Annotated in this window: 47 protein-coding genes and 1 tRNA gene (1 of these 48 running past the window's edge); 35 read left to right on the top strand and 13 right to left on the bottom strand. The window is 30.7% G+C overall.

Annotated features, from left to right (window positions below; translation table 11 throughout):
- The 21 genes from BSD9I1_RS16540 to BSD9I1_RS16445 form a co-directional block, all read left to right on the top strand.
- Positions 1–1,705, top strand: partial view of a cell wall-binding repeat-containing protein gene (locus tag BSD9I1_RS16540; RefSeq protein WP_186431262.1) — the 3' portion only. 1,439 nt of this gene lie to the left of the window's left edge; the window shows 1,705 of its 3,144 coding nt (coding positions 1,440–3,144); its start codon lies beyond the left edge, outside the window; the stop codon is at positions 1,703–1,705.
- A 218-nt stretch (positions 1,706–1,923) separates the two neighbouring features.
- The gene (locus BSD9I1_RS16535) at positions 1,924–3,819 is read left to right on the top strand and encodes a sigma 54-interacting transcriptional regulator (RefSeq protein WP_186431261.1); all 1,896 of its coding nucleotides are present in this window, start codon (positions 1,924–1,926) and stop codon (positions 3,817–3,819) included.
- A gap of 166 nt (positions 3,820–3,985) precedes the next feature.
- Entirely contained in the window at positions 3,986–4,285 is a 300-nt protein-coding gene (locus tag BSD9I1_RS16530; protein WP_186431260.1) for a UxaA family hydrolase, read from the top strand.
- Positions 4,285–5,445: a UxaA family hydrolase gene (locus BSD9I1_RS16525; RefSeq protein ID WP_186431259.1), complete on the top strand. Its 1,161-nt coding sequence runs from the start codon at positions 4,285–4,287 to the stop codon at positions 5,443–5,445. The genes BSD9I1_RS16530 and BSD9I1_RS16525 overlap by 1 nt, the downstream gene beginning before the upstream one ends.
- A gap of 91 nt (positions 5,446–5,536) precedes the next feature.
- Positions 5,537–6,499: a 2-keto-3-deoxygluconate permease gene (locus BSD9I1_RS16520; protein WP_373419360.1), complete on the top strand. Its 963-nt coding sequence runs from the start codon at positions 5,537–5,539 to the stop codon at positions 6,497–6,499.
- Positions 6,492–7,706, top strand: coding sequence for a four-carbon acid sugar kinase family protein (locus tag BSD9I1_RS16515; protein ID WP_186431257.1), 1,215 nt, complete (start codon positions 6,492–6,494; stop codon positions 7,704–7,706). Before BSD9I1_RS16520 ends, BSD9I1_RS16515 begins: the two co-directional genes overlap by 8 nt.
- Positions 7,707–8,672 (top strand): 4-hydroxythreonine-4-phosphate dehydrogenase PdxA, encoded by a 966-nt coding sequence (gene pdxA, locus BSD9I1_RS16510; RefSeq protein WP_186431256.1) that lies wholly within the window; start codon positions 7,707–7,709, stop codon positions 8,670–8,672. It abuts the gene before it with no gap.
- Positions 8,673–8,727: 55 nt separating this feature from the next.
- Positions 8,728–8,853, top strand: a complete 126-nt coding sequence (locus tag BSD9I1_RS19050; protein ID WP_278281263.1) for a hypothetical protein — start codon at positions 8,728–8,730, stop codon at positions 8,851–8,853.
- A gap of 111 nt (positions 8,854–8,964) precedes the next feature.
- Positions 8,965–9,510, top strand: a complete 546-nt coding sequence (locus BSD9I1_RS16505) for a histidine phosphatase family protein (protein WP_186431255.1) — start codon at positions 8,965–8,967, stop codon at positions 9,508–9,510.
- A 100-nt stretch (positions 9,511–9,610) separates the two neighbouring features.
- On the top strand, positions 9,611–10,318 hold the full coding sequence (locus BSD9I1_RS16500; protein ID WP_186431254.1) for a Crp/Fnr family transcriptional regulator: 708 nt from the start codon (positions 9,611–9,613) through the stop codon (positions 10,316–10,318).
- A 179-nt stretch (positions 10,319–10,497) separates the two neighbouring features.
- Positions 10,498–11,721 carry an FprA family A-type flavoprotein gene (locus tag BSD9I1_RS16495; RefSeq protein ID WP_186431253.1) on the top strand — a complete coding sequence of 408 codons (1,224 nt, stop codon included), beginning with the start codon at positions 10,498–10,500 and terminating at the stop codon, positions 11,719–11,721.
- Positions 11,722–11,749: 28 nt separating this feature from the next.
- Positions 11,750–12,457 carry an iron-sulfur cluster repair di-iron protein gene (gene ric / locus BSD9I1_RS16490; protein WP_186431252.1) on the top strand — a complete coding sequence of 236 codons (708 nt, stop codon included), beginning with the start codon at positions 11,750–11,752 and terminating at the stop codon, positions 12,455–12,457.
- Positions 12,458–12,494: 37 nt separating this feature from the next.
- A complete protein-coding gene (locus tag BSD9I1_RS16485) occupies positions 12,495–13,265 on the top strand; it encodes a DUF438 domain-containing protein (protein ID WP_186431251.1) in 771 nt (256 codons plus the stop codon).
- Positions 13,266–13,490: 225 nt separating this feature from the next.
- Positions 13,491–13,796: a hypothetical protein gene (locus BSD9I1_RS16480; RefSeq protein WP_186431250.1), complete on the top strand. Its 306-nt coding sequence runs from the start codon at positions 13,491–13,493 to the stop codon at positions 13,794–13,796.
- Positions 13,797–13,843: 47 nt separating this feature from the next.
- Positions 13,844–15,499 (top strand): sigma-54-dependent Fis family transcriptional regulator, encoded by a 1,656-nt coding sequence (locus BSD9I1_RS16475; RefSeq protein ID WP_186431249.1) that lies wholly within the window; start codon positions 13,844–13,846, stop codon positions 15,497–15,499.
- A gap of 356 nt (positions 15,500–15,855) precedes the next feature.
- Positions 15,856–17,430, top strand: coding sequence for a BCCT family transporter (locus BSD9I1_RS16470; protein WP_186431248.1), 1,575 nt, complete (start codon positions 15,856–15,858; stop codon positions 17,428–17,430).
- A 66-nt stretch (positions 17,431–17,496) separates the two neighbouring features.
- Entirely contained in the window at positions 17,497–19,035 is a 1,539-nt protein-coding gene (gene hutH / locus BSD9I1_RS16465; RefSeq protein ID WP_186431247.1) for a histidine ammonia-lyase, read from the top strand.
- Positions 19,036–19,037: 2 nt separating this feature from the next.
- Positions 19,038–19,280, top strand: a complete 243-nt coding sequence (locus BSD9I1_RS16460) for a hypothetical protein (RefSeq protein WP_186431246.1) — start codon at positions 19,038–19,040, stop codon at positions 19,278–19,280.
- Positions 19,281–19,616: 336 nt separating this feature from the next.
- The gene (locus BSD9I1_RS16455) at positions 19,617–20,945 is read left to right on the top strand and encodes an FAD-dependent oxidoreductase (RefSeq protein ID WP_186431245.1); all 1,329 of its coding nucleotides are present in this window, start codon (positions 19,617–19,619) and stop codon (positions 20,943–20,945) included.
- 180 nt (positions 20,946–21,125) lie between these two features.
- Positions 21,126–22,085 (top strand): magnesium/cobalt transporter CorA, encoded by a 960-nt coding sequence (gene corA / locus BSD9I1_RS16450; RefSeq protein WP_186431244.1) that lies wholly within the window; start codon positions 21,126–21,128, stop codon positions 22,083–22,085.
- A gap of 104 nt (positions 22,086–22,189) precedes the next feature.
- Positions 22,190–23,326, top strand: a complete 1,137-nt coding sequence (locus tag BSD9I1_RS16445; RefSeq protein ID WP_186431243.1) for a class I SAM-dependent RNA methyltransferase — start codon at positions 22,190–22,192, stop codon at positions 23,324–23,326.
- Positions 23,327–23,514: 188 nt separating this feature from the next.
- Here BSD9I1_RS16445 and BSD9I1_RS16440 read toward each other — a convergent pair whose 3' ends face one another.
- Together BSD9I1_RS16440 and BSD9I1_RS16435 are read right to left on the bottom strand one after the other, a co-directional pair.
- Positions 23,515–23,973 (bottom strand): ferritin-like domain-containing protein, encoded by a 459-nt coding sequence (locus tag BSD9I1_RS16440; protein WP_035311098.1) that lies wholly within the window; start codon positions 23,971–23,973, stop codon positions 23,515–23,517.
- 107 nt (positions 23,974–24,080) lie between these two features.
- The gene (locus BSD9I1_RS16435; RefSeq protein WP_186431242.1) at positions 24,081–24,740 is read right to left on the bottom strand and encodes an SIMPL domain-containing protein; all 660 of its coding nucleotides are present in this window, start codon (positions 24,738–24,740) and stop codon (positions 24,081–24,083) included.
- A gap of 125 nt (positions 24,741–24,865) precedes the next feature.
- Here BSD9I1_RS16435 and BSD9I1_RS16430 point away from each other — a divergent pair, with 125 nt between their 5' ends.
- Positions 24,866–25,333: a staygreen family protein gene (locus tag BSD9I1_RS16430; protein WP_035311095.1), complete on the top strand. Its 468-nt coding sequence runs from the start codon at positions 24,866–24,868 to the stop codon at positions 25,331–25,333.
- A 121-nt stretch (positions 25,334–25,454) separates the two neighbouring features.
- On the top strand, positions 25,455–26,441 hold the full coding sequence (locus tag BSD9I1_RS16425) for a diaminopimelate dehydrogenase (protein WP_186431241.1): 987 nt from the start codon (positions 25,455–25,457) through the stop codon (positions 26,439–26,441).
- 213 nt (positions 26,442–26,654) lie between these two features.
- On the opposite strand, the gene folK is transcribed toward BSD9I1_RS16425, so the two are convergent.
- From folK to BSD9I1_RS16410, 3 genes are all read right to left on the bottom strand, one after another.
- On the bottom strand, positions 26,655–27,503 hold the full coding sequence (gene folK / locus BSD9I1_RS16420; RefSeq protein WP_186431240.1) for a 2-amino-4-hydroxy-6-hydroxymethyldihydropteridine diphosphokinase: 849 nt from the start codon (positions 27,501–27,503) through the stop codon (positions 26,655–26,657).
- Positions 27,504–27,561: 58 nt separating this feature from the next.
- On the bottom strand, positions 27,562–28,368 hold the full coding sequence (gene folP, locus BSD9I1_RS16415; RefSeq protein ID WP_186431308.1) for a dihydropteroate synthase: 807 nt from the start codon (positions 28,366–28,368) through the stop codon (positions 27,562–27,564).
- A 65-nt stretch (positions 28,369–28,433) separates the two neighbouring features.
- The gene (locus BSD9I1_RS16410; protein WP_242966541.1) at positions 28,434–28,922 is read right to left on the bottom strand and encodes an HD domain-containing protein; all 489 of its coding nucleotides are present in this window, start codon (positions 28,920–28,922) and stop codon (positions 28,434–28,436) included.
- 165 nt (positions 28,923–29,087) lie between these two features.
- Between BSD9I1_RS16410 and BSD9I1_RS16405 the strand changes: the two genes are divergently transcribed.
- From BSD9I1_RS16405 to clpB, 6 genes are all read left to right on the top strand, one after another.
- A complete protein-coding gene (locus BSD9I1_RS16405) occupies positions 29,088–30,389 on the top strand; it encodes a folylpolyglutamate synthase/dihydrofolate synthase family protein (protein ID WP_186431238.1) in 1,302 nt (433 codons plus the stop codon).
- A 312-nt stretch (positions 30,390–30,701) separates the two neighbouring features.
- Positions 30,702–32,897: a DNA topoisomerase III gene (locus tag BSD9I1_RS16400; RefSeq protein WP_186431237.1), complete on the top strand. Its 2,196-nt coding sequence runs from the start codon at positions 30,702–30,704 to the stop codon at positions 32,895–32,897.
- 143 nt (positions 32,898–33,040) lie between these two features.
- Positions 33,041–33,205 (top strand): YtxH domain-containing protein, encoded by a 165-nt coding sequence (locus BSD9I1_RS16395; protein WP_186431236.1) that lies wholly within the window; start codon positions 33,041–33,043, stop codon positions 33,203–33,205.
- A gap of 177 nt (positions 33,206–33,382) precedes the next feature.
- Entirely contained in the window at positions 33,383–34,687 is a 1,305-nt protein-coding gene (locus BSD9I1_RS16390; protein WP_186431235.1) for a helix-turn-helix transcriptional regulator, read from the top strand.
- Between the two features lie 17 nt (positions 34,688–34,704).
- On the top strand, positions 34,705–35,961 hold the full coding sequence (locus tag BSD9I1_RS16385; protein WP_186431234.1) for a helix-turn-helix domain-containing protein: 1,257 nt from the start codon (positions 34,705–34,707) through the stop codon (positions 35,959–35,961).
- 453 nt (positions 35,962–36,414) lie between these two features.
- Positions 36,415–39,021: an ATP-dependent chaperone ClpB gene (clpB, locus tag BSD9I1_RS16380; RefSeq protein WP_186431233.1), complete on the top strand. Its 2,607-nt coding sequence runs from the start codon at positions 36,415–36,417 to the stop codon at positions 39,019–39,021.
- Between the two features lie 356 nt (positions 39,022–39,377).
- Here clpB and BSD9I1_RS16375 read toward each other — a convergent pair whose 3' ends face one another.
- Both BSD9I1_RS16375 and BSD9I1_RS16370 read right to left on the bottom strand, forming a co-directional pair.
- Positions 39,378–41,498, bottom strand: coding sequence for an ATP-dependent helicase (locus BSD9I1_RS16375; protein WP_186431232.1), 2,121 nt, complete (start codon positions 41,496–41,498; stop codon positions 39,378–39,380).
- Positions 41,482–41,988 carry an aromatic acid exporter family protein gene (locus BSD9I1_RS16370; RefSeq protein WP_186431231.1) on the bottom strand — a complete coding sequence of 169 codons (507 nt, stop codon included), beginning with the start codon at positions 41,986–41,988 and terminating at the stop codon, positions 41,482–41,484. The genes BSD9I1_RS16375 and BSD9I1_RS16370 overlap by 17 nt, the downstream gene beginning before the upstream one ends.
- 210 nt (positions 41,989–42,198) lie before the next feature.
- Here BSD9I1_RS16370 and BSD9I1_RS16365 point away from each other — a divergent pair, with 210 nt between their 5' ends.
- On the top strand, positions 42,199–43,221 hold the full coding sequence (locus BSD9I1_RS16365; protein ID WP_186431230.1) for a lipopolysaccharide assembly protein LapB: 1,023 nt from the start codon (positions 42,199–42,201) through the stop codon (positions 43,219–43,221).
- A 19-nt stretch (positions 43,222–43,240) separates the two neighbouring features.
- On the top strand, positions 43,241–44,239 hold the full coding sequence (galE, locus tag BSD9I1_RS16360; RefSeq protein ID WP_186431229.1) for a UDP-glucose 4-epimerase GalE: 999 nt from the start codon (positions 43,241–43,243) through the stop codon (positions 44,237–44,239).
- Positions 44,240–44,488: 249 nt separating this feature from the next.
- On the opposite strand, the gene BSD9I1_RS16355 is transcribed toward galE, so the two are convergent.
- The 4 genes from BSD9I1_RS16355 to BSD9I1_RS16340 all read right to left on the bottom strand — a co-directional run bounded on the left by BSD9I1_RS16355 (position 44,489) and on the right by BSD9I1_RS16340 (position 49,867).
- Positions 44,489–46,231, bottom strand: a complete 1,743-nt coding sequence (locus BSD9I1_RS16355; protein ID WP_186431228.1) for a methyl-accepting chemotaxis protein — start codon at positions 46,229–46,231, stop codon at positions 44,489–44,491.
- A gap of 121 nt (positions 46,232–46,352) precedes the next feature.
- Positions 46,353–47,087 (bottom strand): type 1 glutamine amidotransferase, encoded by a 735-nt coding sequence (locus tag BSD9I1_RS16350; protein WP_186431227.1) that lies wholly within the window; start codon positions 47,085–47,087, stop codon positions 46,353–46,355.
- Positions 47,088–47,113: 26 nt separating this feature from the next.
- Positions 47,114–48,472 (bottom strand): Mur ligase family protein, encoded by a 1,359-nt coding sequence (locus BSD9I1_RS16345; protein ID WP_186431226.1) that lies wholly within the window; start codon positions 48,470–48,472, stop codon positions 47,114–47,116.
- 249 nt (positions 48,473–48,721) lie between these two features.
- Positions 48,722–49,867, bottom strand: a complete 1,146-nt coding sequence (locus BSD9I1_RS16340; RefSeq protein WP_242966536.1) for a CapA family protein — start codon at positions 49,865–49,867, stop codon at positions 48,722–48,724.
- Positions 49,868–50,088: 221 nt separating this feature from the next.
- On the opposite strand from BSD9I1_RS16340, the gene BSD9I1_RS16335 reads away from it, so the two are divergent.
- The 4 genes from BSD9I1_RS16335 (at position 50,089) to BSD9I1_RS16320 (ending at position 55,740) form a co-directional block, all read left to right on the top strand.
- A complete protein-coding gene (locus BSD9I1_RS16335) occupies positions 50,089–51,801 on the top strand; it encodes a tetratricopeptide repeat protein (protein ID WP_186431224.1) in 1,713 nt (570 codons plus the stop codon).
- Positions 51,802–51,983: 182 nt separating this feature from the next.
- Positions 51,984–53,537, top strand: a complete 1,554-nt coding sequence (gene pckA, locus BSD9I1_RS16330; RefSeq protein ID WP_186431223.1) for a phosphoenolpyruvate carboxykinase (ATP) — start codon at positions 51,984–51,986, stop codon at positions 53,535–53,537.
- Between the two features lie 106 nt (positions 53,538–53,643).
- Complete coding sequence (locus BSD9I1_RS16325) at positions 53,644–54,765, top strand: transglutaminase domain-containing protein (RefSeq protein ID WP_186431222.1); 1,122 nt, start codon at positions 53,644–53,646, stop codon at positions 54,763–54,765.
- A gap of 165 nt (positions 54,766–54,930) precedes the next feature.
- On the top strand, positions 54,931–55,740 hold the full coding sequence (locus tag BSD9I1_RS16320) for an undecaprenyl-diphosphate phosphatase (protein ID WP_035311059.1): 810 nt from the start codon (positions 54,931–54,933) through the stop codon (positions 55,738–55,740).
- Positions 55,741–55,877: 137 nt separating this feature from the next.
- Here the strand turns inward: BSD9I1_RS16320 and BSD9I1_RS16315 are convergent, their stop codons facing one another.
- Positions 55,878–56,270 (bottom strand): hypothetical protein, encoded by a 393-nt coding sequence (locus tag BSD9I1_RS16315; protein WP_035311057.1) that lies wholly within the window; start codon positions 56,268–56,270, stop codon positions 55,878–55,880.
- 374 nt (positions 56,271–56,644) lie between these two features.
- Positions 56,645–56,733 (bottom strand) — tRNA-Leu (locus BSD9I1_RS16310).
- Between the last annotated feature and the right edge of the window lie 938 nt (positions 56,734–57,671).

Here is a 57,671-nt window from a genome sequence, read left to right as displayed (position 1 = left end):
AATATTTGATGCAAATAGTTTTGATGAGATAAAATATAGTCCTATAATAAAAGATATAGGAGATATTGCTTTTAGCTCTGATGGCAAATATATTTACAAATGGGAACAGTATTATTGGCCATCAAGTATTTCAAAATCTGATGTAATAAAGTATTCAATAGACGGAAATAGTGTTAAAGAAGTTGAAAAATCTAATTTAGATTATCCTCATCCTAACGAGGAACCTCTGGACGTGCCAGTTATAATATTGGAAAATAAGAACTTGCTTATATATAGGAATAAAGTTTTTAAATTAAATGATTTGTCTAAGCCAATAAGAAATTTTAGTGAGCAAATTTATGCAGTAGATGAAAGTAGAAATCTAGCAGTTGGGAGAACAAGAATATATAACTTAGATACTGGTAAGGCTATTAGAGTTGTACCAAATCATAGTATTAATACCATGTTTTTTGATAATGCAGGTAAATTGCATTTCTTTAATGGAAAGAATATGTACTCTATAGATCCTTTGACAGCGGAAGGCACACTTGAAGTGCTAAGAAGTATGCCATCAGGTGATGAGGGAGAAGATACACCAATAGACTTCCCTCTAGTGATTCAATTTTCTGATAAAATTGCTTTGGTTAATCAGGACAATATATCAATTACAGATGGTAAAAACTATTATGGAACTGAAGCGTTTATAAATGAAGATATGCTTGTAATTGCACATAGTGATCTTCCTTATGAGACAAAGCTTACTTTAGAGGTAGGAGAAAATACTGTAAATAGCATTGACGGAAAAAAGAGCAATAGAAAGGTTAATATTAACTTTTACACAGGAAAACAATATAATCGTATAGCTGGTTCTAACAGATATGAAACAAGTGTTAAAGTTTCTGAGCAGTGGTCCAGTTGTAAATATGCAGTACTTGCTTCAGGGCAAGACTTTCCAGATGCATTAAGTGCTGCACCACTTGCATCAAAGTATGATGCACCTATTTTATTAACAAATCCTAAAAAAATGGATATTAAAACAGAAGCTGAAATAAAGAGACTTGGAGTTAGTGAAATTTTTATTGTGGGTGGATACGCTTCTGTATCAAAGGATATAGAAAGTAAATTAACATCAAAAGGAATTAAGGTTACAAGACTTCAGGGAAAAGATAGATATCAAACATCTATGGCTATAGCAAATTTTATAGGCACAAATGGAGAATTATTCATTGCTGCCGGAAGTAATTTTCCTGATGCTCTATCTGTAGCTTCCTATGCCGCAGCAAAAGGAATTCCTATTATATTAACACAAAAGAATAGGCTTCCTGACGGATTCCCACAGTATGTATTAGAGCATCATATAAGTAAGGCATATGTAATTGGTGGACCTGGAGTTATTAATGATAGCATGCTGTGGAATTACCTAGCGGATACTGAAAGAATATATGGCAAAAATAGATATGAAACAAATCTTATGGTTTTAAGTAAGTTTGAGTTCTACTTTGGAACTACTTTTATAGCTTCAGGACAAGGCTTTGCTGATGCACTGTCAGCCTCTGCGCTAGCAGGACTAACACAATCACCTATTGTACTTGCAGATAAAAGCTTATTGGGTAATAATGAGGTTGTTGCAGCATTGAAAGATTCAGCGCCCATGATGAAAATAAGATATACAATAGGAGGAGAAGGTTCTGTACCATCATATGTTATAGACAGGATATTTAAATAGTGCCAATTAAAAGATAAAAATAAGCTCACTTTACGCACTGCATACCTATAGCGATTGCAGTTGGTAAAGTGGGCTTATTTAGGTTATATAAGTAGATGTATTATTATAATTTTCTTATGTATGTGTTATAAAGTTAGATGCATCAAGGGGAAATAAGATTACAAGTAAAGCTAACATATGTATAATAATATGTAAGTAATGATTGTGAGGCGATAGATATGAAGGATATAGTATTTATAGCTCCTTTTGAGAGATTAAGGATTTTAGCACAAGAAGTTGTTGAATCAAAGAGATATAGCAATATAGAAGTAGTGTATGGTGACTTGAGTGGAGGAGTAGAGGTTGCAAAAAAGGTTATTGAAGCTGGAGCAAGAGTCATTATATCAAGGGGTGGTACCTATACTATGATTAAAAATCTTTTTAATCTTCCTGTAGTAGAATTACAAGCAACATCTTTTGATATTTTAAGAGGATTTAAAGAATTAATGATGTACAGAGGAAGAATTGGAGTTGCAGGATATGAAAATATTATTTATGGATGCGAGACAATTGGTGAACTATTAAATTTAGATATAGCTAAGATTAAAATTAATAATGAGGAAGAAGCTGAAGAGATATTAAAACAATATATACAAAATGAAGCAATAGAAGTTTTTGTAGGGGACACTATAGGAAGCAAAGCAGCTATGAGGCTGGGTTGTAAAAGTTATATGATAGAGTCTGGTATTGAGTCAATACTTTATGCAATGCAAGAAGCACGAAGAATACTTACAGAATTAAAAATTGAAAAGGAAAGAACTGAAAAGCTTAGAACTATTATGAATTTTATTCATGATGGAATAATAGCCATTGATGATAAAGGTATAGTTAATATATTTAATTCAATGGCTGAGAAGATATTTGGAGTTTCTGAACAGGAGGCTATTGGAAAGCATATTGAAGATGTAGTAGAAAACACTAAACTAAGCGATGTATTAAAATCCAGTCAGATGGAAATTGGAGATATACAAGATGTTGGAAAAGCCAAAATTGCAACAAATAGGGTACCTATAATAGTGGATGATGATGTTACAGGAGTTGTTGCAACATTTCAAGATATCACTAAAATTCAAGATTTAGAGCATCATATAAGAGTTAAGCTGCAGAAAAAGGGCTTTATAGCTAAATATATGTTTGAAGACATCATTTATAAAAGTTCTCAAATGAGGGAGTGTATAAATAAAGCAAAAACTTATAGTCAATATGATTCACCTGTGTTAATTTTAGGAGCATCCGGGGTAGGTAAAGAACTGTTTGCTCAAAGTATTCATAATAGCAGTAGTAGAAAAAATGCTCCATTTGTAGCTGTAAATTGTGCGGCATTTCCGCCTACACTTATAGAAAGCGAATTATTTGGATATGTAGAAGGAGCCTTTACTGGAAGTGCAAAAGGGGGGAAGGCTGGTGTATTTGAACTTGCTCACGGAGGAACAATATTTTTAGATGAAATAGGAGAGCTATCATTAGAGGTCCAGAGCAGATTTTTAAGAGTTATTCAAGAAAGAGAAGTTATGAGAATAGGAGATGACAAGGTAATACCTATTGATGTAAGAATAATAACTGCTACTCATAGAAATATAAGAGAAATGATAAGGGAGCGGAAATTTAGAGAAGACTTATACTATCGAATAAATATTCTTACTGTTATAATCCCAGCACTAAATAGTAGACAAGAAGATATAATAGAACTTTCTAAGTTTTTTATAAATGAATATTCAAACAAATATAATAAAAAAGTTAAAAAAATTTCTAGGAAAGCAGAAGAATACTTAAATACTTATATATATAAAGGAAATGTAAGAGAGCTTGAAGGGATAATTGAGAGAGCCGTTATATTGTGCAATAAAGATGAAATTACATTAGAAAGTATTAAATTGGAGTATATGGAAGCAGAAGGATCGGTTAATAAGAAAAACAATAAGAAAGAAGCAGATAAATATAAAACTTTAAAAGAATTGGAAAATGAGTATATAAATGAAGTTATAAGCCATTGTGAAGGGAATTTAAGTGAAGCTTCTAAGATTTTGGATGTAAATAGGACAACGTTATGGAGAAGAAGAAATAGTGGTGCATAATGCACTGCTGTTTCTTTTTGCAATAAAAATAATGTTGCAAAAAGAAACAATGTTAGAAGAAAAGTTTTTGAAAACCTTATGAATACGAGAAATTTAGTTTTGGCATGGTAGTTGCTATATATATAAACAAACGTGAAAACAAAAAACAATCATAGGAGGTATGGATATGTTAAAATTGGCAGTTGTGGCTAATGAAAACGATAATGTTGCTACAGCAGTAAAAGATTTAAAAAAAGGTGATAAAGTACTAATTGATTTATTTGGGAGTGAAATAGAAGTAATGCTTAAACAACATATACCTTTTGGTCATAAATTTGCTATTCAAGATATAGCAAATGGTGAAGAAATAATAAAATATAAAGAATCTATAGGACAAGCTACACAGGATATAAAGGTTGGAGATTATGTACATGTTCACAATGTAGTAAGTGAAAGAGGACGTGGAGATTTGGAGGTGTCTAAATAATGAAATTATATGGATATAGAAGAGAGAATGGAAAAGTAGGTATAAGAAATTATATATTGATTCTTCCAGCATCAGTTTGTGCAAGTGAAGTATCAGCAAGAATTGCAGCTCATGTAAGCGGTTCTGTATCATTGCCCAATCAACATGGATGTTGTCAAGTAGGAGCTGATTTAGAACTTACAACACAAATAATAAAAAATCTAGGCAAAAATCCTAATGTAGCTTCGGTTTTAGTTGTAGGACTTGGATGTGAAGGAGTACCAGCTAAAGAGGTTGCAGAAGAAATTAGTAGAGATACTGGAAAAAGAGCTGAATGTTTAATAATTCAGGAATGTGGAGGAACTATCAAAACAGAAGCTGAAGGCATTAAAATAGCAGCAGAAATGGCTAGAGAGGCAGCAAAACTTAAAAAGGAAGAAATAGATATAACAGAGATAACTCTTGCTATAGAATGTGGCGGTTCTGATACTACATCAGGTCTTGCTTCCAATCCAGCTGTTGGATATGCATCAGACAAATTAGTATCTTTAGGAGGAACATCAATATTTTCAGAAACTACAGAATTTATAGGTGCTGAACATATATTAGCTAAACGAGCTGTAACTAAAGAAGTAGGAGATAAAATCCTTGAAATAGTTGCTAATTGTGAAAAGAAGGCAAATACAATGGGTGTAGACATGAGAGGAGGACAACCTACTCCTGGCAATATTCAAGGTGGCTTAACTACTATAGAAGAAAAATCTTTAGGATGTATTTATAAAGGCGGAACATCACCAATTGATGGAGTATTAGATTATGCTGAAATACCATCAAAAAGAGGGTTATATATAATGGATACTCCAGGACAAGATATTGAATCTATTACTGGCATGGTAGCAGGCGGAGCAACAATAGTTGCATTTACTACAGGAAGAGGGACTCCAACGGGAAGCCCATTAGCTCCAGTTATTAAAGTTACAGGTAATCCAGAAACATTTATGAAGATGCAGGATAATATGGATATCAATGCCGGAACTATAATCGATGGAACTGAAACAATACAAAAAGTTGGCGAGGAAATCTTTGCTGAAATGCTTGAAGTTATCAATGGGAAACAAACAAAAGCAGAATCATTAAACCACAGAGAATTTGGAATGTATAAGCTTATATCAACATTTTAACAATAGGTAATTTAATCAGTATAAATATAAAGGTTAGAAGAATGCCTTCTTAGCCTTTATATTTATATAAAATTATATAAAGGCAGGAGGAATGGAAATGAAAATCTTACAAACAGTGAAGAAGGTTCCAGGAGGATTAATGGTAGTTCCTCTTTTACTTGGAGCATTGATGAATACATTTTTCCCACAGGCTTTAGAAATAGGTGGATTTACTTCTAACTTATTTAAAACAGGTGCAATGCCGATTTTAGCAGCATTCCTATTTTGCAATGGGGCACAGATAAATGCTAAACAAGCAGGAACTCCACTAGTGAAGGGCGTAGCTTTAACATTTACAAAGTTTATTATTGGTGCAATAATAGGTGTTCTTGTTAATAATATGTTTGGTGCAGCAGGTGTTTTAGGAGTTTCAGCACTTGCGCTAATCGCAGCATTTACTAACTCAAATGGAGGACTATATGCAGCTTTAGCAGGAGAGTATGGAGATTCAACAGATGTTGGAGCAATATCTATACTTTCATTAAATGATGGACCTTTCTTTACTATGTTAGCATTTGGAATAACAGGAATAGCTACAGTTCCAATTATGGCATTAGTTGCAACTATAGTTCCAATAGTAATAGGGTTTGTATTAGGTAATTTAGATGAAGATATAAGAAAATTTCTTGAGCCTGGAACAGTACTATTAATACCGTTCTTTGCATTTCCATTAGGTTCAGCACTTAATTTTGGACAAATTATAGAGGCTGGTATTCCAGGAATAATACTAGGAATTGGCTGTACAATAATAACTGGTCTTGGTGGATACTTAATAATGAAGCTCCTTAAATCCAAACATCCACAGGTTGGTGCAGCGGTTGGTACAACTGCAGGAAATGCAGTAGCAACGCCTGCAGCTTTAGCAGCAGTTGATCCATCTGTGCAGACTATTGCGGCAACAGCAACAGTTCAAATTGCAGCAGCAATTATTGTTACGGCAATACTATGTCCTTTAATGGTAAATTATTTGCATAAGAGAGAAATAGGAGTACGAAAGGAACAGGCAAGTGTATAGATATTTGATAGTAGCAGATGACTTTACGGGTTCTAATGATACAGGAGTTCAGCTAAAAAGACGTGGTATTAATACCAATGTAGTATTTTCAAGTGAAACTATAAACACTGATTTAAGTTCGTTTGTTATTGATACAGAATCTAGAGCGATGCCCGAAGATGAGGCATATAAGAAAATAGAAAATATTTTGAGAGATGTTGATTTCCTTAAATTTGAGTATGTACTGAAGAAGGTAGATTCTACATTAAGAGGAAATATAGCTAAAGAAATAAAGGCTGTAGATGATGTATATAAAAGTGATCTTATAATATTCGCACCAGCATTTCCTAATCTCAAAAGAACTACTGTCAATGGAATTCATATGTTGAATAATGTGCGTATAACACACACTGAAATGGCCAGAGATCCTAAGACGCCTGTAAAAGAAGATAATATAAACCTTCTTATTAAACATGAGTTTAATGAAGAAATACATCATATATATCTAAGAGATGTAAGGAAAGGTAAAATAGATTTTTCAAGAGGGAGAATATATACTCTTGATGCAGAAACAAATGAAGATTTAATTACAATAGTACAAAAGGGTATAGGAAGTAATAAAAAAGTACTATGGGTAGGCTCTGCTGGCCTTGCTGATGGGATATTAAAGGTTAATACTAATGTAAATCCAGCCATAGCAGTAGTAGGAAGTATAAGTGAAGTTTCCAAGAATCAATTACATTATGCGGTAGCTAATAATAATGCTTTGGTTAAAATAAATATAGGAAGATTACTAGAAAGTAATGATATATCTAGCATAGTGAGAGAGGTTTTAGAAAAGATTAATCAAGGCTTAGATGTTATTATAGCTTCTTCTTATGAAAGACAGGACTATGATAAAGACATACAATTAGGGCAAACTCTAAGTTATAGTAAAGAGGAAGTAAGTGTATTCACACAGAGAATCTTAGGGAAAATAATAGCTGAAGTATTAGAATCTAGCAAAATATCAGGTCTGTTTTTGACAGGTGGTGATACTGCTATAGGAGTTATTGAAGAATTAGATGCTAATGGTTCTAGCATAGAACAAGAAATTATGACAGGTATACCGCTTATGACTTTAAGAGGGGGAAGATGTGATGGGTTAAAAGTTATTACCAAGGCAGGGGCATTTGGAGAAATTAATGCTATTGATTATTGCTTAAGAAAATTAAAGGGGGACATTTAAATGAAGCTCATAGGGATAACAATGGGAGACCCAGCTGGAATAGGCCCTGAAATAATATTGAAAGCTCTAGAAGAAGAGAAGGAGCTAAGAAAAAAATCTGTTATATTTGGAAGCTATAAAGTATTAAATTACTATAAAGAATTATTAAATATTAATACAGATATAAATATTATAAATGAAATTAATGAATTTGATGATAAGGCTATTAATATAATTAATGTAATTGATTTAGATATAAGTGATTTTAAAATTGGAGAAGTATCACCTATATGTGGAGAGGCTGCTTATAGATATATAGAAAGAGCTATGGAGGATGCTAAAGGAGGACAAATAAAAGCTGTAACTACTGCTCCACTAAATAAAGAAGCACTGCATTTAGGTGGTCATAATTATGCTGGGCATACAGAAATTTTTGCAAAACTAACAGATACAAAGAAATATGCTATGATGCTTACAAGTGAAAAGTTTAGAGTTATCCACGTTTCTACTCATGTATCTTTAAGAGAAGCCTGCGATAGGGTTAAAAGGGATAGAATTTTAGATGTTATAATGCTAGCAGAGGACACTCTAAAGAAGATGGGAATAAAAAATCCCCAAATTGCAGTATCAGGATTAAATCCACATGCAGGAGAATCAGGTTTATTTGGACGTGAAGAAGTAGAAGAAATTATACCTGCAGTTAATGAGGCTATTAGGTTAGGATTTAATGTAGAAGGACCTGTACCGCCAGATACAGTATATTTGAAAGCAAAACAAGGGAAGTATGATGTAGTCATAGCTATGTATCATGATCAAGGACATATACCTATGAAGATGTTAGCTTTTGATACAGGAGTAAATATAACCGTAGGACTACCTATAATTAGAACTTCAGTTGACCATGGTACAGCTTTTGATATAGCTGGTAAAGGGATTGCAAAAGGAGATAGCATGATAGAAGCTTTGAAGATGGGAGAATTATTTTAAAGAATAAAACTTCTTTCTGTGGATAAGCTAAATTTAGAGAGGAGTGAGATTTAAGATGACTGGATTTAAAGATGAAGACTTAGGAAAATTAAGTAAGCCTGTAAAGATGGATATACAAGATAAGTTTAACAAGGAAAACAATAAGCCGAAATCAAAGCGAAATGAGAATGCAAATAAATAATTAAAAGGAAAGCAGTGCAAGAACTATTTTATTATTGCACTGCATTTTTTCTGCAGTTTCTGTAAAATCTATATTGGTATGATATTTATTAATAATATGAGGTGAAATAAAATGAAAATAGGACTTGTTAGGCATTTTAAGGTGGATATAAAGAAAAACTTTTTCATGACTGCAGAGGAATTTGATAAATATACTGCTGAATACGACAAAGCAGGAGTTATAAAAAATGAACTTGTAGTAGATGAAGAGTGGGATAAATGCTATTGCAGCAGCTTAAGCAGAGCAATAACTACTGCAAAAACTATATATGATGGTGAAATCATAGTAACAGATAAACTGGTTGAAATTCCAACAGCAGCATGGGTAAAACTTAAATTTCATATACCATATCATATTTGGGCAATACTTAATAGAATTGCATGGATAAGAAATCATACATCTCAACCAGAATCAAGAAAATTAACTTTGAAAAGGGTAAGTGAAATTTTAGATACAATATTAAGTGAAAATCAAGGGGAGAAAAATATTTTGATTGTAAGCCATGCCGGAACACTTTATGAAATTCGTAAAATGCTATTTGCAAGAGGCTTTCATGGAGATAAATTTTTGAAAGCAAGTAACGGAAGGCTTTATGTGTATGAAAATAAGAACTTGTAGTCAAGTACATAAATTTACTTTATATATTCAGAGGTAAAAAAGTATTAATTTTCAGTTTATATATGATAAAATAAATATATAAATGAAAGGGGGGATATCTATGGAATGTACTTGTGGGAGATGTCACCATAATCTTTGTGCTAAAAAGGTGCCTATATTTTCTTCTCTTGAGGATGAAGAATTAGCTAAGATAGTAGATAGTACAGGACACATAGAATTTAAAAAGGGGGATGCTCTTTTTTATGAGGGGGAAAAATCAAGTACATTATTTATAATAAATGAAGGACAAGTAAAACTTACTAAGATGACTAAGGAAGGTAAAGAACAAATAATTCACATACTGACAAGTGGAGACTTCTTCGGCGAACTAAGTTTATTTACTGATAGTGATACATATAATTTTAGTGCATATGCTATTTCAAACTTAAAAATTTGTACCTTAACTAAAAAAGACATGGATGAAATTTTAATTAAAAATCCTGAAATTTCTTTGAAGATACTTAGAGAAGTCACAAGGAAGTTATCGGAAACAGAAAATCTTGCTCAAACCCTTGCCACAAATGATGCAGAGGTTAGAATTGCACATATGATATTAGAATTTGCTGAGAAGTATGGAACCCAAACTAGTAGTGGAATAGAAATAAAGCTTCCTATAAATAGAGAAGAAATGGCAAACTATACTGGAGTTACAAGAGAAACTATAAGTAGAAAACTCAGTAAGTTTGAAGAATTAAGCATAATAAGTATGGTGGGAAATAAAATTATTATTATAAAGGACAAAAATGCTTTAAGAGAGTATGTAGAATAAAAGGTTCGCTGAGGCGAGCTTTTTTTTAAATATAAAGTATACCAAAACAGTATAAAATGTGATTTGAATCATATTTTTAAAAACCAAAAGGATATAAAATAAACACATAAGATAAGTAGTTGAGGCTACATAAAACTAATAAATAAAAATTGATAATTGATAAAAAGGAGATAGATGATATGGAAAATAAAATTATGCTTAATGAAAATATATATTGGATAGGAAAAGTTGATGATAGGGATGTACCATTTCATAGATTAACGTTAACTAAAGGGACAACTTATAATAGTTATTTATTAATGACTGAAAAGCCAACAGTTATAGATACTGTGGATATAAGTTTTGGAAGAGAATTTGTAGAAAATTTAAAGGGACTAATTGATCTTGAAAAAATTCAGTATATAGTTATAAATCATACAGAGCCAGATCACTCGGGAGCACTTGGAAGTTTAGCATCAAAGGCTAAGAATGCTGTAATTGTATGTACTGAACCTGCAGTTCACGAATTAAAGGAAATGTACAAACTTCATAATAGAGAATTTTTAGTAGTAAAAGATGGAGATACTTTAGATATAGGTGGAAAAACTCTTAAATTTATAGAAACACCATACCTTCACACTGAGGAAACTATGATAACTTATGACGTGGAAGATAGAACATTATTTCCGTGTGATATATTTAGCACTCATATAGCTAACTATGAATATTTCAATGATATGGCTAAAGAAGATATTACAGAAGACTTTAAAGTTTATTATAAGCTAATAATGCATCCACACAGAAGGTATGTACAGGATATGATAAATAAAATTAAGGATTTGGATATAAAGGTGATAGCACCATCCCATGGCTTTATATTAAGAGATAATGTGAAAAAGTTTATAGATATATATGATAATATGAGCAAAAATACAAATAAGGATAAGAAAGCTATAGTAGTATATTCCTCAATGACAAGCAATACTAAAAAAATAGCACTTTTAATTGAAGAAAATCTTAAAAAGGATAATATAGATGCAAAAGCTATAGATGTAAATAAAACTGATAAAGAAGAAGTCTTACAAGCAGTTAAGGAAGCTGATGCAGTATTTATTGGAAGTTCTACTAAATATGGTGACATGATAGGAAAATTAGAAGATGTATTAAAGGAACTTAAAGATATGAATTTAGAAGGAAAAATAGCAGCAGCCTTTGGTTCTTACGGATGGAGTGGAGAAGCTATAGAAGTTATACAAGATTATTTAAATCAGTCAAATATGAAGGTTTTAAATACTTCTGAAATAATTAAATCCACAGGAATGAGTGATATTTACTTTCCAATGAGAATTAGATTTTCAGCTAAAGGGGATACTTTAAAAGAAATAGAAAGATCAGCAAAGTTTGTTTCAGATTTATTAAACTAAATTTTAAAATATTTATGAGGTGATTAATATGGCAAATAATATAAATGTAAATCAAAGACTTGGAGAAATTGTTTCTATATTTCCAGGATCAGCAGAGATATTCCAAAAGTATAAAATAGATTATTGCTGTGGAGGACATGATAGCTTAAAAGAAGCATTAGATGAAAAGGTACTTGCACATGAAAATATAGTAAAAGAGCTTAATGACGAGTATGAAAAATTTAAAAGCTCCAATGGAAACTATAAAGATTGGAGGAATGAAGACCCTATAGTTTTAATGAAACACATACAGCATGTTCATCACGATTACACATATAAGGCTCTTAGTGAAATAGATCCTCTTATGCGAAAAATATTAAAGGTTCATTTCAAGCATAATAGTGAAGAACTTTTAAAGGTTCATAAATTATTTGGTACATTGAAAATTGAATTAGAAGAGCATTTAATAAAGGAAGAGGAAAACTTATTCCCACTTATAGAGCAGTATGAAAAAGCTAAAGATGAGGAAACTCTAAAGGCAATACGTAAGTTTATAAAGGAAACAGAAGATGAACATGACACAGCTGGAGATATATTCAAGGAATTGGAAGAGATAACGAGAGACTTTAAAGCACCAGAAGGAGCATGTACTACTTTTCAATTAGTATACACAAAAATTGATGCTTTAGAAAAGGATATCTTTACTCACATTTATTTAGAAAATAGCGTGTTATTTAACATGTATATGGATAGATAATAGTTTTAATTAATAATTTGTAATGGGAGGTATTATAATGGATAATAAAAGAATAGATGAATTAACTAATATTTTAAGAAGGTTAAATGCTGAAGGCGTAACGGAAGATTTAAGGAAAGAAGCACTTGAAATAGTTTCAAATATAAATCCACTGGAATTATCTGTGGCAGAGCAAAAGCTCGTAGAAGAAGGTATGAATCCTCACGACTTAAGACATTTATGTGATATTCATATGGAAGTTTTAAAGGATGAATTAAATAAAATCAAAACTCAAATTGACACAGGCCATGTGCTTGATACTTTGATATCTGAACATGAAAAATTACTCCAGTTTTTAACAGAGCTTGAAGAGTTGAATTCTAAAATTCAAAAGATGGAAAAGTATGATTCAGCCAGAGAAGAATTTGCTCAATTAATTAAAGTAGCAGATAATATATTAGATGCGGAAAATCATCATCAAAGAGAAGAACAAGTATTATTTAAAGAGCTAGAGGACAGAAAAATAACAGGACCAACTAGAATTATGAGAATGGAACATGACGATTTAAGAGCAAGAAAAAAACAGTTAAAAAATGTAGCGGAGTTTGTATCTGGTCTTGATTTTAAAGTGTTTAAGGAAACTTTAGATGAAGTAGCAAAATATATAATATTTAATTTAAGAGATCATATATTTAAAGAAAATTATATACTATATCCTACAGCACTAGAGTCCTTAAGAGATAAAGATTTGTGGGAAGACATGAAAAAGAGATGCGATAAAATAGGATATTGCGGATTTACACCAAAGGAGAAATTAGTTCTTAAATAATAAATTGAAATGTGAACTTAAATAAAATGCTAGGAGTGAAGGGAGTTTTGTTATACGAAGCTTCCGGACTTCTAGCTTGTTTTCGTTATACGTAGCATTTTAAATCTTTTATATTTAAGCTACAATGGTATTATACAAAAAGTTATTGAAAAAGAAGGTACATATTTTCTATTATATTATTAAGAAAGAAATACTTTAATATATAAATGAAGGGTAGCGATAAAAATGGCAAAGAAAAGTGCTAGAAATAATGATTTATTATTTAATTCAAAAACCAAGACATCTCCTAAGATATATTCTTTATTAGTGGATCTAGTAAATGAAGATAGAGAAGACTTAGCCAAAATAGTACTAAAGGTTGACTACTTACTAGAATATGCAAGTATATCTATAAAGCAAAGGGATTTTGATGAAGCAAAAGAAGCTCTAGAGAAAGCCAATGACAGAATAAACAAGTTAATTCAGGAAGGAGTAAATACAGAACACCTAGAATATTTGTATGAAGGAATAGAAAAGAAAGTAAAAAAATAAAAATTAATATGAATGGTGGATAGTTATAGTCAAAGGGGCGATGGGTTATGTGTATAATTGATTTAATAATTAGAATTGATAAGGAACTTTACATAAAAGAAGTACATTCATTTGGGGAAGGTAAAAATTTATTTGATGAGCATATCTGTCATAGTTGGATAGGACAAAAGGTTGATTATATACTTAGGGCAAGTATTGAGCCTAAAGGTGGAATAGTAGAAATTAAAAGCAATTTTTTCACATATCAATGGGTAAGTGAAGAATATGGAGCTTCTTTATATTTGAGTAGGCAAGGGATGCTTTTAGAACTTTATGAAGAAGCTATAAAACATGTAGCGGAAGGAGTTCAAATTTACAATAAGAATGGATACTTTCTTCATGCAAATCCGGCGAGTGAAGCTTTAGAATATTTTAAAAAGGATGATTTTAAAGGAAAACATTTAATGGATATATATGATTTAAAAGAAGAGTATAGCACTGTTTTAACAGTATTAAGAACCCAAAAGCCTGTGGTTAATAGATGTGATAGATTTAAAATAAGGACAGGTAAAGACTTGACTACTATTAATTCTGCTTATCCATTAAAAATAAATGGAGAATTATATGGTGCAGTGGTTTTTGAAAGTGACTTATCTGTGATAAAACAAATTAAAAATAGAACATTGGATTTAGAAACTTACGTAGAAAGTGACAAGCATAAAGATAGTGAAAAATTATATACCTTTGATAATATTATACATTCATCTAAGAATATGGAGGAAATGATCCACTTTGCAAAAAAGGTTTCTTTAACTGATTCAAGTATTTTAATTGTCGGAGCCACAGGAACAGGAAAGGAACTTGTAGCACAAAGCATACATTCCTTTAGTCCTAGAAGAAAAAAGCCTTTCATTGATGTCAATTGTAGTGCTGTGCCAAGTAATTTATTTGAAAGTATGTTTTTTGGAACAGAGAAAGGTGCATTTACAGGAAGTATTGCAAAGCAGGGATTTTTTGAGATGGCAAATGGAGGTACACTATTTTTAGATGAAGTGAATTCTATTAATCCGGAAATGCAAGCAAAGCTATTAAGAGTACTTCAAGAAAAGAGATTTCAAAGAATTGGGGGAAGTCAATACATTCGCTGTAATGTTAGAATAATTGCTGCAATAAATGAAGATCCTTTTAAACTTATAGAGCAAGAAAAAATGAGAAAGGATTTTTATTATAGAATTTCCACAATCAAAATCAACGTTCCGACTTTACAGGAAAGAAAAGAAGATATAGCCATTTTAGCTAAGTACTTTTTAAATAAATTATGTAGCGATTATAGTAGGAGAGAACTGAATCTTACAGAAAAGTTTATGAGTGCATTAAGTGAGTATGAATGGCCAGGCAATATAAGAGAGCTTCAAAATGTAATTGAGTATTCATTTAATAGAGTTTCGGAAAATGCACAACTATTAGATTTTGAACACTTACCAGATTACTTGCAATTCACAGAAACCATCACTCATAGGATATCAAGTCAATACAATAAATCAGAGGTTAAACCTGAAAGCATAGGAACCTTGGAAGAGCAAATGGAGGAAGTTGAAAGGACAATTTTGATTAATACGTTAAATTTATATTCTAGAAATATTACACGAAGTGCAAAAGCTCTAGGAATGAGTAGGCAAAGCCTTCAATATAGAATTAAAAAGTTAAATATCATTAATCAATAGTGCAAATTATCATTGCACAGGTGCCAAATTATTTGGCACCTGTTTTATTTGGAAAATAAATAAAATTCTAATTATTTCACATTTGGTGCAAAACTATTTTGCATCAAACGGTGATATAGTTAAGTTAAATTAACTAATGTTAAAAGCATGGTTACTAAGTGTTGAATAATAAAAACTGCTAATTAAGCACTGGTAACTGGGGGTATACAATGGACATATGTAAATGATTACTGAGCGCTGGTTATTAATTACAGCTATTGGCATAAATATTGCTATATTATTAAGTAAGAAGAATAAATAAACTACATACTATTCTTTTCAACAAAATAATAGAAAAACATAGGGGGGGATATCAAATGACAGAAGGAACAACCGTGAAGGAAACGCGTAAGAGTCAAAATTTAAAAGGAGTAAGATCAGGAGTGTTTTGGCCATCATTTATTGTAGTTGGTGGTGCAGCAATACTTGGAGTAGTAAATAACAAAGCTTTAACTACTGTTGCAATGAATACATTTACGTGGTCACTTAAATCTTTTGGATGGTTATATCAAATTATTTCAATTGTGGCATTGATTCTCGCAGCTGTAATTACCTTTTCTAAATTTGGAAAAATTCGTTTTGGTGGATCAGAGGCAAAACCTAAATTTCCATTTTTGACTTGGTTTGCTATGGCGTTAACTGGTGGTATTGCTACAGGCGTTGTTACTTATGGAGCTAATGAGCCAATAATTTATTTTGGAAACATTTATGGGGAGATGGCACAAACAGGAGTGGAACCGGGAACTCCAACAGCAGCTATTTTTGCTATGGCACGTTGTTTTTATAATTGGACTTTCATTCCTTATGCAATGTATTCATTATGTGGACTTGCAGTGGCGTATATGTATTTTAATAAAAAGAAATCATTATCTGTAACTGCAACATTAATACCTTTGTTTGGTGAAAAGATAACAAAAGGAATATGGGCAAATATAATAGATACATTATCACTTTTAGCTATAGCCTTAGGACTTGCTTCTTCATTAGGTGCTGGACTTGCATTAGTAGGTTCGGGGATTGAAATGTCTTATGGAATTAAGCAAGGACCAATTTTATGGTTAGTACTATCCCTTACAATCACAGCTACATTTACAGTTGCTTCATCTTTAGGAATAGATAAGGGAATTAAATGGTTGGCAGATTTTAACTCTAAGATATTTTATATATTATTGGTATTTTTATTTGTAGTTGGACCTACATTGTATATATGTAGAACTTCCACAGCTGGGATGGCATATTGGTTACAAAACTTCTGGCAATGGGGACTTGACCCAATCGACATGGGTGGAGAAGCGCTCGTTATGTGGTGGACATTATATGACTGGGCTATATGGATTGCTTATGCACCTTTAATGGGAATATTCTTAGCTATGATATCTTATGGAAGAACAATACGTGAGTTTATGATAATTAACTGGATACTTCCTTCAGTTTTTGGACTTGTTTGGTTTGCAGTTTGGGGATCTACTGCACTTAATTGGCAACAAAGTGGAAGATTAGATTTAATAGGCACTATTAAAGATCATGGAGCAGTAGCAGGTCTTTGGGGTTTCCTTCGAGAATTGCCGTTAGGAGTTATACTTATACCAATTGTAATGTTAACTCTTATCATTTCCTTTGCCACTGCAGCAGATGCTATGACGACAACTATTTCAGCTTTATGTACAAAGGAATCAAGGCATGATGTAGAGCCACCAATTTGGCAAAAAATATTATGGGGAGTTTCAATTGGTGCAATTTCATTTTTTATGGTAGCTTATGGAGGCGGTGCACAGGGTGTAGATGGGGTAAAATACCTTGCAGCAGCTGGTGGATTTATGGTTTTATTCATATTTGTATTACAAATAATTTCAACAATTAAAATGTTCTTTATTGATAAGGTTGAAGAATAATTAGAAAAATAAACTGGGAGAAAAGGATGTTTAATAACGTCCTTTTCATATAAGGAGGCAGTAGGAATGTACGCTAAAGATATAGATAAGGTTGTTTTAGGAGATACAATTGGAATTGAAGAGTTTATTGCAGCTGCTAGATTTGGAGCAAAGGTAGAATTTTCAGAAGATTACTATAAGAAAGTCAGAAAATCAAGAAATCTTGTGGAGAAGTGGATTGAAGAAGGACGAGTAATGTATGGTATTACCACAGGATTTGGAGCACTTTGCACTAAAGTAATATCACCTGAGGAAACAGCAAGATTACAAAAAAATATAGTATTATCTCATTCTACATCTGTTGGAGAGCCCTTATCTATTGACGAAGTTAGGGCAACAATGCTTATGGTACTTCAAAATGTTGGACAGGGATATACTGGGGCGAGAATTGAGACCATGGAAATGTATAGGGAGTTTTTAAATCGAGGACTAACCCCTTTTGCTCCAAAGGAAGGATCAGTAGGTTATTTATCACCAGAAGCACATATGGCGCTAGTACTTATCGGAGAAGGAAAGGCATATGTAAATGGAGAACTATTAGCAGGCAGAGAAGCATTAAAAAGAGTAGGCCTAGAACCTATAGAACTATCTTCTAAGGAAGGGTTAGTACTAGTTTCTGGAACCACAAGTGTTACAGCAATTGGTGCACTAGCATTATATGATATGATAAAATCCTCAAAGAATGCCGACGTTATAGGATCTATGACTTTAGAAATCCTCAAAGGAACTACTAGAGCCTTTGATGAAAGATTAATGAGCGTTAGACCTCATGAAGATCAAAAAAATACTGCTGAAAATGTAAGAAGGATACTTGGTGATTCAGAAGTGGCAAAGCATTATGAAAATTACAGGCTTCAAGATGCTCTATCTTTAAGATGTATACCACAGCTACATGGGGCAGCAAAAAAAACATTGAAAGATGCTTTAAAAACTATAGAAATAGAAATGAACTCTTGTTGTGATAATCCAATAATATGGCCTGAAGGGGAGGATGGAGAAGCTATTTCAGGATGCAACCCAGATTCTTCTTATATAGGGCTTGAAATGGATTCAGCATGTATTGCAGCAACCATGATTGCAAAGATGTCTGAGAGAAGAAATAATAGACTTGTTGATGGAAGTCTTTCTGAATATCCTTGGTTTCTTATAAAGAACCCAGGACTTAATTCAGGACTTATGATACCTCAATATACTCAAGCTGGACTTTTAAATGACATGAAAATTTTATCTCATCCATCAAGTGTTGATGGTATACCTACCTGTGGAAATCAGGAAGATTACGTAGCAATGGGATATAATGCTTCTAAAAAAGCTAGACAAATTGTAGATAAACTTGAGTTTATTTTAGCAATAGAACTTTTATCAGTATTTCAGGCGCAGCAGTTTATGGATGGTGAATTATCAACGGGCAGTGCATCTAAGGCTGTTTTAGATGAAATAGCCAAAACTGTACCTGTAATGGAAGAAGATATGTATCTTTATCCTCATATTAATACTATAAGGGATTTAATACATTCAGGGAAAATAGTTGAGTTGGTAGAAGAAAAGGTAGGAAAGCTGGTGTGAATATGAAAGCAAAAATTGATTTAAATAAGATATTTTTGACGCCACCATCTACAATGTATGAACGAATTACGTTGTTTCTTATGTTAACTATTACATTTATAATATTTTTTAGTCCCTTAAAGTTTTCATCTATGCATCCTGTAGAAGCAGCAATTACAGCAGCTATTCCATCACTTTCGATTTCTTGGGGATGGATTATACTTTTAAGATCTATATTTAGAAAGAAAGATTTTATGAAAAAATAATCTATGTTAAAAGACCTTAATTCAAAATTTATTTGAATTAAGGTCTTTTATTTTTGTTTAATGAAAGCAGTATATATTATGATTACGATATACTGATGAAATTCTCATGAATAATATCTTCTTTTAAACAAATTATATAATTTAGATGAAAAAATTAAGAAATTAAAGCTAATAAATAAAAAACGACGAATCGCAAGGATAATTACTAGTATTTAATAAAAGTTATTATTTGATTATATACCAAAATAGTATATAATCAAATCAACGAGTTTTGTGAAATTAAATTAATTAATGAAATATAAATAACATTTATATAAATGAAGGGAGAAATAAATTATGAAAATAGCGGTTATAGGATGCACACATGCTGGCACAGCAGCAATTATAAATGCTGCAAAATTATATCCAGAGGCAAAAATTACAGTTTACGAAAAAAATGATAATATTTCATTTTTATCCTGTGGAATAGCATTATATATTGGGGGAGTAGTTAAAGACCCTCAAGGATTATTTTACTCTTCACCAGAACAATTAGCTGAGCTAGGTGTAGAGACAAAAATGAAACATGAAGTATTAGCAACTGATTTAGATCAAAACAAAATAAAGGTACGTGACTTAGACACAAATGAAGAATTTGAAGATACTTTTGATAAACTTATAATAACTTCAGGTTCATGGCCAATAGTTCCAAGAATTGAAGGAATCCATTTGGAAAATGTATTATTATCTAAAAACTTCTATCATTCAAATGCAATAATTGAAAAATCCAAGGAAGCTAAAAATATAGTAGTTGTAGGAGCAGGATATATAGGAGTTGAGCTAGTAGAAGCATTTGAGATGAATGGCAAAAGTGTAACTTTAATTGATGCTGAAGACCGTATATTAAGCAAATACTTAGATAAAGAATATACAGACATAGCAGAAAAAGCATTTATAGATAAGGGAGTAAAACTTGCTCTTGGGGAAACTGTGGTTAAGTTTGAAGGGGAAAGTGGAAAAGTATCAAAAGTAGTAACTAATAAGGGAGAATATGAAACAGATTTAGTTGTACTTTGTATAGGATTTAGACCAAATACTGAATTATTTAAGGGCAAATTAGATATGCTTGGTAATGGAGCAATTATAGTTGATGAATATATGAGAACAAGTAAAGAAGATGTATTTGCAGCAGGAGATAGCTGTGCAGTTATATATAACCCTACTGGAAAGCATGCATATATTCCTCTTGCAACAAATGCAGTACGTATGGGAACATTGGTTGCTAGAAACTTAGTAAAACCAACTACTAAATACATGGGAACTCAAGGTACTTCAGGAATTAAGATTTATGATTATAATATAGCATCCACAGGACTTACTGAAAATGCGGCAAAATCAGCGGGTATAGAAGTTAAGACTGTAACTGTAGAAGATAATTATCGTCCAGAATTCATGCCAACTTATGATACAGCAAAATTAAAAGTAGTTTATGAAAAGGACTCTAAAGTAATTTTAGGGGCACAAATAATATCAAAAGCAGATTTAACTCAAGCTATGAATACAATGTCTGTATGTATTCAAAATAAAATGACTATAGATGAGCTCGCATTTGTAGATTTCTTCTTTCAGCCACATTACAATAAGCCATGGAATTTACTAAACTTAGCAGGGTTAAGTGCTGAATAGATTATAAGTTAATAATGAAAAGTTATAATAAAAAAGTTCCTCAAAATTGAGGAGCTTTTTTATTATAGTAAGCTGATTACTGGTAATTGATTGCTCATCTTCATAGGTTAGTATATTATTGTAAAATTAATTGACAACTAAAAGTCTAAAACTGATAATTAATGCTGAGGAGGTGTTAGGTTGATTCGTACTGCTGTTATAAAAGAAGATTTAAAATTATATGAAGATATTTCTATAAATGAATTAGAAGATGAAGAAATAAGCTGGTATTGGGTTGATATAGAAAATCCTTCAGAGGATGAAGAAAAAGCTTTAGTGGATGTATTTGGCTTTCATAAGTTATCCATAGAGGATTCGTTACAAATTCACCATAGACCTAAGATGGATTACTATGATAACTATGCTTTCTTTATATTTAACGCATTAAATAACGAGACACTTTTGTCAGAAAATGTAGGAATATTTATATCAGAAAGATTTATTGTTAGCCTGCATAGGGAAAACTGCAACGAAATAGATGAGGCATGGAATAAGTTTGTATGTAGTAAAAATAGATGGAATAAGGGACCTGCTGACGTAGAATATTTAATATTAGATAAAATAGTTGATGAGTTTTTTCCTGCTATACAAGAAATTGAAGATAAATTAAGTATAATAGACAGTAATGAGGAAAAAAAATCTGCACATTGTCTTATAAATGAAATATTTTCAATTAGAAATGACCTATTAAAATTACGAAGACTTATAACTTCTATGAGAGATTTGCTATATAGAATGTTGAATTCAGAAAGACTGAGTTGGATAAGAGATCATAAGGTGTACTTTGGGGATATTTATGATCATTTGCTTAAGTTATCAGATATGATTGAAGAAAGTAGAGAAATTACTGCGGATATAAGAGATAATTATATATCTACTAACTCAAATAAAATGAATATAAATATGATGGTGCTTACAGTTATATCTACAATATTTATACCATTAACTTTCATTGTAGGTGTATATGGAATGAACTTTGAAAATATGCCTGAACTCAAATGGAGATATGGATATTTTATAGTATGGGGGATAATGGTCCTTATAGGAATTTTTATGTTTCTATGGTTTAAACGAAAAGGATGGTTTGATATTGATAAGTAATTTAAAATTGACAATATATAATTGATAATACATAATCATAATGGGAAATCTAAGTAAAACCTATTTATTAAAATTGAAATTGTTAATTAAAGGTGGAGATATATATGTATAAACTAATTGCAACATCTACTTTTGGACTTGAAAAAGTAGTAGCTGCTGAATTAAAAGAATTAGGGTATGATAATTTAACTATAGAAAATGGAAAAGTAACCTTTGAAGGGGACGAAATGGATATAGTGACCTGCAACATGTGGCTTAGAACTGCAGAGAGAGTTCTTATAAAAATGGCAGAATTTAAAGCGGAATCTTTTGAAGAGCTTTTTCAGGGAACTAAAGAAGTGGAGTGGGGAGACATAATACCTATAACAGGGTTTATGCATGTTACTGGTAAGTCGGTTAAATCTAAACTTTATAGTGTGCCTGACTGTCAATCCATTGTAAAAAAGGCTGTAGTTGAATCTATGAAAAGAAAATATAGAATGGACACATTTCCTGAAAGTGGAGCAGAGTATAAAATCGAAGTGGCAATACTTAAAGATATTGTTACATTAACTATAGATACATCAGGACCAGGATTACATAAAAGAGGGTATAGAGAACTTGCAGGAGAAGCTCCTTTAAAGGAAACCTTAGCAGCAGCATTAGTACTTTTAAGTAAATGGGAGCCTTCAAGAGTGCTTGCAGATCCTCTTTGTGGTTCAGGAACTATAGCCATCGAAGCTGCAATGATTGGAAGAAATATAGCACCAGGACTTAATAGAAGCTTTGTATCAGAGCAATGGGATATAATAGATCAGGATTTATGGGAAGATATAAGAAAACATGCTAAAAATTCAATTAATAATAAGGACTTTAGAATACTTGCTTCTGATATAAATGGAAGATTATTGGCTACTGCAAGAGCAAATGCTATAAAAGCAGGAGTTGAGGAAAATATATTCTTTCAAAAGATGGATGTAAGAGATTTTAGTAGTAAGAAAAGATATGGCTTTATAGTAACAAATCCTCCTTACGGGGAGAGAATTGGGGAAGAGAAAGAAGTTGAAGAGCTATACAAGGTTATGGGAAAGGTTTTTACAGATTTAAATGATTGGTCATATTTTGTACTTACCTCTCACCCTAAATTTCAAGAGTTATTTGGTGAAAAATCAAATAAAAATAGAAAGCTTTATAATGGAAGAATTCAATGCTATTATTATCAGTACTTAGGACCAGAGCCTGAGAAAAAAAGATATGAATAAATCTCTTGTTTATATGTGTATAAGTAAATATTTAGCCTGTGGATATAATATAAATGTTAAATTTAATAATTAGAGAAATTTTGTAGCAGGATATAATTTAATAATGAGTATTATAGTAGCCGATAACCGGTGATGAATGTTTTGTGAAGAAAAACATTCATCACCGGTTACCGGCTACTTATTACTGGTTACTGAACATCATACCAACCTTTTGAGTTCATTGTCTTAAACAATGTTTCAGCATGACCTTGTTCTTCTTGCTGAATATGTTGAAGCTGTTGTCTTATATTAGTATCAACAGATTCTAATACAGCAGTATTGTATGAACTTGAAACATGCTTTTCAGTATATAATGCATCGTTTAAAAGTTGTGCATCTGTAAATCCGAGATTTGATTGTACATTTGATGAATCTCCTTGAGGTTTAGTAAAGCTTTTAAATATATTTTGATTATTTACTCCGTTTTGAGATAATATTTGTTCAAGTGTGGTTGCATGTTGATGTTCTTTGTTTGCTAAGTCTTGAAATACCTGTTTGATTTGTGGGTCTGATGCCATAGAAGCATATTGTTCATATTTCCTTATGCATAAGTACTCCGCATTTAAATTATCCTCTATTAAAGTTTTTTCCTTATTAGTAAGTGCCATTTCTAAAAAACCCCTTTCAATTTATATTAATTTCAAAATTATTGTGCCCTTTTAAAAGAAATATATTATATAAAACTTGGGGCTTAAAGAAATAATTATGGGGAGTATTAATATTTATAATAAAAAAATGCTTCTATATTTGAAGTTATGGTGATTTGACCAGGAAGTATAGGGGTTGTAGCAGCGAGGACTTTGAAGTCTGCAACTTCCTGAACATTTTCAGTAGAACTTTGCTCGATAATTTTATATGGAGTTTTAAACATGCTCACTTTTAATGTGTTTTCCACTTGTCTTGCCTTATTTATAGCGTTTATTATAGCAAGACTTAATGCTTTGTTATAATAGGGCGATGGATTTTCTACAGTAAATTTAATGTTGTCTACTCGATTAGCTCCCTTAGAGACTGCAGCATCTATAATTTGTCCTACCTTAGATAAATCTCTAATAGTAACGGATAAAATATTTGTAACTCTATATCCTCTAAATGTTTGCTTACCTTCTATATAATCATATTGGGGTTCAATATTGTAAGTAAATGTACTGATGTCATCTTTAGAAATATTAAATTTAAGCAATTCATTTATAATAGAAGTAGCTTTTATAGCATTTTCCCCTTGTGCTTTTTCTAAGTTAATGTCTTCTGTTACAACTCCCAAGTTTACAATGGCTATATTAGGTTTTATTTTTATAGTTGCAGTTCCATTGATTTTTAATTCACCTTTTTTAAAACTTTGTGCATTTGTAGAATAAAGGTCATAATTCATCATAAAACATATATCCTTTCTTTTAATATTATCTATGTTAGTATATTCAACAGTAACAGATTTTTTAACCTTCAATAATATAATATTAAGGGCTTATTTTTTGGCCTAATAATAAAGAAGGTGAAAGGATGGATAAGTTAAATCCTGAAAATTTAATTACTGAATTTGATGATGGAGTTATTAAAAATCAATCAATACTAGGAAGGCATTACACCTATACCCACTTAGATTCTGAAGAACAAATGCTTTTAAATGTAGGACTTACTTATGCTTATGATAAGATTACATCCGCAAGGGAGGAAATTCTTGTAAGATGGAGGAGGGTAGAGGGAAAGCTTCAGTTATATGCATATGTTTATGTAGATGGAAGATTTAATCCCAAAACTCCAGATGAGAGAAATGAATTTTTTACACGGGAACTTCCATTAGCCCTTCAAGCAATAATACATGGGGACAAGGAATTTTTTCAAGCTCATAATGAATTGTATGATGCACCAGTTTATATACATTTTGACTCTATAATTGAAAACGTTAATCGTATAGAATACTGGGGGATTGTTAAAGACTATAATCAGATTTATGAAGAACAGCTCTAAAGTTTTAGAGCTGTTTTCTGTGATAACTTTTAAAATTAAATAGGTAAAGTGATAAAAATATAAATTTATTTTACTAAATCAGCATAAATTTTAACATAAGAATTAAATTGGGGGTAACATTGTGGAAAAAATTAAAGTAGGTATTGTAGGGTATGGAAATATAGGAAAAGGTGTTGAATTTGCAATTGGAAAAAACTGTGATATGGAGCTTGAAGCTATATTTACGAGAAGGGATTATAAAAGTATAGTGCCTGAAGGTTCTAATACAAATGTAGCAAATATACATGATGCTCATAATTACATAGGCAAAATAGATGTAATGATTTTGTGTGGAGGTTCTGCAAAAGATCTTCCCAAACAGACTCCTAGATTTGCAGAACTTTTTAATACAGTAGATAGTTTTGATACCCATGCTAAAATTTCAGAGTACTTTGATGAAGTGAATAAAAAGGCAATAGAAAATAACCACATAAGTATAGTATCAGTAGGATGGGATCCAGGATTATTTTCAATGAATAGGCTTTTAGCTGAATCGGTACTTCCTAATGGGCAATTTTATACATTTTGGGGGCCAGGAGTAAGTCAAGGACATTCTAATGCTATTCGTGGTATAAAAGGAGTAAAGTATGGAATTGAGTATACTATTCCAATAAAAAATGCGTTAGAAAGGATACGCTTAGGAAGCAATATTGAACTTACAGATAAAGAAATGCATTTAAGGCAGTGTTATGTAGTTGCAGAAGACGGAGAAGATTTATCCAGAATTGAGAGAGAAATTAAAGGTATACCAAATTATTTTTTAGACTATGATACAAGTGTTTATTTTATAGATGAAGAGGAATTTAAGAAAAATCATTCTAAAATGCCACACGGAGGCTTTATAATTCATAGAGGAAAGACAGGAAAGGATAGTACAAATCATACAATTGAATTCTCATTGAAGCTTGAAAGTAATCCAGAGTTTACAGCAAACGTGCTTGTAGCTTATGCTAGAGCAGCTGTTCGTATGTATAGAGAAGGATTAAAAGGGGCAAAAACAGTATTTGATGTGCCATTATCCTATTTATCATCAAAGGATTCTAAGGATATTAGAGAAGAGTTATTGTAAATTGGAAATAAATAACCTTCCTATTACAGATAATATTGATTTAAATTTCTATAAAAAGCTTAAAATAACTCTTTTTAATAGATGATTTTTAAACTTATCAATAAAATTATCTTAAATATGTAATAGAAAGGTTCATTTATATCTATGTTTACTGAAATAAGTATAAGTAAACAAGTAAGCTGAGACTTCAACAATTGTTATTATTTAAAATTACTATTTTAATATATCAATAATTTCATCGCCACTTTGTATTTTAATAGCTTCCTCTTCTAGTTCAATTATTCTTTTATTTAAAATTGGATGCATCATATAGGGAGCTATGTCGCTAAGAGGCTTTAGTACAAAAAGTCTCTCATGCATTCTAGGATGAGGTATGGTTATCTCCTCTAAGGAGGTAATTATATCATCATAGAGTAGTACATCTAAATCAATAGTTCTAGGGCCCCATCGTACAATTCTCTCTCGTCTTAGTTCTTTTTCAATGTTTAATAAAAACTCAATAAGTTCCTTTGGAGTTAGTAGAGTTTTTATTTCCACAGCACAATTTAGAAAATCATCCTGCTCTGTATATCCTACGGGTTTAGTAGTGTAAAAATTAGAGAGCTTTATTACCCGTGTAGTTTCAATATTCATGAATTCTATAGCTTCTTCAAGGTTTTGCTTCTTATTTCCAATGTTAGATCCTAAGCCAATAAAAGCATTATGCCAGGATCTTTCTATTTCCACTGCAGCATAGTCTAGAGGCTTTCCTATAGGTGCCCAAGGTTTTTTTAGAAGTATCTTTACTTTTTCAACAGGTTCATAATTTAACAATATATATTGAGCTAGCTGTTCAATACATGTTTCAATTAAGTCATATTTTGTTTTTGTAAATTCCTTCTCAACATTATGACATAGCTCTGCATAATTAACAGTTTTTGAAAGATCATCGCTTTTGCCAGCTTCTCTTAAATTAAGCCATAAATCTATAGATATTAAAAATCTCTGGCCCATATTTTTTTCTTCTATATTAACGCCGTGGTAGGCATAAACTTCAAGGTCTTTTATATACATTTTATCCATAAAATCATCTCCAATGCTAAAAAGTGAAACAACTAAAAGTGATGTTACTATCAAATATTTAAATTCTGACTATAGCATCTGTCATCATAATGGCACGTTTGTTTTCTAAAACATCATGTACTCTTACAAAATCACAGCCCTTCATAATACCAATAACGGTAGTTGCTACCGTTCCTTCAACTCTTTCTTTAGGTGGTAAATCTAATGTATTTCCTATCATTGATTTTCTTGAAGTAGCTAAAAGTACAGGAAAGCCAAGGGTAGTTAACTTCTCTAAATTATTCATCACAGCTAAATTTTGCTCTTGGGTTTTAGCAAAGCCTATACCTGGGTCGATAATTATATTATGTGGCTTTACTCCAGCATCTAAAGCTATATCTATAGATTCCTGTAAGTCAGATAATACATCCGTCATCAAATCACTATAATTTTTATTATCCCTATTATGCATGAGGCAGCAGGGTACTTGAAGCTTTGCTGCAACCTTTGCCATAAGTGGGTCTTTCTTAAAGCCCCATACATCATTGATTAAGTCAGCACCTTCTTTAACTGCAGCTTCTGCAACCTTTGCCTTATATGTATCTATAGAAATTGGTATGTTAAAATTTAGTTTTAATGCTCTGATTACTGGCAGCACTCTTTCAATTTCTTCTTCTTTAGATACAATAATATGACCAGGCCTTGTGGATTCTCCTCCAATATCAATGATATCAGCTCCTAGTGAAATCATCTCTTCAGCATGTTTCAGTGCCCTATCAATGCTGTTAAAGCTTCCGCCATCAGAAAAAGAATCTGGTGTTACATTTAGTATTCCCATTATGTAGGTTTTTCTGCCAAGCTCAAACTTCTTGTTACCTATATTAATTACTCTACTCATAAATTAATTAAACTCCTTTCTACATGAATACAATTTAAACTAAAAATTCTACATCAGTATTTAATATTATGATTTTTCTTTTCTTCTGACCAGTTACATTCCAAAGTTGCCTTACAGTGTAAACATGCCCTTGATAGCTTATCACTGCGATAAATCAAATAACTTAAGCTTTTTTCATCTGTATAAATCCTTCTGTGCATTAGTATAGCAGCAATGATTTCTTTGATTTCAATTTCATTAAAGCCACATACGTTCAGTATATCAGAGGCAAGCCCTGCACTGGCCTCGTCATGGGGTATGCCTTTCTCATACTGCATCCATCTGCCGATGTCATGAAGAAGGGCTGTAGCATAAATTATATCTTTATTTATATCAAGTTTTTTTTCTAAATTAATTATATATGCTATTCTTGCTACATCAAGAAAGTGCTGTAAATCATGATGACAAAACTCCCTAGTCTTTTCATTTTCTTCATTCTTAGCCAAATAAATTTTGTAATCTTCATTTTGAAGTATAGCATTTATCTTGTCTGCCACATTAATTTCCCCCATCCCCAGATTGGTTTAAGTTATTGTATATAAATTTTTTATATTTTAATTATTATAACATATATACTATGCTAATTTAAGTTGGGGAAAAGGGTAGCGCATGTTAAAATATAATTATTAAGTTTATTAGAGTTTATAATAAGAGGGGTGTGTTAAAAAATGAACTATAATGAAGTGATGAGCTATTATGAAAAGTTGAGTTACAACAAAATAAACTTAGGACTTGAAAGAAGCTCTAAATTACTTAACGAATTAGGTAGCCCAGACAAGGGACAAAAATATATACATATTGCTGGTACAAATGGCAAGGGCTCAATTGCAAATTATACATATAATGTATTAGTGGATGCAGGATACAAAGTAGGTATATATACATCGCCCTATTTACTCAAAATGAATGAAGCAATAAAAGTAGGTAGTGAATTTATAAGTGATGATGATTTTGCTCGCATAACTTCTCATGTAAAGAACGTTATTGAATCAAGTACAAGTTTGAATAAAGAAGGGTTAACTTGTTTTGAAATATTAACTACTGTTGCTTTTTTATACTTTTATGAAAGAAAGTGCGATTTTGTTATACTTGAAGTTGGATTAGGTGGTAGACTTGATGCAACAAATGTAATTGAGAAACCATTAGTTTCAGTGATTAGTAAAATTGGTTATGATCATGTTAATATTCTAGGAAATGAAATAGAAGATATAGCAAAAGAAAAGGCAGGAATAATAAAAGATGATAGCCTAGTGGTTTTATCACCACAAGATTTTGATGCAGTTACTCTTTTAATAAAGTCTTATTGTGACAAACATGATGCTAGCTTAAATTGCGTAAATAAGGAAGAAATATTTGTTCATGATAGTCAAAATAAACTGGAACAAATGTTTGATTATAAAAATATAAAAAATCTTAAAATAAAGCTTTTAGGTAAACACCAGGTAGATAATGCTGCAACTGCTATTGAGGTGGTTCTTGCTTTGAAAAAGCACGGATTTAATATAGATAAGAGTAACTTAGTTAATGGACTTATTAACACAAGATGGCAGTGCAGACTTGAGTTAGTTAGTTCAAAGCCAAAAATCTTTATAGATGGGGCTCATAATGTTGATGGAATCAATACTGTTGCTGAATTTTTTAAAACGAATTTTAAAGGACAAAAGATTAAGTTTATATTTGGTGTTTTAAAGGATAAGAACTATAAGGAAATGCTAGATAAGATTGCACCTATATCGGAAAGTATACTTACAGTAAGTCCTAAAAACGAAAGAGCCTTAGATGCACAAACGCTATCTGAGGCCATTAAAGAGTATAATATTAAAACCAGGGCATGCAGTAGTGTAGAAGAAGCTATAGATTTAGTTTTATCAGAGTCTGTAGATAGCTCCATAATTTGTATATGCGGGTCATTATATTATGTTGGCGAGGCAAGAAATTTAATCATGCAAGGTGATTTTAATATCAAGTGATTCTTAGGTTCAGGTGGAGCTTGCTTATAAGGAATACCTTTTCTCCATCTGAATCTTAGAAGAACTTATCCAGGCGCGTATCAGTGCTTATCCACAACTTTGAATAAGATGGGGTGTTAGCAATGGTAGCGCTCGGATAAAGTAACAAGATAAAGCATTAAGACATTGTTAAAGACTATGTTTAAAGTTAAACAAAAACAGCTCTAGAGTTATAGAGCTATTTTGTTTTTTTGAGCTAATTCTTTTAATATCTTTATCATTGTGATATTATGAAAACCATAAAGTTAGGAATTAAGAAAAGGTGGTTAATATATGAATAAGATAGTTGTCCTGGCTGAAAAGCCTTCCGTAGGAAGAGATTTAGCTAGAGTTTTAAATTGCAATAAAAAAGGAAATGGATATATAGAAGGAGCAAAATATATAGTTACTTGGGCATTAGGTCATTTGGTTACTTTAGCTGATCCTGAAGCTTATGATGATAAATATAAGTCATGGAAAATTGAGGACTTACCAATGCTTCCTAAATACTTAAAGCTTGTAGTTATAAAGCAAACAGGTAAACAATTCAATATTGTTAAAGAACAGCTAAATAGAAAAGACGTGAGTGAAATTATTATAGCTACAGATGCAGGGCGTGAAGGAGAATTGGTTGCTAGATGGATAATTGAAAAAGCTCATGTAAAAAAGCCTATAAAAAGATTATGGATTTCTTCAGTTACAGATAAGGCAATCAAGGAAGGCTTCAATAAGTTAAGAGATGGTAGAGAATATGAAAGCTTATATGCAGCAGCAGAAGCACGTTCAGAAGCAGATTGGGTCGTAGGAATTAATGCCACTCGTGCCCTTACTTGTAAATATAATGCTCAGCTTTCTTGCGGAAGAGTTCAAACTCCAACTCTAGCTATGATTGGGAAAAGGGAAGAAGAAATTAGAAACTTTAAGCCTAAAACTTATTACAGCATAAATGCACAAGCAGGTACTTTAAAGCTTACGTGGCAGGATAGTAGAACCCATGATACAAAGACGTTTAATAAGGACTTTTCTGATAAAGTTCTGTTATCTATAAAAGGAAAAGATGCAGAAATTATAGAAGTAAATAAGCGATTGAAAAAGAGCTTTGCCCCAGGACTTTATGATTTAACTGAACTTCAAAGAGATGCAAATAAAATATTTGGATACTCGGCAAAGGAAACGTTATCCATTATGCAAAGGCTTTATGAAAATTATAAAGTACTTACTTATCCAAGAACGGATTCTAGATATATATCAGCAGATATAGTGGATACTTTGAAGGAAAGAGTTAAGGCATGTGGAGTAGGGCCCTATTCAAAAGCAGCTTTAAATATACTTAAAAGTCCCATAAAAGCTAATAAATCCTTTGTAGATGATAGTAAGGTTTCAGATCATCATGCCATAATACCTACAGAAGAAAGAGCTACTTTATCTTCATTAAATGATAGTGAAAGAAAAATATATGATTTGGTTGTAAAAAGGTTTTTAAGTGTACTTTATCCTCCTTTTGAGTATGAAGAAACTTCAATAAAAGCTAAAATTGGAGAAGAAATTTTTACTGCAAAGGGTAAAGTAGTTATTTTACAGGGATGGAAAGAGATTTATGAAAATAATTTTTCAGGAAATGATGGTGAAGAAGATTCCTCAGAACAAATATTACCTAATTTAAATAAGGGAGATGTTTTAAAAGTAATTAAAGTATCTCAAAATCAAGGCGAAACTAAGCCTCCAGCACCATTTAATGAAGGAACCTTATTATCTGCTATGGAAAATCCAGTAAAATATATGAGTACCAATGATAAGGAAATAGCCAAAACTCTTGGAGAAACTGGAGGGCTTGGGACTGTAGCTACAAGAGCGGATATTATTGAAAAGTTATTTAATACATTTTTAATTGAAAAAAGAGGTAAGGATATATTTATAACTTCTAAGGGAAGACAGTTGTTAAATTTAGTCCCTGAGGAGTTAAAATCACCTGAACTTACTGGAGAGTGGGAGCAAAAGCTTAATTATATATCAAAAGGAAAGTTAAATAAAAATACATTCATAAATGAAATGAGAAGTTATGCTGAGAAGGTTGTTGGTGAAATAAAAAACAGCGAAGAAAAATTTAGGCACGATAATGTTACAGGAAATAAATGCCCACAGTGTGGAAAGCCAATGCTTGAGGTTAATACTAAAAAAGGTAAAATGCTTGTTTGTCAAGATAGGGAATGTGGATATAGAAAAGGTGTTGCAAGGGTTACTAATGCAAGATGTCCAGAGTGTAAGAAAAAGCTTGAACTTCGTGGTGAAGGAGAAGGTCAAATATATGTATGTATAGGTGCTAATTGTAGCTTTAGAGAAAAGGCAAGTCAATTTAAAAAGAGATTTGATAAAGATGGTAAAGCAGATAAAAGAGAAGTAAATAATTATATGAAAAAATTAAAGAAAGAAGCAGATGAGCCAATTAACTCAGCGTTAGCAGAGGCGCTTGCAAAGTTTAAGCTAGAGTAAATTAATATTAAAAAATAAATAAATTGGATAAATAGATTAAAGTATAACTTATTCTCATAATATACCTGCATTTATATAAGGATAAAAAAGCTTAAAATTACACAACATATTTATGTACTACTTTTTAAAAGAGGTGGATAGATATGAAGGGTAAAGTTATTACAGGAATGCTTTTAGGAGCAGCAGTTACAATGATGATGGTTCCAGAAATGGATAGAGGAACAAGGAAGAGACTTAAGAGAGCACAAAGAACAATGAGACATTCAGCAATGGATGCATATGACAGTATGATGAACTATATGCGATAAGAAATGGAGTGACTGTAAAAGTCACTCTATTTTTTTATAATGTTTCCTAAAATTTAATAATATTTAACAAAATTTAAATGTTTAGATAAAAAATATGTTATAATATATAGAGAATTTGTAAAATTATAAGTTATATTATATGTATTGTTGGAATTATCGGGAAAAGGAAGAGTGACTATGGAAATAATGTCTCTTGGTGAAAAAATAAAAAGAAGAAGAAAAGAATTAGATATGACTCTTAAGGATTTAGCAGGAGCTAGAATTACACCTGGACAAATAAGTCTTGTAGAGTCGGGAAAGTCAAATCCTAGTATGGATCTTTTAGAATATTTAGCTGAAGCTTTAAAAACTTCTGTAGAATATTTTATGGAATCAGAAGAAACACAAGCTGAAAAGATATGTACATATTTCGAGAATATAGCAGAATCCCACATATTAAGTGAAAATTTGATATCTGCGGAACGTTATGTAGAAAAAGCTCTTTATTATGCTGATAAATATGAATTAGAATATAGAAAGGCTAAAAACCTGTATTTAAGAGGTATAATATACATGATGAAAAAGGATATGGGATTAGCTCAGCAGTGCTTTCTTTCTGCAAATGGTATATTTATAAAAGAAAATAAATACGAGGAAATAGTAAAGACTTTTTTAAATTTAGGTAAAATAACTTTAGAACTTAAATCTTATTATTCCTCTTTTAGTTATTTTCAACAGGCTGAAAAGATATACCATGATAACAATATAGGAAATGATTTTTTACTTGCAGAGATATATTATTATATGGCATATACAAATTTTAAGCTTGAGAATATAGACAAGGCTATGGACTACTCATTTCTTGCAAAGGAAAAATTTAGGCAATTGAATAATAAGAAGGAATATGCCAATACTTTGCTTATGATAGCAGAAGAGTACAATAAAAAGGGAGATATAAATAATGCCATAAAGTATTCTAAAAAGACCTTGGCATTATTTAATGAAATAAATGATGATATATATGTAGCAGAAATTGAAAATAACCTTGGAAAACTTTTTTGTGAATTTGAAAATATTGAAGAGTCTTTTATACACTTAAATAAAGCTAAAGAACTCAGAAAGACTATTCAAGATAGTAGACTTACAGAAACGCTAATAAGTATTTGTGAAAATTACATTAAATTAAAAGATGTAGTAAATTCTAAAAAAGCCCTTGAGGAAATAATGGAAAGTATAAAAGATGGTGATCATAAGTCACTTGTAGAGTATTATATTTTGAAATATAGGGTGGATATGCTTCAGGGAGATATTAGAGAAGCTGAAAGTACTATTTTGACAGCGTTAAACTTTGTAAAGAATATGGATTATAAAAAAGAAACGGCAGAAATTGCTATTATGTTAGGAAAGTTTTATATAGATAGTGGTAGGGAAGGTGAAGCTGCACAATATTTAAATTGTGGAGTTGAGATATTTAAAGAGCTAGGTATATTAAAACAGTCTTAAGGAATAGGTGAATGGTTATGGAAATACTGTCTACGGGTGAAAAAATAAGAAGAGCAAGAATATATAAAGGATATACACTTAAATACATTTGTGGAGATAAAATATCAGTATCTAAAATGAGTTGTATTGAGAATGATAAAATTGCTCCAGAGGATTGGGTACTTGAATATTTAGCGGAAAAACTTGATTTGGATACGGAATATTTAAAAAATGATATAAAAAGTCAAATAAGAAAAAATATTAATGAACTTTTGAAAAAAAATATGAAACCGGATGAATATGAAAAGAGCTTAGAATATAATCTATCCTATGCTGAGGAATATAAGTATTTTGATATAGCATTTGATATAATGAGTATGTTATTTACATTTGACTTAGAAAGAAATAAGCTAAAGAAACTTCAGTTGCTTTTACCAAGATATTATGATATGTGCTTAAAGACCAGAGAAGATAAAAATTATTTGATATATTACATGGATTTAGCCAAGTATTTATATAAATCTGAGGAATATGGAGAAGCCGCAGGATATTATAATACAATCAAGAAATCAGCAGAAGAATCGGATAACCAGGAATTACTTGGAAAGGCCTTATTTAATGAATGTGATTGCTATATTAAGATAGAAGATTATGAAAAAGCTCATGAGGTAGCTGAGGAATTACCGGCCTTAATAAATTATTTTGAGGATGATTATAAAAAAGCAGGAGTTTATCACCTTTTAGCACTTTTGGAATTGAGACTTCAAGGAGAAAAGTTTACGAAATATGAAAAAAAGGCTCTTTCATTTTATGGAGAAAATCAAAGAGCTAAATGCAATGCTTTAAATGATTATGGTATCACTTTAATTAAAATCAATAAAAAAGATGAGGGTATAAAATACATAACAAGAGCTTTGAAGGAGTATCCTAAGGATGATAGAATACAACTTGTAAGTTTTATGCTCATGTGCATAAGCGAACTTGTGGATAATAATGTTTTAGAAAAAGCAGAAAAAATTATAGATGAAACTATAAATTATTCTATAGCCTTAGATAATGTAAGATTTATAGAAAAGGCATATCATTATAAAGCAGTGATTTTAGGAAGAAAGAAGGAATATACTTCTATGGAAATGTATATGAATCTTTCTTTAGACGCTCTTATGAGATTTGGTAATAAGAAGGAAGTTTACAGAAGATATCTTGAAATGGGAGAGATGTACTATAAGCTTAATAGTATATCAGATGCACTAAAATATTTTAATTTAGCTATAAATTTAGAAAAGAAAATATAAATATAGTCAATAGTGAATATTAAATTCTTATTTATCTAGAAAGTTGCCAAAGGGCAACTTTTTTTATTGTAGTAACAATTTGATAAAATATACATTCTACTGATATTTTATCATACTTAAAAAGGTACAGCGGTAGGAGATAATTATAAAATAGGAAATAATAAATAATAAGTAGTAATAATGATTAAATTACTTTAAAAAATTCATTTATTAAACTATTCCTTTACATATTTATCTAAATCAAATAATTACTTAAAATATTAGACTTTGACTTTCTTTGACCTATAATATAATATATAACTATCATAAGACTTATGTTACGAAGCTGAATTTTAATATTCTAATATGTAAAAAATAAATATTATAGGTGGGGTGTTTAGTTATCAGTAATTATTATTAGTACTGATTTACTAATTACGAAAATATTTGTTACTAAAAAGGGAGTTGATTAGCGTGGATATTGAAAAATTAACTTTAAAGGTTCAACAATCTATAAATGAAGCACAACTTGTTGCAGTGAGACATAATCATCAGCAAATCGATATAATACATTTATTCTCAGCTTTGATTTCCCAAGATGATGGATTAATTCCAAATATCTTTGGGAAAATGGGAATAAATATAAGAATGCTTAATGATGAAACAAATAAAGAACTTAATAGCATGCCTAAGGTTTTAGGAGAGGGAGCAGGGAGTGGAGCTGTTTATCCAACTCGCAGATTTGAGGAAATTTTTATAAAAGCAGAAGATATTTCTAAAAAGTTTAAGGATTCTTATATAAGTGTTGAGCATATTATGCTTTCTATAATGGACATAGATAGCAAAGGTAAAGTAGGAAATATATTAAATAAATTTGGAATAACTAAAGAAAATTTCTTAAATGCTTTGTCTGAAATTAGAGGAAATCAAAGAGTGGATACTCAGGACCCAGAAGGAACCTATGAAGCATTAGTCAAGTATGGAAGAAATCTGACTAATGATGCTAAGGTCCATAAGCTTGATCCAGTTATAGGAAGAGATGAAGAAATAAGAAGAGTTGTAAGAATACTTTCCAGGAGAACTAAAAACAATCCTGTATTAATTGGAGAACCAGGGGTTGGTAAAACAGCTATAGTAGAAGGTCTAGCTGAAAGAATAGTAAGAGGAGATGTACCTGAGGGGCTTAAAAATAAAATTATATTTTCACTTGATATGGGGGCACTTATTGCTGGTGCAAAGTATAGGGGTGAATTTGAAGAAAGACTTAAAGCTGTCCTTAAAGAAGTTCAAAGAAGTGAAGGAAAAATAATATTATTTATAGATGAAATTCATACCATAGTAGGAGCTGGTAAGAGTGAAGGAGCTATGGATGCTGGAAATCTTATAAAACCACTTCTAGCAAGAGGTGAACTTCATTGTATAGGAGCTACAACATTTGATGAATACAGAAAATACATTGAAAAAGATAAAGCACTTGAGAGAAGATTTCAGCCTGTAATTGTAGATGAACCAACGGTAGAAGACAGTATTTCAATACTTAGAGGTCTAAAAGAGAAGTTTGAAATACATCATGGAGTAAGAATACATGATTCAGCAATTGTGTCTGCAGCCAAGCTTTCTTCAAGGTATATTCAAGGTAGATATCTTCCAGATAAGGCAATTGATTTAATAGATGAAGCAGCAGCTATGATTAGATCAGAAATAGATAGTCTTCCAACAGAGCTTGATGTGATAAAAAGAAAAATATTTCAAATGGAAATAGAAAAGGAAGCGCTATCTAAAGAAGAGGATGTATATTCAAGGGAAAGACTTGAAGTTTTAGAAAAGGAACTCAGTAATTTAAAAGATAAAGATAAGGAAATGACCGCAAAATATGAAAAGGAAAAAAATCAAATAGTATCAGTTAGAAATCTTAAGGAAGAGCTTGATGATGCTCGAGGGAAGCTGGAAAAGGCTGAAAGGGAGTATGACCTAAATAAGGTAGCAGAACTCAAATATGGTGTTATTCCAATCATAGAAAAACAAATTGAAGAAAAGGAAAGTTTAATTAATGAAAATCAATCTGGTAATATGCTTAAAGAAGAGGTTACAGAACAGGAAGTTTCTGAAATAATCTCTAAGTGGACTGGAATACCTGTATCTCGAATGCTTGAAGGAGAAAAAGAAAAGCTTTTAAGACTTGAAGAAGACCTTCATAATAGAGTGATAGGACAGGAAGAAGCAGTAACTGCAGTATCTAATGCAGTAATTAGAGCAAGAGCAGGAATGAAAGATCCAAAACGTCCTATTGGTTCATTTATATTTTTAGGGCCAACTGGAGTTGGTAAAACAGAACTTGCAAAAACCTTAGCGAGAACATTATTTGATAGTGAAGAAAATATAATTAGAATAGATATGTCTGAGTACATGGAAAAGCACACAGTATCTCGTCTTATAGGTGCGCCTCCAGGATATGTTGGTTATGAAGAAGGAGGACAGTTAACTGAAGCTGTTAGAAGAAAGCCTTATAGTGTAATACTGTTTGATGAAATTGAAAAAGCTCATGATGACGTATTTAATATATTCCTTCAAATATTAGATGATGGAAGGCTTACAGATAATAAAGGTAAAACCGTAGATTTTAAAAATTCAATAATAATTATGACTTCAAATATTGGAAGCAGCCATCTATTAGATAATACTGTTGAGGAAGGAATAGATGACAGTATAAGAAATAAAGTTTTAGGAGAACTTAAGTCAAGATTTAAGCCAGAATTTTTAAATAGATTAGATGATATTATAATGTTTAAGCCGCTATCTAATAATCAGATAACAAAAATAATTGATATATTCCTAGAAGATATAAGACACAGATTAAGCGATAGAAATATAGGATTAGAAATAACTGAAAAAGCAAAAGAGCTTATGGCTGAGGAGGGCTATGATCCTATTTATGGAGCAAGACCTTTAAAGCGTTATATTGAAAACACCCTAGAAACAGCCATTGCTAAAAAGATTATAAGGGGAGAAATTTACGAAGGAACTACTGTAAAGGTAGATGTAAATGTAAATGGAGAAAGTTTAGTTGTGGGAAGAGCTTAGAGTTAGTCTCTAATCACTAATTCTGTATTTTAGCTAATAGTTAATACTGAATATTAATATTTATTGTTGAAATTCACTGAACTGAATTTCCTCCTTGTAACAGGTGTGAGTGATATTTTAAATGGTGAATATAGTATAGAATTTACATCGTAGAAAGCATTGAATAAGCTTTAAAGCGGCTTTGTTTATAAATTTAAAATACTGTATAAAGTCTTCTACTGTTTGAGCTATAGCGAGTTTAGAAGACTTAGGGATTTTAAATTTGTAAATATTAGCCGCTTTTAGCGAAATGAACCGCTTTCCTAGATGTAAATTCTATACGAACCATCCAACATTGGTTTAAAATGTCGCATTTTTTATTTGATCAGTCCATTTTTTAAGCAAATCTCAATGGATAAGTTTTTTGTTATGTTACTTGAAAATCTAATTTCCATATTTGGAGCTTTTAAATTTATAATTTCCCCCTCTCCAAATTGCTTATGGGTAATCTTTTTACCTATAGTTAAGGAGTCTAGGGCAATTTTAAATTCCTTATCCTGTTTAATTTTTTGAATTTCTTGATCTTTTTTTCGAGATTCCTCTAATTTTTTATTATTATACTTTTGAAAGAAATCAAAAAATGCTGAACTAGAACCTTTGGGATGAATTAAATATACCTGTTTTTTTCCACGGGTTACTGCAACATAGCAAAGACGCCTTTCCTCTTCAAGTTCAGTAAAATCATCATCTTCCACTGCCTTTTTTATGCTTGTTATAGTTGGGAAAATATTCTTTATCATATCTATTATAAATACCGTATCCCATTCACAGCCTTTACTGCTATGAAAGGTAGCAAGAGTAACACCTTCTGTCACACACTTTGCTTTACGCATAGTTAATTCTAAATCATTTAGCTTTTTCTTAAATTCAGTTATGTTCTCAGTGTTACTAGTAAGTGCTTTTAGAGTTGTAAGTATTGTATTTATATTATCCATAGAATATTTAAAGTCTTTAGCGTATTTATTTAAATAATCTTTATATCCTAATTCATTTTCTATATATGAAAAAGCATCAAAGGTTTTTTTATTCTTTAAGATATCAAATTTTATATGAAAATCTATAAACCCTTTATCGGGATATTTTGTATTTAGTATTTGAAATATACTTGTTTTATTATCTATTTCAGAATAAAGCTTTTGAATATCTTGCTTGGTTAAATAAGTTCCCATCTTATAATATATATCTTTGAATATGCTGTAGTCAAAAGGCCGTTCAGAAAATTCTAAGAACCTTAGTATATCCTTTGTTATCCAGTGATTAAAAAAGTGAGGTACCACATCCTTAATATAAAAAGGAATGTTATTTTCATTAAATAAATCTACTAAGGGAAGGGCAGATATATTATTTCTAAAGAGCACAGCAGTATTTTTATAATCCCTTTCTTTTTTTAAGTGATTTATAATATATTGAGATTGCTCATCTATAGAGGTTAGGGTTATAAGCTTTATATTTGAGCCTTGAGTATTTTCTGTAATCATATTTTTACTATATCTGTTTTTATTTTGTTTAATAAATTCATTAGCAGCAGATACAATGCATTTAGTAGATCTAAAGTTCTGCTCTGCAAATACGATATCACCACTAGGATAATTTTTCTTGAAATTTAAAAGTACTTCAGGAAAAGCTGCTCTCCAAGAATAGAGTACTTGATCATCATCTCCCAAAAGGCATAAGTTATTTAAAGGAGCTGCAAGAAGTTTTATAATTTCATACTGTACTTTACTAGTGTCTTGAGCTTCATCTACAAGTATATATTTATATTTACTTCTATATCTATTCAAAAGTTCAGTGTTTTTTTCAAGTATTACTAAACAATAAGTAAGCATATCATCAAAATCAAGATAATTATTTGCTACCATAATATCATGATAATTTTTATATACATCAAGGAAGTGAGGTATAGGGAATATGTCTTCATCTTCCTTTAATAAATCTTTGTAACGAAGCATGGAATTTTTTATATAGCTTATATAGCTAGATAATTCTTCGAGCTTATCCTCACTTAAATGTTCATAATTATACTTTCTATAAAGATCTGTTAATATCATTCCTTTGTTTATAGTAGAATTTCCCTCAATTAATATAAAATTTTTATTAATGAGCTTACTGTAGTGCATAACTACAGAATAGGCAAAGGAATGAATTGTTGAGAAATGAACTTTATCTACAACTACATTACCAAATCTATCATAAAATTTTTTTCTCATGTCTTGAGCAGATGCTTTGCTGAAGGTTATTGCTAGTATGTTTTCAGAAAGAATATCATGACACAATATCATATTTGCAATTCTTGTAATGGCAGTTAAAGTTTTTCCAGCTCCAGGAACTGCAATAAAGGCTAAAGGACCATTGATAGTGGTCACGGCTTTCATTTGAGAAGTGGTCAAATTTATATCTAAGGATTTAATAACTTGTAAAAATTTATCTTGGGATATCATTAAGTTTCTCCTGTTCCTTGCTATATCTTGTGAAAAAGTATTTGTTTATAAGTAATGCAATTATTATACCGATAAATGTATCAAGCATTCTATTTAATGCATAAAGGGTATAGGGAACATCCTTTAAATTTGTCATTATAGCTGAAATAACAATACAGCCTATAGAACAAGCTCCTCTACGTCCTATGGCATTACAAATAAATATAGTAAGCATTATTCCAATACCAGTAAGAAGTGCATGAAGTACAAAAAATGGAAAGGTTTCTTGGAGGAAGCATAAAAACATTCCTAAAAATCCGCCTATTGCCGTTCCGATCAGTCTATCCATGCCAGATTTGAAGGACTGGTCAACAGTGCTTTGAGTACATATTACTGCAGCAATGCAGGCATAAAAAGGATAAGGTCTGTGTATACCTTGAAATAATAATATACATAATACTACAGATAAAGAGGTTTTAATATTTCTAAGACCTATTTGCGTAGTTAACATTTTATCACCTCATATTACTGAATATAATTTATATCAAATATCCTTATAAAATTCACATATAAATTATATCATAAAATTAAATTGTAATAAGTTCAATGCAGAAAATTATGTAAATTAAGCAAAAGGGAAGGAATTAAATCAGTTGTGTAGAATTTAGAAGTATAAAGGTCTATGCCAAGATATAAGATAAAAGTAAAAGGAGATAAATATATGTCTATTGAAAAATATAATAATGAAATGAAGCTTATTAGCAGTAAGTTAACCGGTAATAAAGAAAAAGACATAGAAATTCTTGAATCTTTAAAATGTGATTATATAGATCACGAATATGGTGATGAAATAATAGATGAGATAAATAGAATTATTGGAAGAATTTTATATAATGAAGAAGAAGAAGATTTTGATAACGCTTATGAAGGAGATATAAATAAAATAATGGAAGAGTTAAAGTTAGTGCAGAAATATATAAATGAAAATAATATTGAAAAAGCTGAAAAGATTATATTAGATTATTTGCCTATGCTTGATATATGTAGAGGAGACAAGATAAATTTATATATGGAATTTAGAAATCCATTAGAGGAAATTTATTATAAGTATAAGTTTGAAAATGATAAAATAATAAAAAAGCCAGTGCTTCCTATAGCTTTAATACTTGAAAAATATGTTTATATATTAATTAAAAAGGGTGAGTTGGAAAAAGCATTAAAGTATATAGAGAAAGGTATAAAGTGTAATCCTCTTAATATGGCATTTGTATTTCAAAAGGCTTCTATACATGCTATGTTAAACAATGAAGAAGACATATTTGAAGTTATTAAAGATAGCTTAAAATTATGTTATATTCCAGAAGAGCTAGCACGCTCTTATAGAATGCTTGGAGGCTATTTTACAGAAAAAGGTTTGTGGAAAGAAGCCATATGTTGCTATTTATATAGTAACTTTTGGGAGGAAACAGAAATAGCAAATGGAGAACTTGATTATATAAGTGAAACAGCAAATATAAATATTGATATAGAACATTATATCAATATAACACCTGAAGTATTTAAAAAACATGGTGTTTTATTCAAACCAGACTATACATGGATAGAAATTTCATATGGGATGGCAAGTGAATTTGAGAAATCAGGCAGAATTGATGATGCAATAGGTTATTACATGGTTTGCTATAATTTAACTAAAGATGAAGAGTTGAAAGAGAAGTTACAAAAACTTTTAAAACGAAATTAAGATTTAGGAGGAGTTTTAAATGGCAATATTGGTATGTGGGGGAGCAGGATATATAGGCAGTCACATGGTGGCATATCTTTTGGAAAATGGGAAGGATGTAGTAGTTCTTGATAACTTACAAAAGGGACACAAAGAAGCGGTACTTTGTGGGAAATTTTACAAAGGCGATTTAAGAGACAGGGCAATTTTAGATATGGTGTTTACAGAAAATAATATAGAAGCAGTAATTGATTTTGCAGCAGATTCACTAGTTGGTGAAAGTGTATCAGAACCTATTAAGTATTTTGAAAATAATGTAGGAGGCACATTAAGTCTTCTTGGTGCAATGAAGGATTATGGAGTGAAAAATATAGTGTTTTCATCTACTGCAGCAACTTATGGGGAACCTGAAAATATTCCAATACTTGAAAATGATAAAACTTTTCCTACTAATCCTTATGGAGAATCAAAGCTTGCTGTAGAGAAAATATTAAAATGGTGTGATAATGCTTATGGTATAAAATATACTGCGTTAAGATATTTTAATGCAGCAGGAGCCCATGTAAGTGGTAAAATAGGAGAACATCACAATCCTGAAACACATTTAATACCAATAATACTTCAAGTGGCTCTAGGTCAAAGAGATAAAATAATGATTTTTGGAGATGATTATAAAACAGAAGATGGTACATGTATAAGAGATTACATACATGTGTATGACTTAGCATCAGCTCATCTTTTAGCATTAGAGAGATTAATGGATGGTGGAGAAAGTGCTGTATATAATTTAGGAAATGGTAAGGGCTTTTCAGTAAAAGAAGTAGTTGAAGTTGCAAGAAGGGTTACAGGAAAGGAAATTAAAGCTGAAGTAGCGCCTAGAAGAGCAGGAGATCCAGCAGTACTTGTGGCATCTTCAGAAAAGGCAAAAAAAGAACTTGGCTGGAAGCCTGAGTTTGATTCATTAGAAACTATAATAGAAACTGCATGGAATTGGCATAGAAACAATTCAAACGGATATGGATATAGTAAACAATCATAGCATGTGATTTGTATTGTAGAAAGTATTGAACAACATTAGAAGCTCTTTATTTATAACTTTAAAACATCACTAAGAATTTTATGCTATTCAAGTTGAATGAGTATTAGAGGGTTTAGATGATTTAAAGTTATGAATATTAGAGCTTCTTGTACAGTAACCAAGGTGAATAATCTATAGAAATCTATGATTTCTTCTTAGTATATCAAACAAACTAGATGTTTTATTAATTGTATAATTCAATATTGAATATTATCTAAAATTATTCAGTGTAGAGTTGAGGTGTTCAGACAAATCTTCAAGTTCTAAAGCAAGATTGTTTAACTTGCCTATATTTTGAGCAAATTCCTCCATGGTTGCAGAAGCTTCCTCTGTTAATGCCGAATTTTCCTCTGAGCTAGAAGATAAGTTTTCTATAACAGTAACCACATTATTTTTATTTTCATTGATCTCTTTTAGAGAGTTTCTGGTACTTTCAATTTTAATAATCAACTGATGTATATAAGTTGATATATCATTAAATATATTTTCAGTTCCACTAACACATTTTTTTTGAATTTCAATGATGTCATTTACTTCAATCATAGATGATACGGCATTATCCGATTTTTTTTGTATTTCATTAATAAGGTTTGTTATTTCTATTGTAGATGTACTTGTTTTTTCTGAAAGTTTTCTTATTTCATCTGCAACTACTGAAAAACCCCTGCCAGCTTCTCCTGCTCTAGCAGCTTCAATAGCGGCATTTAATGCAAGAAGATTGGTTTGCTCAGATATATTTTTAATTACATTTGTAATACTTCCTATATTTTCTGAACTAGCTGCTATTGAATTAATAATTTGTTCCATGTCTTTTATAACTGCATTATTTTTGTTATTTTTATCTATTAATTCAGTAATCGTAATAAGTCCTAATTCAACTTGGGAGTTAGTGGTATTTGATAATTTACCTATTTCATTTGTAAATTCTGAAATTAATTCAATTTCTGTAGCAAGTTTTGTAATTTTTTCAAACCCATTTTGAATTTCTTCTGTTTGCATCATACTACTACTAACTATTTCACTAACATTTTGCTTAATACCATTCATAGAATGAGCAGTTTCTTCTGATATATCTGCAAGGGATTTTGAACTGCTAAATACCGTAGCAGAGGAGTTCTTAATATCTTCTATTATGACTTGAATGTTTTTGATCATGTGGTTAAATGCAGTACTTAAAATTTTAGTTTCATCATTATTTTTTATTTCTAAATTACTTATATTAAGATTTCCAGATGCTATTTCGCTAGCAGTATTTGCAATTAATTTAATAGGAGTGGATATATGCTTTGCAAACATAAATACAAACACAGCACTTAAAGCTAATACAACAGCATATGTAATTAAAAGTATTTTTAAAATAACAGAAGCACCCTTATTAAAGTCATTCATATACGTACCAGAACTTATAACCCAATTCCAATTACGATCTGTTTCTTGATAGGTTATTTTTGAGGCGATTTTTTCAGAGCCAGGAAGTGTCCAGGAATATTCTAAAAATCCACCACCATTATTCCCAATTTTAATTTGCTCTTGAACGAAGAAAAACCCCTTTTTCTTATCCTTTACATCCCAAACGCTTTTGCCCTCTAGAGATGGGTGAACAGCTTCAACTCCATCTTGAGTGTAAGCTAAGAGATATCCATTTTCTCCTAAATCAATATTTTTGTTAATAGTTCTTGTACCATCTGAGTTCTTTTTTCCAAGCATGAATACTTTAACTTGTTCTTGGGCTTCTTCTAGGGTTAAGATACCCTTGTCAACATATTGTTGTTTTTCGCTTATTAATTGAATTACGCTTTTTACACTGTTTTTTAGAATTACTTTTCCTTGTTCATTTAGTTGATATTTTGCTACGTTAAAGCTAATTAAGCCTATGACTACACCGGGGATAAGAAGTACTATAGCCATCATTATAAGCTTAAATCTAACGGTGCCTAATTTACTTTGTTGCAATTACTATCACTCCCTTACTATTTATAGTCTGTAATTATTAAGGATTTTATATAGTATTATCGATGTGAATATACAAGTACTTAATATGTTTAAAGATAAAAAATAGCCCGCATATTGCGAGCTATTTTTTATAAAAGCTTTTAATAACTACATTTTTTGCCTTAAGTTCTAGAGTATCATCTATTGCATCTAAGCAAACATATTTGAAATTATCACATTTGTTATCAAGGGCCTTGTTTATAAGAAGATCAGCAAGTTCAGGGTTTTTGGATAATAGAGAACCGTGAAAATATGTACAGTAGGTGTTTTTATATATACATCCTTCATATCCATCCTCGCCATTATTCCCATAGCCTTTAATTACTTTTCCTAAAGGTTTTAAATCTCCTATATAAGTTCTTCCAGAGTGATTTTCAAAACCGACATAGGTCTGATTTAATTCCTCATTTAATATTATGGTGTTTCCTATGAATCTAGTGCCTCCACCTTCTGTATATAAATCTAATATTCCGAGACCATCGAGTTTTTCTCCATCAGGAGTTGTATAGTATTTGCCAAGAAGCTGATATCCACCACAAATAGCAAGTAGCACTTTTCCGGATTCTACATATTCTGTTAGTGCTTCTTTTTTAGTATTTTTTAAATCATCCGCAACTATGGATTGCTCGTAATCTTGACCTCCACCAAAGAAGACTATGTCATATTTAGAAGCATCAAATTCATCGTTAAGAGAAATATTGTCTATATTAACTTTAATACCTCTTTTTTCTGCACGATATTTAAGGATAAGTATATTCCCAATATCGCCATAAACATTTAAAAGATCAGGGTAGAGATGGCATATATTAAGTTCCATTTTTTTCACCTTCTTTTTTATTTAACTTACCAAAGTTTTTCTATATATTTTTTATTGAAAAGATATTTCCTAAATTCAAGCATAGCAGTGTAAGTAGCAAGTACGTATACTGTATTTGTACTAGTATTTTTAATACCCTCTAAAAGTGAGTCGAGACTTTCGTAAGTTTGAAAGGCGTCTTCTTTAAGACCAGCTACTTTAAGTCTTACTGCCATGTCATAAAGCCTAGCCCCTCCAACTAGTACATCTTTTATATTAAGAGAAGATAATTTTTCAAAGCCTACGTCCCATATCCAAGATACATCACGTCCATCGGCGTAGTTATCATTTAAGAGAGCTACAAGGCTTATTTCCCTTTTATCAAGGAATATGGTATTTATAGCTTGGTCGCAGCCTGCAGGATTTTTAACAAGAACTATTTTAACTTCTTTTCCGTCTATATTTAAGGATTCTTGTCTCCCGAAGCTACTCTTTTGACTCTTCAGCGAATTTACAATAATTTTCTTTTCAATTCCAAGCTCTCTTGCAATAGAGAAAGCACAAAGAGCATTGTATATATTGTATGTACCAGATTGATTTATGAAGAGATCTGTTCCACTTATACTCACATAGGAACCCTCAGGAGTTTGTTCGTGAATTTTATCTACAAAATATGTAAGATGAGGCCTCTTATATCCACAGTTTTCACAATAAAAATCTCCTAAATGATTATAAGTTAGAAAATTGTACTGATAAGGATGCTTGCAGTTTTTGCAAAACTTTGCATCTGCATTTATATCTATAGTTTTATTATCATCTATTGAAGTATTAAACCCGTAATAAACTGTTGCATTGTGGATTTCTAAATCTCCAAGTAAGGATTCGTCACCATTTAGTATAAGCTTAGATAAAGGAGCTTTTTCTAGTCCCTCCACTATTTTTTTTAATGTAGTATAAACTTCGCCATATCTATCTAATTGATCTCTAAATAAATTTGTAATTGTTATTATTTCAGGAGTAATATATTCAGTAACTAATTTTACATTAGCTTCATCTGTTTCAATTACAGCATATTTTTCCCCGTATGAATGACCGAATTTGTAATGTTCTATAAAAGAAGCAACTATTCCAGGAAGCATATTAGCTCCAGTGCTATTGGAAATGACTTTCTTTCCACTATCCTTAAGCATGGAATATATCATATTTGTAGTTGTAGTTTTCCCATTTGTCCCTGTAACAAGTATTACTTTATAGTCTCTTGCTACAGTTTTTAATATATTATTATCGACTTTTAATGCAACTTTTCCTGGGAAATTAGTTCCACCTTTTAAAAAGGTTTTTGATAATTTAAGTACTATTTTGGAGATTATTATACTTAAACCAGTTTTTATGTTAATTTTAAACACATCCTTTGCTGTAGAATTGGTTATCCCGTAGAAGAATATTATTTACTTACAATTACTAATTATAATACAAATTATATCTTTTGGCGATATTTTTAAACATGAGGTGTGATATTTTAGGGTAAAGTTTTTGCATTTAGGAAAGCTATTCATTTCGCTAAAAACGGCTAATATTTATAAATTCAAAATAAGAAATGGATAAAACTTGTATTAGAAAGTTTTATCCATTTCTTATTATTAGTGCTTTATAAGCTATTTTATAATTTTAAACTCATCGGATATACTAAATCCAAAACTTTGAGATATGTTATTTAACTTGTTAAGTATCCTTGTTTTTTCGCTACCTTGAGCTGGTGTAGGACAGTAATCATTTATATAGTTTACAGAAGAAATACTGCAAGGAATAGCCTTTACTTCATAGGATTGAGGAGACCCATTTATCAAATTATATTTTACTTGCAGTATAAATGTATCTTTATCCTTAGGATTAAAGTTGCCTCCAAAGCAGAAATTGCCAAGACTATAAGCTATTATTTTTCCCTTATATTGTTCTATACCTTGAACAACATGAGGATGATGACCTATTATTAAATCTGCTCCATTATCAATTGCCGTGTGAGCAATAAGTGTTTGACTTTCCACCGGATAATACATATTTTCAGCACCCCAGTGAAAATTTATTATTACAATACGGCCTTCATCTTTAAAGGATTGTATATCACTCTTAAGTTTTTTAAAGAAAGTTTCATCAGCGTAAAATCCTGTATAGCCAAGAAATCCAAGTTTTCCACCATTTATATCCTTTGTGTATTTATACCCTTCCCCAAAGAAGCCGACATCATTGCTTTTTAATGTGTTTACAGTGTCATTAAAGCCTTCCTTATTGTAATCATATATATGATTGTTTGAAATGTTTACTGCCTCAACAGAACCTAATGTAAGTGATTTTGCGTATTCTGGATCTGCTTTAAAGTTAAATTGTTTTGCTTTTCTGGAGTTAGAATTAGTAAAGGTAGTTTCTAGATTAACTACACTTAAATCATCATTTTTAAATATAGGGAGTACGTTTTTAAAAAAATAAGAATAATCGTTGCCGTTTTTTTGTAGCACTGCAGGAAGACTATTTGCAAACCCAAAGTTTGTGTCATGACCAATTGTAGAGTCCCCTGCAAAGCTTAATAGGACATTAGTTTTAACATCCTGCTTAGGTTCATTATCTTTAGGTTTATTATTTTCTTCCTTAGAAGTATTTTGTGGCTTTGTAGTTTCGGTAGGTTTAACAGCAGTTTTTTCATTAGTAACAGAGTAATATAATATGTAGGAAATGATTCCACTCATGATTAATAATCCAATTATCAAAAATCCTATAAATACTCCTTTTTTATGAGAGCTTTTCATATTCATCCTCCTTAATAATAAATGGTATATACTTTAATATATACTGAAAATTGACAAAATACAATTAAATCCTGTGGATTTATTAACTTAATTCTGTTAAAATCATATGTGGTATGCATGATTTGTAGAAATTTGTGATTTCATTACAAACCAACCATCTCAATTTTAGTGAGATATTCGTATTTAATACGTATATAGTTTATTTAAAAGGAGGAAATTTTATGAGTAATACTAATGAAACACCGAATAACCCAGAAAATAAGAGTATGGTTTCTTTGAAAGAATCTATAAAGAAAAACTATAAAATTTTAGGGATTATACTAGGTGTAGTGATCATCTTTGGTGGAATGTTTACATATAAGAGTTTACAAAATAAAACACATAATATAGCAAACAATAAAGGGGAACAATATTTTTATGCAGCTGATTTTGATAATGCTGTAAAGGAATATGAAGCTTATTTTAATAAGGATAAAAATCCACTTTGGAAAGCTAAAATTGCTCAAGTGTACTCCATAAAAGGAGATAAGGAAAATTCAGCTAAGTATTTAGAAGAAGCAAAAAATGTAGACAAGTTAGATTCAGAAACCATAAATATTATAACATTCACAGAATATATGAATGATGATTACGAATTAGCACTAGAAGATGGAGAAAGGGGACTCGAAAGTTTTCCCAAGGATAAGCAATTAAATAAGACAATGTTTGCAGTTTATATGGCAAATAAAAATATAGATAATGCTAAAAGGCTTTTAGAAACCTACCCTATAGATGAAAATTCACCCTATGATATAGCAGAAAAGAGCAGAATGCTTATGCTCTTAGGGGAAAAAGAAAAGGCATTTCAAGAGCTTAAAAAAGCCTGGGATAAAGATAAGGATGAATTTAAAGTTTATGACGTATTATCCCAAATTGCATTATACGATAAAAATAGTCTGCTCGAAGATATAGATAATCTAATTAGCGAAAATCCTAATGAGCCGGCATATAAGATGTGGATGGCAAAATTATATTCAGCCAATAAGGAAACTGCTTTAGATGCAGAAAATATGATCAAGGAAATTGAAGGCCAGGACATAGGAAAGCTTGAGAAGCAAGTTATACTGTCTTCAATATATAGCAATACTGGGAAAATTGAGGAAGCCGATAAAATCATAGAAGATGTACTAAAAAACTATAAAAAGGATTATAGAGCATATCATATTGCTTCCTGGCACTTCCTAGAGAAAAAGGATTTGAAAAAGGCTGAAGAATATGCTAAGGAATCTATGTATTTAAATCCAAGTTATCCAGATAACTATGCATTCTTAATGCCTGAAATATTAAAGCAAAAAAATAAGAGCATAGAAGGAGAACCATATTTCAGAACTGCAATGCTTATGGAGCCTTATAATTACAATATAATGTTAAACATAGCAGATTACTATTGGGAAACTACAGATAGTAATAAGAAAGCATTAGAATACTTTGAACTTGCAGAAATAGTAAGACCTAATGATCCTGAAATAAAGTACAATATAACCCTTATATATGTTGCAAATAAGCAAGATGGAGAGGCGGTACAGGTACTTAGACAAGCTATAAAATTAGATGATGAAAATCCAAAATACCACAGAACTTTAGGAACTATATATTTCTTAAATGGACGTGATAAGCTTGCTATAGAAGAAACAAGACTTGCTTTTGAAGCAGATAATAAAGATATATTAACATTAAATAATGCAGGATGCTATTATGTAATGACAGCATCAAACATCCAAAGAGGAGTTTATAACCTAAAAGAAGCCTATGATGGAATTAAAGATGATACTGATGAATATACTAGAAGAACTATAAAGGAAAATTACCAAAAGGCTAAAGAATTACTTGAACAATATAAGAAAGCAAAAGGAAACTCAAAGCTTCAGGTACCTGAGCTTATAATGTTTTATTAAAAATTGAGGTTTTATTTGTAAAGACATCCCTACTAAGTAGTACAGTTAAAAACACTGTTATATAAACTACTTAGTAGGGATGTTTTTGTGATTTATTTACATACTTGCTTCTAATAGTTAGTCAAATAATATCATGTATTCATATAATATATGAATACAAATTCTAGGGGGATGAAGAAGTTATGGTTAAATTTGAGAAATTTAAAAAGGCTTATAGAAACTTACCTGTATCTGCATTAGTAGAAATTGCTATAAAAAATGGAGAAGGTGTACTTGCAGAAAATGGAGCATTAGTTGTAAACACAGGAAAATATACTGGAAGATCTCCGGAGGATAGATTTATAGTAAAGGAACAAACTACAGAAAAGGAAATTAACTGGGGAAAGGTAAACAAACCTGTATCAGAAGAGGTATTTTATAATTTATATAATAAGGTAATAAAACATTTAATAGAAAAAGATGTGTATGTATTTGAAGGTTTTGTGGGCTCGATGAAAGAATATGCCTTAAAAACAAGAATTATATGTGAATATGCATATGAATGTTTATTTGTAAATCAATTGTTTGTGAATACTTCAAAAGATCAACTTGAGGATTTTATCCCAGAATTTACGGTTATAGCTGCGCCGGATTTTAAAGCACAAGGAAAGGCAGATGGAGTAAATTCTGAAGCCTTTGTAATAATAAATTTTAAGGAAAAAGTTGTTCTTATTGGTGGAACTAAATATGCAGGAGAAATAAAAAAATCAATGTTTACAGTTATGAACTTTTTATTGGCAAGTAAAGGAGTATTTCCTATGCACGCATCAGTTAATATGAACGATAATGGGGATACAGCTTTATTTTTTGGCCTTTCGGGTACGGGAAAAACAACTTTATCTGCGGATGCAGATAGAAAACTAATAGGTGATGATGAACATGGATGGTGTGAAGAAGGAGTATTTAACTTTGAAGGTGGATGTTATGCAAAGACGATAAAATTATCGCGTAATAAGGAAAGAGAAATTTATAACGCTATAAGATTTGGAAGTATTCTTGAAAATGTAGTTTTAAGGGAAGATAAGGTTCCTGATTATGACGATGATAGTTTAACTGAAAATACAAGGGCAGCTTATCCTATAGAGTATATAGAAAATGCAGAGTTAAGTGGCAGGGGAAATATCCCTAAAAATATTATATTTTTAACTGCAGATGCCTTTGGAGTAATACCTCCTGTATCGAAACTTACTAGAGAACAAGCAATGTATCATTTTATGTCTGGATATACTAGTAAAATTCCAGGTACTGAAAGAGGCATTATGGAACCTACAGCTACTTTTTCCACATGTTTTGGGGAGCCATTTATGCCTATGAATCCTAAGGTTTATGCAGAGCTTCTTGGAGAAAAAATAGACAAATATGGAGCCTATGTATATTTGGTAAACACGGGATGGATTGCAGGAGGATATAATAAGGGAGGAAGAATACCATTAGAGTATACTAGATCTATAATAAAAGCAATACTTGATGGAGAATTAGAAAATTCACAGTTTATAGAACATCCAATATTTAAAACTATGATTCCTACAAGCTGCAGAGATGTTCCACAAGATATATTAAATCCTGAAAATACTTGGGAAAATAAAGATATATATAAAAGCATAGCTATAAAACTTGCAAATATGTTTGCAGAAAATTTTAAAAGATTTAAGGATGTATCTAATGATATCTTAAGTGCTACTCCCAATACACGATAAAAGTAGTAAATACTAAATAATAGCTTAATGTAGAGAGTTGGTTTTAAGCCAACTTTCGCCCTAAGTTATCATCTATTATTTAATAAAAGGTAAGTTGGTGGTTTTATTGAGAAAAAATAAATTTTTAACATTTGTTATAATATTAATTTCAGTATCATTTATTGCGTGTAGTTCGAATAATCAGGGTAAAAAGGAAGAAAGTGAAAAGGGAGTCTTTGTAGAGAAATGGGATAATTTTTATGAAGGTTCCAATATTAAATTTTATTATGAAAATCCAGAGGAATCTAATCTTCAGCTTTTAAAGGATAAGTACAAGTTGAGTGAAGTAGTAAAGAATGGAAGAGATGATTTTGAAAAATCGTTAAATTTAATGAAATGGATAAATACTAAGATGAAATATAGTAAAGGAAGTATTAGCACAAAAGAAGATGCTTTAAGTATATTAAAGGAAGCAACGGCAGCAAATGCAACTTTTTCTGATAAGGATTTTGCTATTGTATATAGCCAAGCGGCTTCGTCATTAGGAATATATGCAAGACGTGGAGAGTATAGAATAAAGAATAGTCAGCAAGATGGAAAGGATTCCTATTATAAAGTTTGTGAGGTTTGGAGTGATAAACATAGTAAGTGGATAATGCTTGATGTAGTAAATAATTGTTATATAGAATATAAAGGAAAGCCTTTAAGTGCTACAGAAGTGCTAAATATGGGTATGGATAACATAAAGGTTACTGGAATAAAGGATTTGGAGAAGTATGTTAAAAAGCTCAAAGCATACTTATATTCCTACACCATAGAAATTGACAATAACATATATGGCTCAGCAAAGAGTAATTCTTTTATAAGTTATAGTAAAAGTTTAGATATGCCTGAAGTGAGAATAGAAGGGGGACTTATAAGACCAACTATTTTTGTCAAAAAGGATACACTATTTAATAGGTCGCCAAGAATTGAGTATAAAAATGACAATAGCGATAAGCTGGGGAGTTTGATAATTCAAAAGAAAAATGCTACTGAAGGAGAAAAGGAAGAAGAGCTTGCTATAAATGTTGCAGCATTTAAAAATAGTGGGAATATTAAAGATTATTTTATAAGTGTGGACAATAAACCTTGGGAAAAAATAAGTATGTTTAAAACTATATCTATGAAAGAAGGAAAAACAAATATAAGGCTTTCAGAAGATGGCAAGAAAGCAATAAAAGAAATAATACTTCAGTATAAAAAATAATGAATTTTAATAAAGGTAAAATAAATTAATATAAAAATACAGTATTGGTAATTTACAATGCTGTATTTTTGTCTTTTATACCTGATAGAAAGGTAGTATAATAATAAAGTGCTGAACATAAGAGTATATGGGAAAACTTAAAATTTTGAGAGTGAGTGTGATTATATGTTACTTATAATTCAAGCCATTATAATGGCAATTGTAGAAGGTCTTACTGAATTTATTCCAGTATCTTCCACAGGGCATTTAATATTAGCAGGAAAGTTAATTGGATTTACTGGTGAATTTGCAAATTTATTTTCAGTAGTTATTCAATTGGGTGCGATTTTAGCTATTGTAGTTTTATATTGGAATAAGCTTTGGAATAGTGTAAAGAATATATTTGCACCAGATAGGCGAGGACTTAAGTTTTGGACAAATATAATTGTTGCAGCTATTCCTGGAGTTATACTAGGATTTTTATTTGATGATATGATAGAAGCAAAGCTTTTTTATACATTTCCAGTTTCAATAGCCTTAGTGGTAGGTGGTATACTTATGATAGTTATGGAGAATAAGTATAGAAGAGGAAAGAAAATTAATGATGTGGATCAAATAACTGTAAGACAAGCCTTTATGGTAGGAGTATTTCAATGTCTTGCTCTTTGGCCAGGTATGTCAAGGTCAGCTTCAACTATAATTGGTGGATGGATTGCAGGACTTTCAACTGTAGCAGCAGCAGAATTCTCATTTTTCTTGGCAATACCAATGATGGTAGGAGCTTCAGGTTTAAGTCTTATAAAAGGCGGTATGGCTATGAGCAGTATAGAAGTAGTTGCTTTAACAATAGGATTCATAGCTTCCTTTATAGTAGCTTTAGTAGTAGTGGAAAAGTTTCTAAAGTTCCTTCAGAAGAAACCTATGAGAATATTTGCAGTGTATAGAATTTTTATAGGAATAATACTTTTAATACTTTCAGCTATAGGAATTATGTAATAACAATTAATAATATTATAGAAAAATCCACAGTTTGTGGATTTTTTCATTTTATATGAGGATTATATAAAAAAAGAAGTTTGCATGTACAAACTTCTTTTTTATATACATATTAATAATTAAACTTTAGGTATAAATTACAAGGTAGCGAGATACAATTCTTCGGGTTTGTTTGAAATAACATCTAAGGTAGTTACTACTGGAAGGTCTATTTCCTTTGCATAAAAGACTTTGCTTTTAACACCTCTTATAAATGCATCTGTAATGTCAGGATATTCAGAGGAAAAGTCCATTCTTACAACTTCATAAGGGAAAAATTCATCATTATTATCTGCACAATCTACATAAAAATCGGAAAAACTAAAAGGCCTTTTAGAAGTATCGTAATTTTTTGTGTAGTTATATACTAAATTAGATAATCTACAATCTCCATCTAATATACAATTGCATATAAATGAATCTAAATACAATTTATAATTAGCTGGTAGAGGTTCATTTGAATTTTTTTCGAAAATTACTATTGTTTTCATAGTTATAACCTCCCTTATAGTTTATAAATAAAAAATAAACCTACAATTTACATTAATTATACTACAACTTTATAGAATGTTAAATGAAAATTTGAAAAATTTAAAATAATATAAGCAAAAGTATATGTGATACTTTGTAAACATAAGTAAAGTAATTATAGTTTAGTTATATATTAAGTAAAATATACATTACTTTATGATTAAGAATATAGAGAAAGTTTGAAAATTAAAAAGGAAAAGATCAAGAGATACTTTGCTAACAGTAGAATAGGAATAGTATTTTATAAGGAAGATAATTATAAATTAGGGAGAGTATATATAATGCAAAAGATATGCACAGATAAAAAAAAGAGATTTGAAAATCAAATCTCTTTTGGTGCCGAAGACCGGAATCGAACCGGTACGGGCTGTTAGGCCCGCAGGATTTTAAGTCCTGTGCGTCTGCCAGTTCCGCCACTTCGGCATAAATATAAAGTTAAAGGGTTGTTCATCGAACAAGTTTATTATATTATGATATTTAAAATAAGTCAACAAAAAAATATAAAAAAATTATAAAAAGATGTAAAAATATATAGTTATGAGAATAATTCAAACGAATTATAGGAGATTATTAAATCAAAAGAGGTAGTATATAGAAAGTAATCAAGCTGCAGTGACAACTCATATCCAATATAGAACATAAGAATTGATAAAATGTGCTTTAATATGAAGGAGGGAGTTGAACTAGCAATTTAATATACTAACCTTGAAGAAAATATGTACTTACTGCAGAAGTAGAAGTAGATAACCAAACAGTTTTTAGTAAAGCTCTTTTGGAGTAGGTACTATTATTAAAAAGCTTAATATATTCATCATACTTTTTATAGGTATAATAGAAGAGGGAGCAGAAAGTTTATATGAATATGAGGGTGTATATATTGTAGGAATATTACCAGGAATAGTATCCTTAAAAGAAGCTTTTAAAGGTGAGATTAAAAATATAGAACAGGATAAGTGAAAATATAACAACAATTTAAGGCTATATTAATAGAAATAAACGTATTTCATATACACTTACTCTGGTGTATCTATATACGGAAAATATAGCAAATTGATAAAATGATTAAATTTAACAAGCTAATTTCATTTAATAATAAATATATCATAGGATTAGATTTGATCCTATGATAAAATAACACATGTCGTCACAAGAGATGACAAAATAGTCAATAAAAACTTAAAAAAAGTTGTTGACATATCAAAATAAAAATGATAATATATAAAAAGTCGCTTAAAGCGACAGGGTCTTTGAAAATTGAACAGAGAATAGAAACCAGTCAATTACTTAACAGTTAAATGTTAAGAAACGCGATGAGCGAAACAGATTAAACTTTTAAATTGAGAGTTTGATCCTGGCTCAGG

The sequence above is a fragment of the Clostridium sp. BSD9I1 genome, from assembly GCF_900185645.1.
Taxonomy (GTDB): Bacteria; Bacillota; Clostridia; order Clostridiales; family Clostridiaceae; genus Clostridium_AK.
This window is presented reverse-complemented; position numbering and strand designations above follow the sequence as displayed.

Bases quoted from the DNA above. Each gene is read 5' to 3' on its own strand.
- folK (WP_186431240.1), bottom strand. From the start codon at position 27,503: ATGGATAAAATGTATATAAAAGACCTTGAAGTTTATGCCTACCACGGC.
- BSD9I1_RS16430 (WP_035311095.1), top strand. From the start codon at position 24,866: ATGGATAAGTTAAATCCTGAAAATTTAATTACTGAATTTGATGATGGA.
- BSD9I1_RS16315 (WP_035311057.1), bottom strand. From the start codon at position 56,270: ATGAAAACAATAGTAATTTTCGAAAAAAATTCAAATGAACCTCTACCA.
- BSD9I1_RS16320 (WP_035311059.1), top strand. From the start codon at position 54,931: ATGTTACTTATAATTCAAGCCATTATAATGGCAATTGTAGAAGGTCTT.
- hutH (WP_186431247.1), top strand. From the start codon at position 17,497: ATGTACGCTAAAGATATAGATAAGGTTGTTTTAGGAGATACAATTGGA.
- BSD9I1_RS16440 (WP_035311098.1), bottom strand. From the start codon at position 23,973: ATGGCACTTACTAATAAGGAAAAAACTTTAATAGAGGATAATTTAAAT.
- BSD9I1_RS16530 (WP_186431260.1), top strand. From the start codon at position 3,986: ATGTTAAAATTGGCAGTTGTGGCTAATGAAAACGATAATGTTGCTACA.
- BSD9I1_RS16395 (WP_186431236.1), top strand. From the start codon at position 33,041: ATGAAGGGTAAAGTTATTACAGGAATGCTTTTAGGAGCAGCAGTTACA.
- BSD9I1_RS16365 (WP_186431230.1), top strand. From the start codon at position 42,199: ATGTCTATTGAAAAATATAATAATGAAATGAAGCTTATTAGCAGTAAG.
- BSD9I1_RS16475 (WP_186431249.1), top strand. From the start codon at position 13,844: ATGTGTATAATTGATTTAATAATTAGAATTGATAAGGAACTTTACATA.
- BSD9I1_RS16385 (WP_186431234.1), top strand. From the start codon at position 34,705: ATGGAAATACTGTCTACGGGTGAAAAAATAAGAAGAGCAAGAATATAT.
- BSD9I1_RS16460 (WP_186431246.1), top strand. From the start codon at position 19,038: ATGAAAGCAAAAATTGATTTAAATAAGATATTTTTGACGCCACCATCT.
- BSD9I1_RS16525 (WP_186431259.1), top strand. From the start codon at position 4,285: ATGAAATTATATGGATATAGAAGAGAGAATGGAAAAGTAGGTATAAGA.
- BSD9I1_RS16520 (WP_373419360.1), top strand. From the start codon at position 5,537: ATGGAAATGAAAATCTTACAAACAGTGAAGAAGGTTCCAGGAGGATTA.
- BSD9I1_RS16340 (WP_242966536.1), bottom strand. From the start codon at position 49,867: ATGAAAAGCTCTCATAAAAAAGGAGTATTTATAGGATTTTTGATAATT.
- BSD9I1_RS16335 (WP_186431224.1), top strand. From the start codon at position 50,089: ATGAGTAATACTAATGAAACACCGAATAACCCAGAAAATAAGAGTATG.
- BSD9I1_RS16390 (WP_186431235.1), top strand. From the start codon at position 33,383: ATGGAAATAATGTCTCTTGGTGAAAAAATAAAAAGAAGAAGAAAAGAA.
- galE (WP_186431229.1), top strand. From the start codon at position 43,241: ATGGCAATATTGGTATGTGGGGGAGCAGGATATATAGGCAGTCACATG.
- BSD9I1_RS16455 (WP_186431245.1), top strand. From the start codon at position 19,617: ATGAAAATAGCGGTTATAGGATGCACACATGCTGGCACAGCAGCAATT.
- BSD9I1_RS16470 (WP_186431248.1), top strand. From the start codon at position 15,856: ATGACAGAAGGAACAACCGTGAAGGAAACGCGTAAGAGTCAAAATTTA.
- BSD9I1_RS16370 (WP_186431231.1), bottom strand. From the start codon at position 41,988: ATGTTAACTACGCAAATAGGTCTTAGAAATATTAAAACCTCTTTATCT.
- BSD9I1_RS16435 (WP_186431242.1), bottom strand. From the start codon at position 24,740: ATGATGAATTATGACCTTTATTCTACAAATGCACAAAGTTTTAAAAAA.
- BSD9I1_RS16485 (WP_186431251.1), top strand. From the start codon at position 12,495: ATGGATAATAAAAGAATAGATGAATTAACTAATATTTTAAGAAGGTTA.
- BSD9I1_RS19050 (WP_278281263.1), top strand. From the start codon at position 8,728: ATGACTGGATTTAAAGATGAAGACTTAGGAAAATTAAGTAAGCCTGTA.
- BSD9I1_RS16535 (WP_186431261.1), top strand. From the start codon at position 1,924: ATGAAGGATATAGTATTTATAGCTCCTTTTGAGAGATTAAGGATTTTA.
- pdxA (WP_186431256.1), top strand. From the start codon at position 7,707: ATGAAGCTCATAGGGATAACAATGGGAGACCCAGCTGGAATAGGCCCT.
- BSD9I1_RS16445 (WP_186431243.1), top strand. From the start codon at position 22,190: ATGTATAAACTAATTGCAACATCTACTTTTGGACTTGAAAAAGTAGTA.
- BSD9I1_RS16505 (WP_186431255.1), top strand. From the start codon at position 8,965: ATGAAAATAGGACTTGTTAGGCATTTTAAGGTGGATATAAAGAAAAAC.
- BSD9I1_RS16400 (WP_186431237.1), top strand. From the start codon at position 30,702: ATGAATAAGATAGTTGTCCTGGCTGAAAAGCCTTCCGTAGGAAGAGAT.
- BSD9I1_RS16480 (WP_186431250.1), top strand. From the start codon at position 13,491: ATGGCAAAGAAAAGTGCTAGAAATAATGATTTATTATTTAATTCAAAA.
- ric (WP_186431252.1), top strand. From the start codon at position 11,750: ATGGCAAATAATATAAATGTAAATCAAAGACTTGGAGAAATTGTTTCT.
- BSD9I1_RS16495 (WP_186431253.1), top strand. From the start codon at position 10,498: ATGGAAAATAAAATTATGCTTAATGAAAATATATATTGGATAGGAAAA.
- pckA (WP_186431223.1), top strand. From the start codon at position 51,984: ATGGTTAAATTTGAGAAATTTAAAAAGGCTTATAGAAACTTACCTGTA.
- BSD9I1_RS16350 (WP_186431227.1), bottom strand. From the start codon at position 47,087: ATGGAACTTAATATATGCCATCTCTACCCTGATCTTTTAAATGTTTAT.
- BSD9I1_RS16375 (WP_186431232.1), bottom strand. From the start codon at position 41,498: ATGATATCCCAAGATAAATTTTTACAAGTTATTAAATCCTTAGATATA.
- BSD9I1_RS16405 (WP_186431238.1), top strand. From the start codon at position 29,088: ATGAACTATAATGAAGTGATGAGCTATTATGAAAAGTTGAGTTACAAC.
- BSD9I1_RS16500 (WP_186431254.1), top strand. From the start codon at position 9,611: ATGGAATGTACTTGTGGGAGATGTCACCATAATCTTTGTGCTAAAAAG.